The following is a 56133-nucleotide window of genomic DNA, read 5'->3' as shown; positions in this document are numbered from 1 at the left end:
ATAAATTCGGCAGCAATGTGGAGCGTGGACGGCCTCGAAGCTCAGTGCACCGTCAGCACATGTGCCGGCACCGGCTGGTTGATGCCCTTCAGCGACAATTCGCGGATCGCCGCCCCCGCGACAAGCTCAGGCGCTTGAGCGGCGGCTTCGGCCGAGACGAGAATCTCGCCCGCCGCGGCTTGCGATTCCAGCCGGGCGGTGAGGTTGACCGCGCCGCCGATCGCCGTGAAATCGCTGCGGAAGGTCGAGAACTCGCCGATTTCGACCTCTCCCGTATGGACCCCGACGCCGACGCCGAGCGGCATGGCCCTGGTGTCGACGCCGCGCTTCGCCATGCCTTCCAGCGCCGCGCCGCATCGCCGCTGCACCTCGATCGCCGCCCGCACGGCGGCGGCGGCATGGCGCTCGGCCTTGATCGGAAAATTGAAGATCGCCATCAGGCCGTCGCCCATCTGCTTGTTGACGATGCCGTCATGCTCCCAGATCGCCTGCGCGCACTGGTCCTGGAAGGTGCTGACGACGGCGCTGAGGGTGATCGCGTCGAGCTGCTCGGACAGGTAGGTGTAGCCGCGCATGTCGGCGAACAGGATGGAGGCCGTCGCGGACACGTGCCGCTGCTTCTTGACGAAGGTGAAGGCGCGCTCGCAGATGGTGCAGATGTTGGGGTTCATCTTGCTGCGGGTGATGCCGAACGCCTGGAACGGCAGCGCAAGAGGACCCCGGATCGGGATCGGCATATGCATCTGGTCCCAGCAGCCGCGGCAGATGCGGGCCTGGCTGCGCGTGCTCGATTCCATGAGATGCGACTTTCCGACTTGACCGGCTGGAGTATATGCTGGACCAAGCGCCGAAGCGAGAGTGTCGCGTCCTGAGGCGTTTGGCAACTGCCGAGCTTTGCCTTGACGCCCCGGCCAAATGCCACTATGGAACGCCGACTTTTCCAAAAGGCCGCCCGAGAGACCGCGCGCCATAGTCTGGCGAAGCTGATCCGTTGGCCCCGTAGAGAACCGAAGGTAACAAAAATGTCCCGTGCTTGCGAACTGACCGGCAAGGCCGTGCTCACCGGCAACAATGTCAGCCACGCCAACAACAAGACCCGCCGTCGCTTCCTGCCGAACCTCGTCAGCGTCACGCTGATCTCGGAAGCGCTGAACCAGAACGTGCGCCTGCGCATTTCGGCCAACGCGCTCCGTTCGGTCGAGCATCGCGGCGGCCTCGACGCCTTCCTGGCCAAGGCCGACGTGACCGAGCTTTCGCAGCGCGCCCGCCTGCTGAAGAAGCAGATCGCCAAGAAGACCGCCGAGCAGGCCGCCGTCGCCGCCTGAGGCTTTTGACGTTTTCGGGCGGGGGACGACCGCCTTACCGGAGCCCGGCGTCCTGGACGGCGGGCTTCGTTTCATTGGGGCGGCCGCATGGCGCGGTCCCGCCACTGGTTCCATTACCCAGGATAAAAAAATGCACACCAGAAAGACCTACCTGCCCTTCGTGCTGGCCATGGCGCTCGTCGTCGTTGCCTCCAACATCCTCGTGCAGTTCCCGGTGCAAGGCACGCTCGGCGGCCTGTCGCTGGCCGACATCCTGACCTGGGGCGCCTTCACCTATCCGGTCGCCTTCCTCGTCACCGACCTCGCCAACCGCCGATACGGGCCGCTGTTCGCGCGCCGCGTCGTGTTCGTCGGCTTCATGGCGGCGGTGGCCTGCTCGATCATCGCGCCGCCGCTGCTCTATCGCCTGGGCCTGATCGAGTTCGAGACCGCCGCCGGCCGGCTGGTGCGCATCGCCATCGCCTCGGGCGCGGCCTTCCTCACGGCACAGCTACTCGACGTCACCGTGTTCAACTGGCTGCGCCGGCAGAGCTGGTGGCGCGCGCCGATCTTCGGCACGCTGGCCGGCTCGGTCGTCGACACGATGGTCTTCTTCTCCATCGCCTTCGCGGCGGCCTTTGCCTTTGTCGGCCCCAGCGACGAGTTTGCGCTCGAAGCCGCCCCGCTGCTCGGCATGCTGCCGGCGGAAGCGGCGCGCTGGATGTCGTGGGCGCTGGGCGACCTGTCGGTCAAGCTGATCATCGCCGTCTTCGCGCTGATCCCCTACCGGCTAATCGCCGCGCGCTGGAGCCAGCCAGCGGTCGCTGCTTGATCCCCTGGGTCCAGCTCGATAAGGCGCCGGTCCCCGGCGGCGGCGAGTTGCGGCTGAAGCAGCGCGGAAGCGAATTCTCCATCATGCTCGGCACCAACGAGCTGATGAACAGCCGGCTCAGCGGCTCGGAGGAGGCGCTGGCGCGATTGTCTTGCGAACATATTCGCGGCCGGCCGGCGCCCAAAATGCTGATCGGCGGGCTGGGCATGGGGTTTACGCTGCGCACCGCCCTTGCAGAACTCGGCGCTGACGCAAGCGTCACGGTCGCGGAACTGGTGCCGGCGGTCGTCGCCTGGGCTCGCGGCCCGATGGCGCCGGTGTTCGGCGGCTGCCTCGACGATCCGCGCGTCGCCATCCACGAGACCGACGTCGGCGACCTGATCCGCTTCGCACGATCATCTTGGGACGCGATCCTGCTCGACGTCGACAATGGGCCGGAAGGCCTGACCCGGGAGGGCAACGACGCGCTCTACGATTTTTCCGGCCTCGCCGCCGCCCATGCGGCGCTGAAACCGGGCGGCGTGTTTTCCGTCTGGTCGTCGGGACCGGACGACCGCTTCACGCGGCGGCTGCGCCAGGCCGGCTTCTCGGTGGAAGAGGTCGCAACGCGGGCACGCGGCAAGCGCGGCGCGCGCCATGTGATCTGGATCGCTACGCGCAAGTAACGATCAGAACGTTGCGTCAACCTCGCTGCGAATGCAGTCATATACTTTCTGCGCGCCACCAAACTTTTCCAATGCCGCCCCGCCCGCTTCTGAAATGCGGGCACCCGAGATCGGCCGGGCAAGTATCATATCGTTCCCCGGAAACAGCAGGACAGCCGTGCGACCAGCCTGAAACCGGTCTATCGCATCCTGGCGATGTTTGGGCAGGTCGCTTTCAGGCAGACCGTTCAATTGCCTGTTCATGGCAATATTGGCTTCGCCGATTTCATTGGCCGGCCCAAAATCGCCGACAATCCCAGCGACGACCCGATTTGTTGCGCTCCTGGAAAAGGCGACCACCGTGCTGCGCTTCCTGATGCCGTGCGCGTTGAACTGCGATGGCGTGGAAGTGGTGGCCTTAGGCAAGACGACGGCCGGCATCGAAAGCGCATCGATCCATTTCGATTGGTCGCAATCGCCCACTCTCGTGAAGCCGCCCGCAACCGCCACGTCGGCAGTCATCGAGACGAGATAACCGTCGGAGGTTATGCAGGGCTGCTTGGTGACGGCGTTCTTCTCGATAATGTCGGAACTGAGCACTTTCCAGGTTTTGATCTCCGGAAAGCCGGCGTCCCGAACTGCCGTGAAATCGGATGTCGGCCTGGCCGAGTTTCGGTAGGCGTTGCGGATATTGTTGATTCCGCACGGTGTCGCGGAAGGATCTGAAGCACAGCGGCGTCCGGTGACGTCATCCTTGTGATACGAGATCTTCGTTCCGTCAGTATTCACCTTGAGCGACGTAATGAACAGCAACGGTCGGATATTACCTAGAGTTGCGACCAGATCCCCCTCGAATACCTTCACACTGGTGGCGCCCTGTTCATCGGAGCGGGTGAATTTATGTCGAAATCCACACCCCGCCGCAGACGCTTCACTTTCTACCGCCGTCAACGCAACAACAAATGCCATCGCGCTCGCAAGATAAGTTCCAGACATTTTCGAACTCCTGTCCGTATGCCCATAATATAAAGCATCGCACGGAATTTGTGTTCGCGCCATTCATTTATAAACCTGGCTTTTTCATCGACGCGCGTCGTCGCCTTGGACGGTCGATACCCCGAGGCTTGGCGCTATCGTCAAGAGCCGCAAGATGCTGGAAAGCAGCAGAGGCAAACGACCGATTCCGGGCGAGATGCCTCGCCGGAAGCGCAGCGCATGGCCACATCGACCACCGGAACGCACGCCCCGTCGCAGACGACCAAGGGCATCGTGCTGATGATCGTCGGCGTGCTGACCGTGCAGCTGGTCGACGGTCTGGCGAAACACCTCTCCGCCACCTATTCGCCGCTGTTCATCAGCTCGGCCCGCTATGCGATGGCCTCGCTGATCGTCCTGCCCATCGCCCTCGCCATGCATGGGCGAAAGATCTTCCCGACCGAGCAGATCGGCGCCAATGTGCTGCGCACAATCTTCATCATCGGCGCCATGACGTTCTATTTCCTGGCGATCGCCCGCATTCCGCTGGCGACCGCCATCAGCGCCTATTTCGTCGCGCCGATCGTCGCCGTCATCCTGTCGATGCTGATCCTCAAGGAGCGCATGACGGCGCGAAAATTCTTCAGCCTCGTGCTCGGCTTCGCCGGCTCGATGGTCATCCTGCAGCCGGGTGGCGCGATCGAGCCCGGCATCCTGCTGGCGCTGGCCTCCGGCTTCTTTTTCGCCTTCTATATGATCGCCAGCCGCCGCGCCGCGCAGGGCAGCGAGGTGATCAAGATGCTGGCGTTCCAATGCGTGATCGGCACGGCGCTGCTCGTGCCGCAAGGGATCGTCTTCTGGAAGACGCCGGCGCTGGCCGACCTGCCGCTGTTCTTCCTGATCGGCGTCCTGTCGACCGTCAGCCACATGCTGACCATCTACGCCTTCCGGCTGGCCGACGCCTCGACGCTGGCGCCGCTGATCTACGTCGAACTTTTGGGGGCGGCGGCGATCGGCTACCTGTTCTTCGGCGACATTCCCGGCCTGACGACCATTTTTGGCGCGGCGCTGATCGTCATCGGCGGACTGGCGCTGCTGCAGCGCCGCCGCGCACCTCTCCAGCCGGTGGCGTAAGCGCCTGGCAAACGTAGGCCGAGGCCACCGGACATGCAGCCTCAATCCGCGTGCAGCACGAATTCCAGATAGAGATTGCGCTGCAGGATCGAGTGGTTGTCGTCGGAGATGATCGACACCATGGTGGCGCCGTCGGCGCGCTGCCAGACGTCGAGACCTTCCATATTGTCGATCTGGTAGGCCATGTCGGCGGTGAACAGCACCGGCCCATCCGCAACCTGCCCCTTGGCGACGCTCTCGCCATAGATGCGCCTCAGCCGCATCTTGACGCCGTCGGCGAGGCGGTAGCTGCGCTCCAGAAGCAGCAGGTCGCCGTCGGGCAGGAAGGCGCCGTCGGTGATGTCGAAGTCGCCGCTGCGCTTGACGGTGAAGATGCCCTTGTTCGGTCCCTCGATGATCGCGGCAAAGATGTTGCCTTGTTTGTCGAGGCTCTTTTCCGAGACCACCACCAGCCCGCCCTCGTGCTGGCCGAAGGCATGCGCCCGCGTCACCGTCTCGAAGCCGCGGTTCTGGCGCAACTCGTTCTTCGGCACGAGGAAATCCAGCTGCCGGAACGGCGCCTTCATGTCTTCCGGGTCGATACGGAACTGGGAAATGCGGTGGTTGCGCTCGAAGCCGACAGTGGCGACGCCGTCCTTGACGTCCAGCCCCTCGGCGTCGACCAGCCACTTCTTGCCGATCGGCTGGCCGGCCTCGTCGACCATCTGCACCATGCGGAAATTATCGACGCCGGTCGGGCGGCCTTGCGCATCGCGGACAATGGAGCCGAAGAACCAGAAGCCGGTGTCGGCAACGCCGACGAAATCCTTCCCCAGCGAGGTGAAGCGGAAGGCCGACAGCGCGCCGAAATCACTGCCCGACGCCGTCATCTCCAGCCCGCCGACAAATTCCAGCGGCCCGAACATCTTTTCATCGCGGCCGATGTGGAATCTTTCGATCGGCCGCGCAGTGACCTGCATGGTCTCGATGGACGCGGGGTCGGCTTGGGCGGGCGCGAGCGGCAGAAGGTAGAATAGTGCGGCGAAGAAACATACGGTCAGCGCCGCGCTCTGTCGCACCCCCCTCTGTCCTGCCGGACATCTCCCCCTCATGGGGGGAGATTGGCCGTCCGCTTTGGTTTCGCCAATCACCAACGTTGCAGGAGGGGCAGCTTCGCCGAAGCAGCCAATCTCCCCCCTTGAGGGGGAGATGTCCGGCAGGACAGAGGGGGGTGCGAAGGAACGCGGCCTAGTGCGTTCCAAAAGCGCCGCCATCCGCCATGGATGCATCCTCATCCCGCCCGCCGGAAACCGCCGGTGCGGCGCATGTCGCGGGGTGTCTCCTCGCCGAACAGGGAGGCGAGTTGCTCGGTCATGGCGCCGGCCAGTTCCTCGGCGTCGACAATGGTGACGGCGCGGCGGTAATAGCGGGTCACGTCATGGCCGATGCCGATGGCGAGCAGTTCGACCGGCGAACGCGTCTCGATCAACTCGATGATGGCGCGCAGGTGCCGCTCCAGATAGTTGCCCGGGTTGACCGACAGGGTGGAATCATCCACCGGCGCGCCGTCCGAGATCATCATCAAAATCTTGCGCTGCTCCGGCCGGGCGATCAGGCGCTGGTGCGCCCACAGCAGTGCCTCGCCGTCGATGTTTTCCTTGAGCAGACCTTCGCGCATCATCAGGCCGAGATTGCGGCGAGCGCGGCGCCACGGCGTGTCGGCGCTCTTGTAGATGATGTGGCGCAGGTCGTTGAGCCGGCCGGGATTGGCCGGCTTGCCGTCCTTCAGCCACTTTTCACGGGCCTGCCCGCCCTTCCAGGCGCGGGTGGTGAAGCCCAGAATCTCGACAGAGACGCCGCAGCGCTCCAGCGTACGGGCAAGGATGTCGGCGCAGGTGGCAGCGACCGTGATCGGCCGGCCGCGCATCGAGCCGGAATTGTCGAGCACCAGCGTCACCACGGTATCGCGGAATTTTGTGTCGCGCTCCTGCTTGAAGGACAGCGGCTGCATCGGGTCGATGACCACGCGCACCAGCCGTGCCGGATCGAGGTAACCCTCCTCCAGATCGAAATCCCAGGAACGGTTCTGCTGCGCCATCAGCCGCCGCTGCAGCCGGTTGGCGAGCCGCCCGACGACGCCCGAAAGGTTTGCAAGCTGCTTGTCGAGGAAGGCGCGCAGCCGGTCGAGTTCCTCCTCGTCGCAGAGTTCCTCGGCGCCCACCGTCTCGTCGAAGGCGGTGGAAAAAACCTTGTAGTCGATCTCCTTCGGCAGGTTGGTGAAGGGATTGTCCTTGCGCTTGGCCTCGCCCGGCGTCTCGGCATCCGCCTCGTCGTCGTCGGCGACATCGTCGGCGTCCGCGTCGGTCGCCTCCATCTCGCCGGCCTGCTCGTCCTCGGAAGAGGCCTCGGTATCCTCGGGCTGCGCCTGGTCGCCGGCGGAATCGTCCTCGCCACCGTCCTCGCTGTTTTCCTCGCCCTGCGGCTCGTTGTCGTCGCTGTCGGCTTCGTCGCTCTGCTGGTCGTCGCCAAGTTCCTCGGCCATGTTCATCGAGGCCAGCATGTCGCGCACCAGCCGCGCAAAAGCCTGCTGGTCGTCGAGCTTGTTGGCGAGGTCCTCCAGCGCGCCGCCGGATTTTTCCTCGACCCAGTCGCGCCATAGCGAAACGAGCTTCTCGCCGCTCTTCGGCACCGGCCGGCCGGTCAGCTTTTCGCGCACCATCAGGGCGAGCGCTTCTTCCAGCGGCGCTTCAGACTGCTCGCGCACGTCGGCGAGGTTGGCCTTGGTGTATTTGTCCTCAAGCATGAAGCCGATGTTGTCGGCGACGCCCGTCATGCGGCGCGAACCGATCGATTCCACCCGCGCCTGCTCGACGGCGTCGAACACGGCGCGCGCCTGCTTGCCCTCCGGCGCCAGCTTCAGATGCACGCGGCTGTCGTGGCAGGCGCGCTTCAGCGCCATCGAATCGCCCAGCCCGCGGGTGACCGCGATGTCGGTCAGGGTCGGCTTCTTCGGCAATTCGGGCAGCCGGGCGCGGTTTCCCGCCAGCGCCGGCTTGTCCTTGGCGAAGCCGACCTCCAGCTCACGGTCGCCGGAGACCGCGCGCATGCACACCGTCACCGCGCGCTTGAACAGGTCGGTGTCGGCGCCGGTCTTCGGCTTCGAACGTGTGTTGTCTCCGGGTCCGGCCAAGAGAACCTCTTTATCTAATCCAGCGACACGAGGGTCGCGCCGTTACGGGTCGCATAGGCGTTCTGCAGAGCATACAGGTGATACGGCCCGCATACACTCGCGATTTCTTCAAGCTTCGGCGGCCGCACGGTCCTCGTCGCCACCCTGTGTCCGATGGTCCAGGCCAGGATTTTCGGCCGCGCGTCGACGCAATAGGCGTAGGCGCAGCGGGTCACGCCTTCGCCCGGTCGCGTCGAGCAGGACGCCCCGTTGCGGGCCAGCATGTCCACCACCCACCCGCGCTCCTTGATGTCGTAGCCCGCCAGGAAGAAGCCCGGCTGGGTCGTGCTGAGCAGGTAGTCGCCGTTTACCGCAGGGTAATAGGTGGTGCACCCGCAGGCCAACAGACCGATGAGGCTCCACCCGGCCCGGATCACCAAACGCTCCCGCTCGACTCAGCACCGGGTTCGCCCCGCTCGCCGCGTAAATTGTCGCCCGGGCCTGCCATCAGAACTCTTTTCGCTCCCACCGATGCCGTAGAGGCCTATTCCGCGGCCATCGAATTGCGGTACGACGGCACGGGAATGGCATCGCCGTCTTTCACGGCTGCCTCCGCCCATTCCAGTGCGGCCAGCCTGACGTCTTCTATGGCGTCCATCGCCGTCTGACCGTCACCCGTGCAACCCGGCAAGGCAGGGATGGTCGCGAGCCAGCCGCCACCTTCCGCGTCCTTGAGCGGCCGCACGGTGACTTCGTAGGCGGCCGGGTCGAACAAGGCGCCTTCCGCATCGACCAGTCCGCCCGGGGATTGGCGCGCATGCGGTCGACCGTTTTGCCCATCGTTGCGCATCTCGCCCGCCAGGGTCACTCAGCTCAGCACCACGTTCGCCGCGCTCTCCGGCAGTTCCTGGCCAAAACTGCGCTGGTAGAACTCCGCCACGATCGGCCGCTCAAGCTCGTCGCATTTGTTCAGAAAAGTCAGGCGGAACGCCCAGCCGATGTCGGCGAAGATTTCCGCGTTCTCGGCCCAGGTGATCACCGTGCGCGGGCTCATGACGGTCGAGAGATCGCCATTGACGAAGGCCGAGCGCGTCATGTCGGCCACGCGCACCATCTTGTTGACGATGTCCTTGCCCTTGGCGTCGCGGTAGTGCTTTGCCTTGGCCAGCACGATCGCCACCTCGTTGTCGTGCGGCAGGTAATTCAGCGTGGTGACGATCGACCAGCGGTCCATCTGCGCCTGGTTGATCTGCTGGGTGCCGTGATAGAGGCCGGTGGTGTCGCCGAGGCCGACCGTGTTGGCGGTGGCGAACAGGCGGAAGGCGGGATGCGGGCGGATGACGCGGCTCTGGTCGAGCAGCGTCAGGCGGCCGGAGCTTTCCAGCACGCGCTGGATGACGAACATAACGTCGGGACGGCCGGCATCGTATTCGTCGAAGCACAGCGCCACATTGTGCTGGTAGGCCCAGGGCAGTATGCCGTCGCGGAACTCGGTGACCTGCTTGCCTTCCTGCAGCACGATGGCGTCCTTGCCGACGAGATCGATGCGGCTGACATGGCTGTCGAGGTTGACGCGCACGCAGGGCCAGTTGAGGCGCGCCGCCACCTGCTCGATATGGGTCGACTTTCCGGTGCCGTGATAACCCGAGACCATGACGCGGCGGTTGAAGGCGAAGCCCGAGAGAATCGCCAGCGTCGTCTGCTTGTCGAACAGATAGTCCGGATCGAGATCCGGAACATGTTCGCTTGCGGACGAATAGGCCGGCACGACCATCTTGGACTCGAAGCCGAATTTATCCTTCACCGAGACGGTTGTGTCCGGCAGGTTTGCTATGTCGCGGTCGACCTTGTTCATCATTTCTCCACGGGCAAAGCCGCGCTTCGCCGGCATACTATTTATCCGCGCGCGGTCTTAGAGCCTTTTCCAACCGGATGAAAGTTGGAAAAAGGGTCGGCGATCAACCTTGTCGTCTCTGGCCCAAGATGTTTCCCGCCGGCAAAGCCGTAGGGATGGGGAGACGATGGTGCTCCATGAGCACCGCAGCGGAGCACATTCGGCGCATCAGCGCCGAAGACCGGCCATCTGCGGCCCGTCCTCACCGATTCCGTTCAGCAGCGGCCCGCCTGCTTGAGCATGCGGTAGGCCTGTATCACCTCGCGGAACCGGTCCTCGGAGCCACGGTCGCCGCCATTGGCGTCCGGATGATGACGCTTGACCAGTTCCTTGTAGCGGGCCTTGATCGCCTTGCCGGTCGCCTCGGCCTCCAGCCCCAGCGTCTCCAGCGCCTTGGCCTCCAGCGGCCGGGCGCGGCTTTCGGCGCGCGGCGCCTCGGCCCGCTGCTGCGAGAACAGGTTGAACGGATCGCGGACGTTCTTGTGATAGGCCGCGCGCCCCGAGCGCTTCTGCGAAAAATCCGGCGCGAAGCGGGCATTGCCGTTGGACGCGACGGTCCAGGTCGGCCGGTGGCCGGTCAGCGCCTCCTTCTGGAAGCGGGCGACCTCGGCGGCCGGCGCCCCGGCGAAATAGTTGAAGCCCTTGTTGTACTCGCGCACATGGTCGAAGCAGAAGCGGAAATACTCGCCCTCGCGCATACGCCCCACCGGCGCGCGGTGCGTGCCCGGCTCCTTGCAGCCGTCCCACTGGCACAGCGGCGCCTCCGACTTCGCCTCGGCCATCGGGTCGGGGCGCACGCGGATCTTCTCGAAATATTTCGAAAACGTGCTCATTGCCTCAGTTATGGGACGTTCGCAGATGCGAAACAAGAATTGACATTTCGGCGATGATGGCCCTAACCGCTGAATCGCGGATTAAATTTGGCCACAGGCGCCCCTCGGCGCGCGGCCCGAGCCTCTGGCAGGTGATATAATGTCGTTCCAGTCGGATATCGAGACCAAACTGACCCAGGCGTTCGCGCCGGAGCGGCTCTCCGTGGTCAACGAAAGCCACCAGCACGCCGGCCACCACCATGTCGAATCAGGGCATCACGCCACGTTCGACGGCACCGGCGAAACGCATTTTCGCGTCCGCATCGTGTCCGCGGCGTTTGCCGGCATGAGCCGGATCGACCGCCACCGCGCCGTCAACGCGCTTCTCGCGCCCGAACTCAAGGCCGGCGTCCACGCGCTCGCCATCGAACCGGCGGCGCCCGGCGAAAAGACGCGCTGGTGATCTGAGCCCTTCCGGGTTCCGGAGACTCCGCCGACTGTCGCCGTCGGACAGCAGTCACAACCGGCAGCGGCCACAAGAAGCCTGACGGCGAAGGGCCGGCACATTGTCCGATTATTGTCGGCCTAAATTGCCTCACAATACAGCCGAATGCTGTAGTTTGTAGTAACCTGTCTTATTGACGGACCCGAGCCGGCGACATAGAGTTCATCCGGGGCCAAGGCATGCCGTGATCGATGATCGCGTTTCTGCTTATTTGGAATGCACATTTCTTTCAGATCTTACGGGCCGCAACCGGCAAAGAACAAAAATTCCGGCGCCTGCATTCTTGGGGGTAAGGCAAATGCGCAAGGCGCTTGGTCTGCTTGTAACACTCATGGCGGCGTTTCTGTTCGTTGGAGTTGCTTCGGCTTCCGTTCCCGGAAAGAAAGTCGCGCTGATCATCGGCAACGGGGCCTACAAGCACGCGGTCGAACTCCCGAACCCGAAGCGCGATGCGATGCTGATGTCGGCGACGCTGCGCGGCGCGGGCTTCACGGTCATCGAGGGCGTCGATCTCGACAAGGCCGGCATGGCCGCCATCATCGACCAGTTCACCGAGGCTGCCTACGATTCCGAAGTCGCGCTGGTCTATTATTCCGGCCACGGGCTTCAGGTCGACGGGCATAATTATCTCATCCCGGTCGATGCGCAGCTTGAGAAGGCCGCCCAGCTCCAGACCCGCACGATCTCCGTCGACCAGTTGCTGACCACCCTTCCCCCGGATCCGGCGGTCAGCATGATCATCCTTGATGCGTGCCGGGACAATCCCCTGGCGCGCTCGCTGGCCAAGGCGCTGCCGGCCAGCCGCTCCAATTCCATGGGCGCCGGTCTGGCGCCCGTCCAGGCCAGCGGCCAGAGCACCGGCTCCGGCGGCCTGCTGATCGCCTATGCGACCGATCCGGGCGCTGTCGCCTATGACGGCAGCTCGACCAACAGCCCTTACACCTCCGCGCTCGCCCGGCATCTCACCACGCCCGGGCTGGAGATCCAGAGCGCGTTGACGCGCGTGCGCGCCGACGTTTCGGAAGCGACCGGCGGCGCTCAGCGCCCGTGGCACAATTCCTCGCTGGGACGCGAGGTGTTCTTCGGCGGCGAACCGGCGAAGTCCGTGCCGCTGACGCTCGGCGCCGACGCGCCGATCGCGTTGCAGGCTCCCGCCAAGCCCTCCGATGCCGAATGGACCATCGAGCAGAAGCTCTGGGACGAGGCCTCGAAGCGCAACACCATCGCGCATTACGAACTCTATCTGCAGAAGTATCCGAATGGCAGCTACGCGCAGCTCGCCAGCCTGAACATCGACCAGCTGCGCGCCGGCGGCGGCACGCAGGTCGCCTCGCTCGGCGAGCCCGCTCCGTCAGCCTCGCAGGTGCGGACCGCGATGACCGTCCCCGACGACGTCAAGCAGCTTCCGGGCACGCCGGCGACCGAGGCCACGCTCAATCTCGACAAGGCGGCGCGCATCGACCTGCAGCTCAGGCTGAGCGCGCTCGGTCATGAAACCGGCGGCGCCGACGGTTCGCTCGGTCCCCGGTCGCGCGTCGCCATCGGTGCCTGGCAGCGCCAGAGCGGCATCATCGAGACGACCTATCTGACGCCGCAGCAGCACATGTTCCTGGTCGTCCAGACAGATCCGCTGATGGCCCAGGTCCGCGCCCGCTACGACGCGCAGAAGGCCGCTGCCGCGAGCGCCCCGCGCAAGCAGAAGGTGGCCAGCCAGAAGCCTCGCCGCAACCCGGGCAGGGACCAGAAGCTCGGTCGCGTCAAGGAGAGCGGCGGCGGCTTCCTGGATTCGCCGGGAGGCGCCGCATTCGTCGGCGGGCTGGTAGGCGGCACCATTGGCGGCCTGATCGGCCATTAGCGGGGTCACAGGACGGCGCAGGAGCGATACGCGGCACTTTCGATATCTGCATTGCCTTACCAAGGGCCCTAAATATTGACCGTTCGCATCGCCCCTTATCCGACGGCTGAAGTGAACGACCGCTGGTGTTACGGCAACGGATGAAACTTCCGCCCGATCACCAGACGGGTGGTGTCGAAGGCCTGCAACGCGCCGGCCGAAAAACCTTCAATGCCCTCGATCACCCCCAGCATCGACGCCTGCGGCTGGCGAACTCCCTGGCAATGCCCGGCGGCCGGTCGGCATCGAACGACGAGCCGCTCCGGTCGAGTGCCTGGCGGGGCTGCAGCGAGACGCTGTGTTGACCGCCACGTTGGCATCGCCTTCCGCGGCCCGATGCGATAAGCGTGTCGCCGCTGATCGTCGGGGGCCGCGCTTTGACTTCACTTATGCTGGGCGGGATTGTCTTCTGCTGCCTGCTTGTCGCCGCCCTTTTCGGAATCTGGCTCCGCGGGCGGCTTCCGGTGCATCATCTGAGTTCCGATTCGAAGGATGCGATCCGGCTGTCCACCGCCATCATCGGCACGCTGGCTGCGCTGGCGCTCGGCCTACTGATCGCCTCCGCCAAGGGCGCCTATGACGACGCCAGGAGCGAACTCAAGACCTCGGCCGGCCGCATCGTGCTGCTCGACCGGGTAATGGCCCATTACGGCCCCGAGACGACCGCCGCCCGCCAGCAGATGCACGACTTGCTCGAGGCCCGGCTGCGCCAGAGCTGGACGGTCCGCGACGTCAGCAGCGACCCGATCGACATCATCGGCGACGACAGGGGTGTGGAGAGCGTCCAGGACGCGTTGCGCGCTCTGGTTCCGACCAATGACGGACAGCGCTGGCTGCAGAACCGTGCGCTGACCGTCAGTGGCGAGATCGCCGAGGCACACTGGCTGCTGGTGGAATCCGAGACGGAAGGCCTGCCGGGCGCCTTCGTCATCGTGCTGGTCTTCTGGCTGGCCCTGCTGTTCGTGTCCTTCGGCCTGATGGCGCCGGGCAACACGACGGTGATGACGACGCTGTTCCTGTGCGCGCTGTCGGTCGCCGGCGCGGTGTTCGTCATCGTCGACATGGACCAGCCTTATCTCGGCGTGATCTACATTTCCGATGCGCCGCTGCGGGAAGCGCTGAGCCTGCTGGGAAAGAGTTGAAGGCTACCCCGCCAGCGCCGCCTTCACCGCATCCACTGCGCGCAGGCTGAGCGCGGCGATGGTCAGCGTCGGGTTGGCGGTCGCCGAAGTCGGGAATACCGACGAGCCGAGGATGAACAGGTTGGCGTGGTCGTGGCTGCGCAGGTCGCGGTCTACGACGGAGCTTTTCGCATCGTCGCCCATGCGCGCCGTGCCGATGATGTGGCCGGCGCCTTCCGCGCCGTCGCGGTGCTGGATCTGCGTGGCGCCGAGTTTTCCAAAAATCTCGGCATGTGCCTCGCGCGCCGCCGACAGCCCCTCCCTCACGTAGGAATCGAGGCTGTAGTAGAGGCGCGGCAGCGGCACGCCGTAAAAATCCTTCTCGGTGGGGTCGAGCGTCACGCGGTTCTGCTGTTCCGGCAGTTGTTCGATCAGCGAGGCCATCCTGATGTGCCGCGAGGCCTGGTCGCGAAGGGCCGAATCCAAGGCCTTGCCGCGCAGCCCCTGCCCTGCGAGCTCCGCCGCCGTGCTTGTCGGCGCACCGGTCGGCCACGACCAGCCGTCATTGCCGATCTCGATGCGGAAAGCAGGGCGTTCACTGCGGAAATCGCCGTCGCGCAGATTCTCGATGCCGGAGGTCGACAGCGGCCCGCGATACGGCCACAGCGGCTCGGGCGCCAGCGCCCAGCTCAATTGCGTCGGATGGTCCATCAGGTTGCGGCCGACCTGGTCGGAACTGTTGGCCACGCCGCCCGGCCGCGCCTCGTTCGCAGAATTGAGCAGCAGGCGCGGCGTCTCGATCGCATGCGCCGCCAGCACAAACACTTTTCCGACCGCGATTCCTTCGCTGCGGTCGCGCCGTTTGAATCGGATGGCGGCGATCTTCCCGTCCGGGCCGACCTCGATCGAAATCGCCGTCGTTTCGGCATGGATTGCAGCGCCGGCCTTTTCGGCCCGCGCCACATGCACGGTCGCGTCATATTTCGCCTGCACCGGGCAGACGGGGATGCAACTCGAATTACCGCAGCAGGCGGGACGATCTTCGCGCTCCGCCGAGTTGCGCCCCTGCGGCGTCGACCGCACCTCGTATTTCGCGCCGGCCAGCGCCTTGGCGAAAGCCTTGTCAAGAAAAGTCTGCGGAATCGCCGGCATCGGATAGTTCGACGAGCGCGGCGCACCCAGCGGCTCGGCGGAATCGCCGGAGACGCCGATCTCCGTCTCCGCCTCGCCGTAGAATTTTTCGAGTTCGTCATAGGCGATGGGCCAGTCGACGCCACGCCCATAAGCGCTGTTCAGGCGAAAGTCGTTCGGCACGAAACGCAGGCACGTACCGAGCCAGTGCCAGGTGGTGCCGCCCACAACCTTCACATAAGTGCTCTTGAATTTGTCTGGCCCCACCTGCCGGTACCAATGGTCGAGATTGTCGCTGACCGGATGGTCGGCCTCGGGGCTGACGGGATACGGGCACTCCGGCACCTTGATCGTCGCGTCCCAATAGCGCTGCACGGCGTCGTTGCGGTCGACCGGCGAGCCTGCCTCCAGCACGGTCACCTTGACGCCCGCCGCTGCAAGCTTCGCCGCCAGCAGCGCGCCGGAAACGCCCGAACCGACGACGATCACATCCGCTTCGATATCGGCCACAGGAACCTCGTCAGCTTTGCGGCGGTTCGGCCCAGTAGCCCGTCTCGCCGCCGCAATAGGCGAAGGGTTTTGTGAAATCGAGCGCGTTCCACATTAGCGCTTCGGTGAACCCGGCCACCGCCGGGCCGCTCCCGGTATCGACGACGCCCGAATACCAGGCGGCGACCACATCGTTCGCCACCGTGCCGGTATCGACCTGCGTGTCGGTGGCGAGCAGCGTCAGGCCGGGGCCGCGTCCACTCTCGATGAACCCTTCGAGCAGCTTTCCGGCCATGGTCGTATCGAGGCTGGAAGCGGCGGTTTCGGTCAGCCGCGCCGACAGCGCGATGAACTGGTCGGCAGTGACGGCATCCTGCGCGATGGCGCCACGCGGAAAACCGGCGGCGAGCGCCGCGAGGCTGGCGCCACCGAGGAAGACGTCGCGTCGCGTGATTGCTGGCTTCATGCGGTCCTCCCCGCCGTGGCTGTGGAGGATGATGAACCGCCAGGGTTTAGAAAAGGTGAGCGCCCGCCGATCAGGCCGGCGGCGGACTTCGATTTTTGCGCAGCCGGTTTGAGGAGACAGCCGTTGGCAAGAATCAGCCGAAGGCCTGCCTCGGCCGGAACAGTGCCGCCAGCACCAAGACCACCACCGGCACGACCGCCGCGACCAAGGCGACCCGGGTGCCTGCCGCGGCGAAGGCAGCGGTGGCCGCCCAGCCGATCGACGAGAACGCCTCGGCCAGCGTGGCGATGCGCGACGAGATCTGGCGCCGCCGGAAATGGCTGCGCCGTGCCTGGGCGCGGAAGAACAGTTGTATGGTCGTCGACGACGCGGCTGCCGCGAAGACCGCCCCGATGGTGACAAGTGCGACCCAGGGCGACACCGTGGCGATGACCAGCACGATCGGCGCCAGCACCAGGCCGATCGAGCCGATGACCGCCTCGCATTTGGCGCGCAGGATGGCGCTCCAGCGCACCGGCGCGGTCGACACCAGGTCGGGCGCGTCCTCGCCGGAGATGGCGAGCCAGGCGAGGCCGCCTGCAAGCTGGCCGGAGGCCATCACCAGCACCGGCGTCAGGATCACCAGCCCGTCGTGCTGGGTGCCGTAGTTGCGCCACAGCAGCAGCGCCGGCGGAATCAGGTAGAGCACCTGCATCAGCGTCTGCGACGCCAGCCAGGGGTCGCGCAGCAGCAGCGTCCATTCCTTGCGGCGCAGCGCCGAGGCGGCCGACGATTTGCGGAACGCCTTTCGCGCCCGCTGCCTGATGCTGCCCATGCCGATGCTGGCGGCGGCCACGGCAAAGCTGCCGAAATGCTTCGAGGCCACGGACACGGCAAGGCTGAAAAGCGCAAAACTGGCGAAAAGCACCACGGCAAGCGCCGGAAGATCGCCCATCGCGGCGCGCGCCGGCAGCCAGAACAGGCTGTCGGCGGCCGGTGCATACCGTATCGCCCATTCCGAATGGAAAAAATCGATCCGCGACAGGTTTCCATAGGCCATGATCGACGCCGTCTGCACGCCGATGACGAAGGCGGCGCCAACCACCGCCGCCACCACCTGCGCGATGAAGCGTGTGCGGCGCGCGCCGAGCAGCTTGAACAGCAGCACCGTCATTCCCGCCGCGAGCGCGGTCGCCGCCATCGCCATCGCAAGCAGCACGCCATAGGCCGCCAGCCAGCGCAACCCGCCGACATAGGCCAGCACGTTGATGAACGGGCCGAGCAACAGCAGCGCCAGGCCGAACGTCGTGACGCCTACGGCGCCGATGCGCAGCGCGAACACGCTTCTGGTCGGGGCCGGCGACGACAGCAGCAGGTCGAGATCGGCGCGCGAATAGAAGGCGCGCGTCACCGATTCCATCGCTTGCGAGATCGTCACCGTCCAGGCGAGGAAGGCGCTGCCCGTCACCACCAGCAGCGTCTCCAGGGCCGGCGGAAACTCCACGTCGGCATAGGGGCCGACGGCCTTCCAGGCGACATAGTGCAGGAAGGCTGCGAAGGCGCAGACGACGGCCAGAACGATGCGCGCACGGCGCGGCCTGCCGGCGGTCGCCATCGCGACGAGATCGCGCCAGGCCAGCCGCAACTCGTGCCGGGCAAACCAGGCGGCCCTCGTCATGCGGCGATTTCCGGCGTGCCGACCAGGTCGAGAAAGATCTCCTCCAGGCTCGAATGGTCCTTGCCGGCCCGCGCCCGCAGTTCCTCCAGCGTGCCTTCGGCAATCAGCCGGCCGGCGGCGATCACGCCGATCCGTTCCGCCATGCGCTCGGCGACTTCCAAAATATGCGTGGTCATGATGATGGTCGCGCCCTGCCGCACGCGTTCGGTGAGCACCGTCTTAACCTGCCTGGCGGATCCCGCGTCGAGACCCGTCAGCGGCTCGTCGAGGATGATCAGCTTCGGATCGTGCACCAGCGCGCCGGCCAGCGCCACCTTCTGGCGCATGCCTTTCGAAAAGCCCTCGCAACGTGTGTCGGCGTGCGGACCCAGGCCCAGCGAATCTATGAGGTCGCGAGCCCGTTTCTCCGCGACGGCCGCCTTGACGCCCCACAGGCCGGCGACGAATTCCAGATACTCGAACGGCGTCAGCTTGTCGTAGATCATGGGTTCGTCGGAGACCCAGGCCATAACCGATTTCGCCGCGACCGGATCGCGCCGCGCATCGATGCCGAAGATCGAGACCGCGCCGCGGTCGGGCTGCAGCAGACCCGCCACCATGCGCAGCGTCGTCGTCTTGCCGGCGCCGTTGGGGCCGAGCAGCGCATAGAACTCGCCGGCGCGCACTTCGAGGTTCAACCCGTCGACGGCCGGACGGTCGAAACGCTTGTGAAGGTCACGGATCTCAAGTGCCAGCACGCCAGTCTCGCCGGGTTGGAACGCAGAACTGCGGCACCTTAGATCGTTTAAGTTTAGCTGAGGTGAATTCGCGGCTGCGCCCTGCCCCAAAAGAACTCTTATAATATCTGTCCGCACGGATTGATTGTCGGCGAAACTTGGATGAAATCGGCGCGCAACCTTTCGGGCCGATTTCACGACATGTCCCTGCACTCCCATCCTTTTCGCGGCCCGCTCTTCATGGTGCTGGCGACCTGCTCCTATGTCGTCAACGACACGATGATGAAGGTGGCGACAGAAGCGCTGCCGCCCTACCAGGTGCTGATGATGCGTGGCATCGCCGCGTTCCTGTGGGGCATGCCGCTGCTGCTCGTCCTCGGCTATCGCGGCAGCCTGCCGCTGATGTTCGAGCGCCGCGTGCTGGCGCGCAACCTCTGCGAGACCGTCGCCATCCTGTGCTTTGTCGTGGCGCTGGCCAACATGCCGATCGCCGATGCCACCGCGCTCGGCCAGATCACGCCGCTGGTGGTGCTACTCGGCGCCTCACTGGTATTCGGTGAAAAGATCTCGGGGCTGGCCATGGTGCTGATCTGCCTCGGCTTCGCCGGCGCGCTGATGATCGCCCAGCCCTCCGGCCAGGGCATATCGATCTACGCTGTCCTGGCAATCGCCAACGCCATCCTCTGCGCCGTGCGCGATCTCGCCGGCCGCCGCATCGCCGGACACATTCCGGGCATGATCGTTGCCATGTCCGCGGTGGTCGTCGTGCTGATCGCCGCCGTGATCGCGCATGTGGCGCTGGAGGAATGGCGGACGCCGGACCCGCTGCACATCCTGCTGCTCGCCGGCTCCGGCTTCTTCCTGATCTTCGGCCATTTCTTCATCTTCATGGCCTATCGCATCGGACCGACCAGCGCGGTCGCGCCGCTCTATTACTGCTTCACGGTCTGGGCGGTGATCTCCGGCCTCGTCGTGTTCGGCCACCTGCCCAACGCGCTGGCGCTGTGCGGCATCGTGCTGGTCGTCGGCAGCGGCCTCGCCATCGTGCTGCACGACCGGCGCAGGAGGCGGCTCGCGCCGGTGGCGTGAGGCAGCCGCCGTGACTCTTCTGAGCGGTTGCGATCAGGCTGCACGGGTTGCCGTTGGCGCCAAACCCGGCATGCCGGACAGCGTCACACGCCGAAAATCGCCTCGATCCGCCCCCGCATCACGCCGGCGTCCGCGTCCACGCCGGTCCAGTATTTGATGTTGATCACGCCCTGGTTGACCAGCATGCCGAGCCCGTCGAGCACCGTGCAGCCGCGTGCCTCCGCGTCGCGCACCAGCAGCGTGCGCGGTGGGTTGGGGATGATGTCGGCCACCACCATGCCGGGCCGCAGCGTATCGAGATCGATGTCGAGCCGCGCCTCGACATCCGGATAAAGCCCGATCGAGGTGGCGTTGACGATGATGTCGGTGCCGGCGGGGACGGCAAAGTTGCGTTCCCACGGCCGGAATGTCGTCACCGCGCCGGTGCGCTCGCCAACCAGCCGCACGAGTTCTTCGCCGCGCTCCCGCCCGCGGTTGACCACTGTGATCCTGCCGGCCCCGGCCAGCGCCAGTTCCACGCAGATGGCGCGCGCCGCGCCTCCCGCCCCAAACACGACGATCGCCTTGCCGCTCGGATCCACCACTTCCAGCAGCGATTTCAGAAACCCTTTTCCGTCGGTGTTCTCGCCGATCAGCAGTCCGTCGCGCAACACCGCGCAATTGACCGCCTGCATGATTTCGGCCGACTCGCCCAGCCCATCCAGGTGGTCGATGACCGCCACCTTGTGCGGCAGCGAGCAGTTGAACCCCGCCCAGCCCATGGCGCGCGCGCCGCGCACCGCGTCGCCCAGCCTTTCCGGAGGCACCTCGCAATTGATGTAGCGCGCGTCGATACCGTGATGCGCATAGGCCGCATCCATCATCGCCACCGTCGGGTTCTCCGCCGCCGGCATGGCGAACGACCCGGTGATCAGGCTGAGAAAATTCATGAGTCCTCCCCCGCCCGGTTGATGATCGCCGCCGAGCCTGCCGCCATGCTACCGCAGAACCGATCCTGTTCAAGCGCAGGCTTGCAGCGGCCTTCGGGGCCATGCATTAACTCTTCGCACGATCCGGCCGCATCGAGGCATCAAACGGCTGGCGTCGACCGCCGCACGGCGGTTTAGTGTGGCCACGCACCGGGAATATCACGTCATGAACGGGGGTCTGGACAGATGATGAGAAATCTAACCATGGCACTGACGGTGGCAGGCGCCCTGGCGATCGGCGCGATCGCCAACGCACATGCCGAGCCGCTGAAGACGGTGGACGAGGTCGGCGCAGCGCTTCAGGCGTGCTGGACACCGCCCGCCGGCATCGACAACTCCTCCGTCACGCTGAGCTTCAGCTTCAAGCGCGACGGCACGCTGATCGGCCCGCCGGAGCCCTCCGCCATCGCCGTCGAAGGCGACGAGCAGACGCGCAAGCAATTCGTCGACGCGGCGATCGCGGCGGTGGAAGCTTGCGTGCCGATCGAATTCGCCCCGGCGCTGGCAGCCGGCATGGGCGGCACTGTCTTCACGATGCCTTTCGCCTCGGCGCCAAACTGAGGGCGTTCAGCCCTTCAGGATGCGCGCCAGCCGCGGGATTCCTTCGCTCAACGCCCGCTCGTCGGCGAGCGTGAAGCTGAGCCGAAGCGTGTTCCGGCCGGAACCGTCGGCATGGAAGGCGCTGCCCGGCACGAAGGCGACGCGGGCTTCGCGGATCGAGCGTTCCAGCAAAGCGGTCGCGTCAGCGCCTTCCGGCAGCGTCAGCCACACGAACATGCCGCCGTCCGGCCTGCTCCAGGTCACGCCGTCCGGCATATGGGCTTCCAGCGCCTCCAGCAGCCCGTCGCGGCGCTGGCGATAGGCGTCTACCAGTTTCTCCACCTGCGTATCGAAGACTGTCTCCGCCACGCGGTGGATGACCATCTGGTTGATCGAAGGGCTGTGCAGGTCGGCCGCCTGCTTCATCAGCACGAGCTTCTCGACGATCTGGCGTGGCGCGCAGATCCAGCCCATGCGCATGCCGGGCGAGAGAATTTTGGAAAAGCTGCCGCAATAGATCGTCCGCGCCTTGTCGATGCCGCCGGAGCGCGCGCAGTCCAGCGCCTGGATCGGCGGTTCATGCTCGCCGTCATAGCGAAGCGCCCTATAGGCTGCGTCTTCGATGACGGCGATGTCCAGTTCGCCGGCAAGGTCGAGCACCGCCTCGCGCTGCTTGCGGCCGAGCGTCTGGCCCGTCGGATTTGCGAAATCCGGCACGAGATAGGCGAATTTCGGCCGCCCGCCGGTGACTGCCGCCGCCGCGCGATAGGCGGCGGGCGTCATGTTGCCGCCATCCGGCATCAGCCGGTCGTAGCGCGGCTCGTAGGCGTTGAACGCCTGCAAGGCGCCGAGATAGGTCGGCCACATCACCAGCGCCGTGTCGCCGGGCGACAGGAACAGCTTTCCGAGATAGTCCAGCCCCTGCTGTGAACCCGAAGTGATGAAGATGTTGGCCTCGTCGCATGCCACGCCGAGCCCGCCCATCATGCCGGCCAGCCAGCGCCGCAACGGCAGGTATCCCTCGCTCACCTGGTATTGCAACGCCGCCTTCGCCTGGTCGCCGGACAGAACCGCATCGTAGGCTTCCCGTACGGCCTCGTGCGGAAACAGCGCCGGGTCGGGAATGCCGCCCGCGAACGAGATGATGTCAGGCTGGTCCAGCAGCTTGAGCAGTTCGCGGATTTCCGACGCCTTCATGCGCGAGGAGCGGGAAGCGAACAGGTCCATCAACACAGCGAAATCTCCCAGACCGGAATAGGTCAATCTCACTGACCTATATCAGGGTTCTCTGCCTGTTTGAAGGGCATTTGGCATGGATGCGGGCAAATATCAGGACGAATGGCAACTCGCCACCGATTGCGTATACGCAACGAGGTTAAGGGATCGCCACGGCGTTTCGGCCCTACCAGACAGTCTGCAGGTAGCCATAATCCCTGAGCTTCTGGTCGGCGGTCACCAGTGGCGCGCCGAACTTGCGGCTGGTGGTGACAATGATCCTGTCAGCCGGATCCTTGTGAAACTCACCAGGCAGTTGCGTACTGCGGACCGCGATCTCGTTGTCGACCGGAACGAAGGTCAACGCCTCGACCTCGCTGGCGTTCGCCAGCCATTCGGCAACATCCATCGACAGGGCCAGGCGCTTTCTCGCGACCAGCATCGCTATCTCCCAACCGCTGATCGACGACACCAGCATCTCGCCGCCCGACCGCTCTCGCTCGATCGCCTGTCGCGCCGCAGCCGACAGAAAACCATCCTGTCCGGCGAGCCACCAGACAAGCACATGCGTGTCGAGCACGATCAATTCGCGGCGTCCCATTCGTCGTCGGCGACCGGGTCTGTCGGCCGGTCGTAGCGCAGGAGCGTACCGCGCAACGCTTCCAGCGGATCGCGTTTCTTCTCGCTGTAAGGGCGTATTTCGAGCGTAGGCTTACCATTGTCGGTGACGATGATCGGTTCGCCGCTCGTCTCGACCTGCCGGAAGAATTCAAGCGCCTTTGCCTTGAACTTCGACTTCGATACGTGCGCTGTCATTGGTCCCAGCCTCCATTTCGAGGAGGAGCTTAGCACAACGATGACCGGAGGCAATGACTATGGTCTCATGGTCGCTGTCAACTCTGTAGCGCGCATCGCGGACGGGCAGTGGCGGTATGTTCCAAGCCGTCGCTGACAATTCGCGTCAACTCCCTACAAGTCCGCGCCCATTGGCGTGGTCCGCGTCCCCGTCGCTATGCGAAGAGGAAGCCGCATGCCGTGTTCGGCCATACTGGCGCGGCGAACAGCCCATCACCCGCTTGAACGCCGTGCTGAAGGCGGCTTCGGACTCGTATCCGAGCGACGGCGCTATGATCGAGATCGGATCGCCGGAATGTTCCAGCCGGTCGCCGGCCAGCAGCATGCGCCACTGCGCCAGGTAATTCATGGGAGAGGCGCCGACCGTCTGCCTGAATTTCAGCGCGAAGGTCGAGCGCGACATGCCGGCCCGTCCGGCCAGTTCCTGCAAGGTCCAGCGATGCGCCGGCTCGTCATGCATGGCGGTCATCGCCGCGCTCATCTGCCGGTCGGCCAGCGCGAACAGCCAGCCGACGCCCGCCTTCGTCCCTTCCGCCAGATGCAGCCGCAGCGCCTGCACCAGGATCATGTGGGCCAGGTGCTGGACGACGAGGTAGCCGCCCGGCTGCTGCTCGCGCAATTCCTGCATCATCCGCTCCATCGACCAGCGCAGCGTGGCCTGGCCCGGTTCGTCGCGGATATGCAGGACCGGCGGCAGCATGCGCAGCAATAGGCTGGCGTGGTTGCCGTCGAGCGCGAAGCGGGTGCTGACCATGAAGAAATCGCCGCCGCCATTGTACGAGACGATATTGCCCTTGCGCGGCGCCGAAAACACCTTGCCAGCGTCGGCCGGCTCCAGCGCCATGTCGCTGGCCAGCCGGAAGGGCCGGCCGCTCGGCAACAGGAAACAGTCGCCGGTATTCAGGTAGATCGGATCGTCGACGCCCTCCACCGACAGCCAGCACGCACCGGACACGACTGCCCCCGTCTTGATGCATTTCTGCTGGTCGGGAAACTGGATCGACCAGTCGCCGCCCGCCTCGAAGCCGGCCGAGAGATAGTTGCGCGGCTTCAGCAGCGACAGCACGTGTGAAAGGGGATCGATGGCCATTTCGGACGATCCCGAAGAAAGTACGGACTATACCGCATAGATCGTATCCGTGAAAGTCCTATCCTGTGCCGGCACGGTCGCAAGGCGGCCATTGCCGAAAACAGCCAGGGAAAATCGTCATGCGTGTCTTCGTTACAGGTGCCACCGGCTTCGTCGGCTCGGCAGTCGTCCAGGAACTGACGCGCGCCGGGCATTCGGTGCTTGGCCTCGCCCGCTCCGACGCCGCGGCCGCTTCGCTCGCCGCAGCCTGCGCCGAGGTGCATCGGGGCAGTCTCGAGGATCTGGACAGCCTTCGCAGCGGCGCTGCAGCCGCCGAGGGCGTGATCCATACCGGCTTCATCCACGACTTCTCCCGGTTCAGGGAGAACTGCGAGATAGACCGTCGCGCCATCGAGGCTCTCGGCTCGGCCCTCGTCGGCACAGGCCGTCCGCTGATCGTCACGTCCGGCACGGCGCTGATCGCGCCGGGCCGCATCGCGACCGAAGACATGCCGGCGCCCCGTTCCGATACCATTCCGCGCGTCTCCGAACAGGCGGCCGACGCAGTCGCGGCGCAAGGCGTCGACGTTTCGGTGATCCGGCTGCCGCCATCGGTGCATGGAGACGGCGACCATGGCTTCGTGCCGATCCTCATCGGCATGGCGCGTGAAAAGGGCGTCTCGGCCTATGTCGGCGAAGGGCTCAACCGCTGGCCGGCCGTGCACAGGCTCGACGCCGCCTCGCTCTACAGGCTGGCGCTCGAGAAGAGGTCGCCAGGCGCCCGCTATCACGCGGTCGCAGACGAGGATATAGCGTTCCGCGAGATCGCCGGGGTGATCGGCCGCCGCCTGAACTTGCCGGTGGTCGCCAAGTCAGCGGAAGAAGCAGCCGGCCATTTCGGCTGGTTCGCGCATTTCGCGGCGATCGACAGCCCGGCCTCCAGCCGCAAGACCCGCGACGAGCTCGGTTGGCACCCCACGGGACCGTCGCTCATCCCCGATCTCGACCGGCCAAGCTATTTCGAAAGCTGAGGGACCAGGCGTCCGCGACCTCTCGGCCGGCCCTGGGGCCGGAGGAGCGAAAGGGGAAAAATCAAGGTGTGAACGGCCCCGCTGTAAGGAACGCCTGTCACCGTTCCGGCGCGGGCAGGCGAATGCGCCCGGCGAGTAGCCGACGCGGCTGCGAAACGCGGTGCCGAAGAGTCTCCGGCCCGTTATCGGTTTCGAGAACACCGCACTGGGACGAAGCAACGCGACGATATCGCCGCGAGGATTCACAATTGGACGATCCATAATGAAATATGGACGGTCCATTATAGATCGTCCAAATCAGCCGTCTATCATGCGGCAAGAAAAATGGAGACCCCAATGACCAGCACCATCCTCATCACCGGAACGTCGTCGGGCTACGGCAAGGCGACCGTCGAACTCTTCCTCGACCGCGGTTGGAACGTCATCGCCACCATGCGGCGTCCCGATCCATCCGTGTTCGCCACCTCTTCGGATCGGCTGGAGGTGCTGCCGCTCGATGTTACCGATGCCGGCTCGATCCGCAAGGCCATCGCCGACGGCGTCGCCGCCTTCGGCAGGATCGACGTGCTGGTGAACAACGCCGGGATCGGCATGGCGTCGGCCGTCGAAGCCACTCCGGAGGCCACGGTGCGCGAGATATTCGAGACGAACACGTTCGGCGTGTTCAAGGCCTGCCAGGCCATCATCCCGCAGATGCGCAAGCAGGGCCGCGGCGTCATCGTCAATGTGACGTCGAGCGTCACGCTCGGCGTCATGCCCCTGGTGGCATTCTACGCCGCCAGCAAATGCGCCGTCGAAGGATTTACGGAATCGCTCTCCTACGAGCTTGAGGGGTTCAACATCAAGGCGCGGCTGGTGGAGCCCGGCTACGCGCCGACCACCAGCTTCACCGCCAATGGCGGCCTGCGCATGCAGGGCCTGATCCCCGCCGACTATTCGGACTTCGCCCGGTCGTGCTTCACCAGGATGGGCAACTACCCGACCCCCTACTGCACCGAAGCGGAAGTCGCCGAAGCCGTCTTCGCGGCCGCCACCGACGAGGGCGGCACGATCCGCTATCCGGCCGGCGCCGACAGCAAGTTGCTCGCGGACCTGCGCTGGACGACATCGGAAGACCATTATCTGGCAAGGATGCGGGAGATGTTCGGCCCGGAACCGTCACTGCGGGCGGCCTGAAATATACCACCGGCCTGCCCGCGAACGAGATTCATGACCGCCGACAGGCGCATTCGAAAGCTCATCTCATCTCCCAAAATTCCAGCGCCCGCGCACCGATCCATGCCCGGCGCCGTCCATCACCGACGGTCTTGCGTCATGCCGCCGGCAGGTCCATCGTGGCCGCGAGGGAAAATACTTGGTCGCGGAACACAAGAAATCGCAACGGAGATGATCTATGCCTACTATGACGCAGTTCTTGCCGGGCAATCCGGAGACGCTGATTAGCGACGTCACCACACGCTCCAACCAGACTACTTTCAATGGAGATTCGACCTATTTCAGCTATGGCCCCGGCATCTTCTCGGTCTCCGGCGTTCATCTGGAAGTGGTCGGCGTAGGCTTGCAAGGCTACTATGACGACGAGGAGTGGTATCCCTACAATGCCGGCACCGTCACCGGCTATCGGATCGTCAGCGGCGACGGTTATCCGCTTGTCGAGATCAGCGGGCTCAGCCAGTCTGTCAACGACTTCTATGGCCTCTTCGTCTACGGCAACGCCGCGACGCTGCGCACCTTCATCGAGGGCCAGCCCTGGACCTTCAACGGCAGCGCGGCGGTCGACACCATCACCGGCGGGCTCTCCGCCGACACGCTCAATGGCAATTCGGGCAACGACACGCTTTTCGGCCTCGCCGGCGGCGACGCCCTGTTCGGCGATGCCGGCAACGACACGCTGGTCGGCGGCGCCGGGGCGGACTTTCTCGCGGGCGGCACCGGGATCGATACCGCCTCCTATGCCACCGCCACGCAAGGCGTCGTGGCGAGCTTCGGCAATCCGTCGATCAACAAGGGCGACGCGGCCGGCGACACATACGAATCCATCGAGCGGTTGGTCGGCTCGAACTACAATGACGTCCTCAACGGCTCGCATGCGACCAACGACGTCATCTCGGGCGGCGCGGGCGCCGACATCATCAAGGGTTATCGCGGCAACGACACGCTCTACGGCAACAACGGGGCCGACACCTTCGTGTTCAACTCCGAACTGAACGGCTCCACCAACGTCGACACGATCAAGGATTTCGGCGCGCCCGACACGATCCAGCTCGAAAACGCCTATTTCACCGCGCTCACCGCGACGGGCGCATTGGCCGTCGAACTGTTCAAGAACCTGAATGTCGCCGCCGTCGATGCCGACGACCGCATCCTCTACGATCAGGACACCGGAAGGCTCTTTTACGACAGCAACGGTTCGGGCGCAGGCGGGCGCGTGCTGTTCGCCGTCATCGACAACGGTTTTGTTATGACCGCGGCGGATTTCGTGGTGATCTGAGGGCGGTCGGCCGTCAGGCGGCGGTCACGTCGCCTGATTGAGCTGCGAAGCGACGGCCCTGATCCTGATCCGCGTGATCCGGTTCTTCTCGCGCTTCATCACGATAAAGCGCTTGCCGTGGAACGTGAAGGACTGTTTTTCCTCGGGGATCGACTGCGTCTCGTGGATCACCAGCCCGGCGATGGTCACCGCTTCCTCGTCGGGCAATGTCCAGCCGAGCGCGCGGTTCAGCTCGCGGATCGCCACCGATCCGTCGACCACCACCGAGCCGTCCGCCTCCTGCTTGACACCCAGCATGTCGATGTCGTGCTCGTCGGCGATGTCGCCGACGATAACCTCGATGATGTCCTCCAGCGTGATAAGGCCTTCCACCTCGCCATACTCGTCGACCACGATGGCGAAATGCGCCTTGCGCCGCTGGAAGGCGTCGAGCTGGGCCTTCAGCGAAGTGGTGTCCGGCACGAACCAGGGTTTTGCCGCGATCTTCAGGATATCGATCTGCGAAAAATCGTTGCCGGCCTCGCTCAGCGCCCGCGCCAGATCCTTGGCGTGGACCACGCCGACGATGTTGTCGAGCGAACCGCGCCACAGCGGCATGCGGGTGTGCGGGCTCCGGATGATCTCGCGCACGATCGCCTCGGTCGGATTGTCGGCGTTGATCGAGTGCATGTCGGTGCGGTGCACCATCACATCCGACACTTCGAGCTCGTTCAGGTCGCGCAGCGCTTCCATCCGCGCGCGATCCTGCTTGTCCGCCGCCTCCTCGGCGAACGGATCGGCAATCGCCGCCGGCAGCTCCTCTGAAGGTTGCGGCGCCTCGATACGCCGCAACTGGAGGCCGATTGCTGCCAGCAGCGGCCTGCGCAGCAGCAGGGCGAGCAGAACTGCCAGTGCCAGCGCAGCGGCGGCGATCCAGCCGGCGTTCAGCATGGGTGGCTGACCCTATCACCTGCTTGCGGGTAGTTTCTTATCGCCGCACTCCGTCCAACACCCCTCATCCGACCTCGCTTCGCGAGGCCACCTTTTCCCACGGGGGGAGAAGGTGGAGCACTGCATTTGCGCCACTGCCAATCGCCAACGTTGAAGATCAGCCGAGACGTTTGCGCGAAACTCCACCTTCTCCCCTTGTGGGAGAAGGTGGCCTCGCGAAGCGAGGTCGGATGAGGGGTGTTGGACGGAGTGCGGCAAAGGAGACTGCCCCCGCCGGAAAGGGAAAAGGGTAAGGCCGAGGAGGCCATGACGCCGCTCATCCCCCCAGATTCTCCTCGAGGAACGACAGCACCTCGGACGCAGGCACATCCTTGGCAATGAAGGATTTTCCCACCCCATGCGTCAGGATGAAGGTCAGCGCGCCGCGCGACACCTTCTTGTCCTGGGCGATATAGCCGAGCAGGCCCTCGGCGTCCGGCAGGTCGCCCGGAATGTCGGAGATGCGCCACGGCAGCCCGACGGCTTTCAGATGCGCCTCGACGCGGTGCGCATCGTCCGGGCTGGCAAGGTTCATGCGGGCGGAAAACCGGTGCGCCAGCGCCATGCCGATCGCCACGCCCTCGCCATGCACCAGCCGCGCACCGTCATATTTGGTCGCCGCTTCCAGCGCATGGCCAAACGTGTGGCCGAGATTGAGCAGTGCGCGGTCGCCGGTCTCGAACTCGTCGCGCGCCACGACATCGGCCTTGGCACGGCAGGATTCGGCGATCGCGTAAGTGCGCGCCGCCCCGCCGGCAAACACCGCGCGCCAGTTCTTTTCCAAAAAGGCGAAAAAATCCGGACGGTCGATCAGGCCGTATTTGGCGACCTCGGCATATCCGGCGCGGAATTCGCGTTCCGGCAGCGTGTCCAGCACGTCGGTATCGGCCAGAACCAGCCGCGGCTGCTGGAACACGCCGACGAGATTTTTTCCCCGCGCCGTGTTGATGCCGGTCTTGCCACCGACGGAGGAATCCACCTGCGCCAGCAGCGAGGTCGGCACCTGCACGAAATTCATGCCGCGCCTGACGATGCCGGCGGCGAAGCCGGAAAGATCGCCGATCACCCCGCCGCCCAGCGCGACGACCGCGTCGCCGCGCTCCAGCCGGGCCTCCAGCACCTTGTCGACGACCTCCTGCAGGGCAGCGAAACTTTTCGTCTTCTCCCCGGGCGGCAGAATGACCGGCGTCGCCTTGACGCCGGCCGCCTCCAAGCTCGTAGTCAACCGGTCGAGGTGATGCGCGGCAAGGTTCTCGTCGGTCACCACCGCGGCGCGGATGCCCGGCAGGCGCGAGGCGATCGCCGCGCCCGCCTGCCCGATCAGGCCGGAGCCGATCAGGATGTCGTAGCCGCGCTCGCCCAGCGCCACCTTGACCGTTTCGATGCCGTCAGCCGTCATTCCGCTTTTCCTTGCGCCAGATAGGCCGCCAGCATGTCCATCACCTCGCCGACGATCACGTCCTTGCGTTCGTCGCGCGTATGCACGGTCACCTGGGCTTCCGCATAGACCGGATAGCGATCGTCCATCAGCCGGCCGAGCGTAGCGCGTGGATCGGCGGTCTTCAGCAGCGGCCGGTTGTGCTTCTTGGCGACGCGGGCGAACAGCACGTCGAGGTCGGCCTTGAGCCACACCGACACCGCCTGCGCCGCGATCAGCCCGCGCGTCTGCTCATTCATGAACGCCCCGCCGCCCGTCGACAGAACCTGCGGCCCGCTTTCCAGCACGCGCTGGATCACTCTCTGCTCCAGCGCCCGGAACTCCGGCTCGCCATAACGCTCGAACAGTTCGGGGATGGTCATCCGCGACACCTGCTCGATCTCCTGGTCGCTGTCGATGAACGGCAGTTCGAGCAGCGCCGCGACCTTGCGGCCGATCGCCGTCTTGCCGGCGCCCATCAGCCCGACAAAGACGATCGAGCGCCCGGCCAGCCTTTCGAGCATGCCGTGCCTGCGGTCGTCTGCCGAAATCGCTGCTTCCGTCTCCATCCGGTCCCCGGCGTGTTTCGGCGGGTTACGACATGAATGTTTTGTCGCGTCAAGCACGGGCTCTTTCCGGTCATGCGGAGTGAAGCCCGGAACGGCGCGGAACACGCGAAAACAGTGATCGGGACATGGCGTCCCGCCTTTTGGAGGCGTTTTATGAAGCCCAAAACGGGTTTTGGGAATGCGTTTTCCGGTAAACCCTTGATCCAAAGAGATTTTACAAGCTTCACGCGCTGCCAGGATGCGTCGATGTCATGGATCGCAGCGCCCCTATTGCAGCGTCGCCAGCGCCGCGTCGATCTCCGCCACGCGCCCGTCAAGTATCTGATTATACGAAGTATCGAAGGGTTGGATCGCGGCTTTCGCCTCCCCTGTCCGCTGCCGCGCCTCGACCAGCATCGCCTTGTCGCCGCGCGCGATGCCGATGGCGCGCATGGCGTTGCCGATGCCGGCCTGCGAAGCCGCCCAGCGGGCCGTCTCATGGTCCCGCGACAGGAGTTCCTGTTCCTCCCGGAACACGCTTTCCGCCGCCTCGTATCGGCCCGTCCCGGCCTCCAGCGGCCCAAGCTCGATCAGCGTCAGCCCGAGCGAATGCAGCAGCGCCGCCCGCTCGCTCTGCCTCGTTTCCTTGGGGAAAGCCTCCAGCGCGGCGCTCTGGATCGCCTCGGCCCTGACCAGATGGTCGAGCTTCGCCGCCGGGTCGTGTTCCCGCTGGGAGAGCAGTTGCAGAGTGTAAGCCAGAGCAACCTGCGCATTCGCCCAGGTCGACGGAGCGTTGTCTTTCGTAAAGATTTCAAGCGCTTGCGACTGCGCGTCGGCGGCCGCAAGCAGGGCCGAACGCGCTTCCTCCGGCGTCGCCGCCCGGAATGCCATGAGTTGCATGGTCTCGCCGAGCCCGAGCCTGACATTTGCCCACATCGACGGCGCGCGTTCGCGCGTCATCTCCTGCAAGGCCGCGTTCTGCGCCTCCTCCGCCTGCCGCAGGTAAGCTTGCGCCGTCCCGGCGTCACGCTGCAGGCGCGCCAGCGACAGGTAGGCGTTGGCGAGGTTCTGTTGCGCCGACGCCCATTGCAGCGGCACCTTCTCGCGAGTCAGCTCCTGCAATGCGCCGAGATAGGCCGACACCGACTGGACATGCCGGCCGGCCGCGATATTCGGGTCTGTCATCCTCAGCCCGAGCGCCCTGTAGACGTTGCCGATATTGATCTGCGCGCCGCCCCATACCAGCGGCTGCTGGTCGCGCGGCGTGACCGAAAGCGCCGCCTCGAAAGCCTGGCCGGCCATGGTGAGCGTTTCGATCGAATTCCGCAATTCGCCGAGCGCGATCAACGTCTTGCCGAAATTGACGTAGGCCGAGGCCCAGAGAACGGGATCCTGTTCGATCTCGAACTGGTCGATCGCCTTATCATAGAGGCCGACGGCCTCCACAAGCACGGCGTCGTTGCCCTGCCGCGTGCCCAGAACCGTCAGCGTATTGGCGAGGTTGTTGCGGATCTTGCCGGTCAGCGATGCATCGAGGCCGTCCGACCTGGACAGCGCCGCCCGGTAGGCGTCCGCCGCCCGCTTCAGATTGTCCAGACTATTGTCCCTGTCGCCCAGCGTGAACAGCGCGTTGCCGAGAACGTTCTGTGCGGAGATCCAGGATACGGCGTCGTTCGAAGCCTCCGCATCCCGCAATGCCGCGTCGCCCAGCGACACCAAGCTGTTCAGCGCTTCGTTGTCGCCCCGCAGCGTGCCCTGCTGCTCCAACGCCTTCATGCGATTGTAGCGATAGGTCGAGGCTAGTTTTTCGTCCCATCTGGCGATCTGGTCGTAGGCCAGCGCATAGTCGCTCGCCGCCTGCTTGAAATCGAAGCGCAGGAAATTCGCCTCGCCGCTGCGGGCATAGACCGCCGCAAACTCCCGGCGTTTCGCCGCAAGCTGCGCTTCCGCCTGGTCGACCGTGTCGGCAAGGCTGGCGACACGCTGCTTCGCCTCGCCGAGCAGCCGCACCGCCACCTCCAGCGCGCCCTCCCGCAGCGCGCCGTCGGCCTGCGCCGAAAGTTTCGCGATCTCCGGATCGGTGCTTTGCAAGGCGTCGCGCTCGGCCAGCATGGATTTCAGCCGCTCGGTCTGGCTGCGCATCATCCTGTCGAGTTCCGCCGGATCGCTGGGCGCCTCGGCGCCCAGCGCCTTGAGCATGCCGTAGAGTGTGTCCATCGGCACGCCGCCGGACTGCGCCAGCGTCTCGATCTGCTTGCGTCCCGGTTCGGGCAGCGCCGCGATGGTGAGCAGCAACTGCCGCCGCTCCACGAGAATCTCGCCATCGGCGCCGGCCGGCTGCGGCGCGGGCGTGCCGAAATAAAGCAGCCGCCGCAAGCTCTCGTTGACCCAGGGCCGCTGCCTGCCGCCGGTCTTCAGATAGACCTCCTCGGCAACCATGCGCATCACCGTGCCGAATTCCGCGCCCTCCATCGCCGACAGATGGCGCAGGATCGCCGCCGCATAGGGGCTGTTGCCGCCCGGATCGCCGTCCAAGGCCACATGCCCCGGCTCGGCGGCGAAACCGATGACGGTGCCGAAATTCTCGGCGGTGGCGGAAGTCGCCGTCATCGCCACGGCACCGCGCGCCTCGCCCAGCCCGCCGCTGCCCAGCGGCACGCCCGGCGCGTCCGGGCTGGTCTTCACCAAGGCGTCTGGCGGAAACGGATTGGTGCGGCAGGCGTCCAGCATGACGATGGTCACCGGCACCGTCTTCTTCAGCTCGTCGATGAGTTCGGACAGCGGCACCAGCTTTTCGCCGGCATCCTCCAGGGCCGCCGCATCGGCGTCGACAGGCACGAGATAGTTTTCGCCGCCGGCCTCGATGCCATGGCCGGAGTAATAGATCACGGCAACGTCGGCGCCCTCCGCATCCTCGGCGAAACCTTCCAAAGCGCGCCGCAGCCTGCGGGCATCACGGTCGGCAACGATGTCGGTCTCGAAGCCGAGCCCGTCCAGCATCTCCTCGACGGCGCGGGCGTCGTTGGGCGGGTTGGGGAGTTTCGCGAGGTGCTGGTAGTCGCCATTGCCGATGACCAGCGCCACGCCCTTCAACGCCTTGGGCGCGGCGTCCTCCGCCAAGGCCGCATGGCGGAACACAAGCCCGAGAACGACTGCCAGGAGCAGCCGCAGGCCGACTTTCGAAAGGTCGTCAAACCGAAATCGCAACATCAGCCCACCCGCTGCCGTTGTTGCCCCGTCGCATGGCAACACGATGGCAAGGCCGGATCAAGGGCGAAGTGGATCGGCGGCGATGTTGGCGTGCGCTCTGGCTTCGCGGCTTGCCCGTAGCGGACTTCAAACGCGGAGCGCGCTACCGACACGATTATAGCCATGCCTCGATGGAGGCACGGAAGTCCACCAGGCAGACTGAAAATCTGGCGCGTCGGCCTCAGTCCGGATAGCAGGCGGCGGGCACTTTGGGCCAGACGGCGGTGTCACAGCCGGCGGCCTGGCGCTGCTGCTTGAAGGCCGTGCTCACCGGCCCGGTAACCACCGGGTCGACACCGTAGGGCGCGTCTTCGAAGCGTTGCGCCACATCGGCTGCGGTCGCGTCGGGCGTGGATCTGAAGTCCTCATGCAGCGACGCCGAGACCACCGGAAAATCGCTGTCCCCGGGAGAGGCGCTCCCGGACGAGATGGCCGCAGCCGACAGGCATAGAGCCACCGCGCCGGCGGCCCAGCCATATTTCCCGTGGAATTTCATCGAGATCGCCATGCGAAAAAACCGTTCCGGCGGGAAATGGTTCCATGCCGCCGAATTCCGGCATTAGAACGATCTATCGTTAAAAATCTCTTTCCAATTGGCCTCACAGCAATGGCGGTGCGGCTCACAGGTCGCGCAAAAAATAGCGGACCGTCTTCCTGCCGTCGTGGATCGCGGCGCTGCCCACCACCAGAAAGCCGAGCGCGGCGTGGAATGCATCCGACGCCGGGTTGGGCGGCTCGGAATTGACCTCGCAGGTGACGATCGTGTGGCCCGCCGCGGCGGCCCGCTCGAACAGGTCGTGGTAGAGCGTGCGCGCCAGGCCGCGGCCACGGGCGGCAGGCGAGACGACGACGCGGTCGACATAGACGAAGCGCGCATAGCGGGCACGGAACCACTGGAAATTGGGGCTCGCATAATCGGCGTCCTGGTCGAACGCGATCAGGAAAGCGTCACAGCCGCCGACCGCTTGCGCATAAAAAGCCTCGGCGATCAGATGGCGGAGATCGCTGGGCTCCAGCCACGACAGTTCCGCCGCATGCGCGTTGTTCAGCGCCAGAACGTCCTGCTCGGGGACGTCGGAGAGAGCCGATATCGCCGTATTTTCCACCATGCCGTCCCTTTTCCACGTTTCCGCGGGTGTCATATTTCAATCGGCGCGACGTGGCATTTTAAGGGAACCGCCGCAAGCGCCAAGCGTTGTGGGCGGTCCGGCCACGCGCCGCTCGCTTTCACATACAGGAATTTCCCGATGGATCATCGCGACCGTCTCATCCTCGCGCTCTCGGCCCTGGTGAATGCGGAACGGGAGGCGCGCGAGGCGCTTCAGGACGCGGTTGCCGCGAGCGCATTGCCGGCCGAGACATGCGCCGCCCTTGCCGACCGCAACTTTCGCGCCGTGAGTGACGACGATCTGGATGAGGCGCGCGCGTTCATCCTGCCCGTCCGCTCCACCATACGCCTGGACACATGACATGGCGCCACGGCCGGCCTGGAGGGGATACCTCAAACTGTCGTTGGTGACCTGCGCGGTCGAACTGTCGAACGCGACGACGCAGAGCGACAAGGTGTCCTTCCGGATCATCAACCGCAAGACCGGCAACATGGTGAAGCGGCAGTATGTCGACGCCGAGAGTGGCAAGGCGCTGTCCGACAAGGACGAAGTCAAGGGCTACGAGACCGGCAAGGACGAATATTTGCTGATCGAGGAAGAGGACATCGAGGCGGTGCAGATCGAGGCCTCGCACACGCTCAACCTCGAAGGCTTCGTTTCCAAGAGCGACATCGAGCAGATCTATCTCGATACGCCCTATTACCTGGCGCCCGCCGACAAGGTTTCGGAAGAAGCCTTCGCGGTGATCCGCGACGCACTGGCGAGGAAGAAGATGGCCGGGCTGGCGCGCATCGTGCTCTACCGGCGCGAAAGGCCGGTGGTGATCGAGCCGTTCGAAAACGGCATGCTGCTGACGACGCTGCGCTACGACAGCACGGTGCGGCGGGTCGAGGATGTGGTCGAAGCCGTCAAGACGGTCGAGCTGGACGACGAGATGGTGGCTCTTGCCGCAAAAATCATCGACCGCCGGAAGGGCAAGTTCGACCCCGACAAATTCGAGGACCGCTACGAGAATGCACTGCTCGACCTGATCAAGTCGAAGAAGGCCGGGCGCAAGGCCCCGAAGGCAAAGCCACAGCCGAAACCGTCGAATGTCGTCAACCTGTTCGATGCGCTGAAGAAGAGCCTTGCGGGCGACGGTGGCGGCGACGAGAAAAGCGACGATGAGGCTCCGGCCAAACGCGGCGCAGCAGTGAAGGGCAAGGCCAAATCCTCCGCGTCGAGCCGCAAGAAGGCTTGAGCGATGACTGCTTCCGCCGATCCGCTGACGATCTATCGCGCCAAGCGCGACTTTACCGTTACCAGCGAGCCGGCGGGCGGTGGACGCACGGCTGGCGCGGCCCATGCGGGGGGGAAATTCGTCATCCACAAGCATGATGCCACCCGGCTGCACTACGATCTCAGGCTGGAGCATGACGGCGTGCTGTGGAGCTGGGCGGTGACTCGCGGCCCGAGCCTCGACCCGCATGAGAAGCGGCTGGCCGTGCATGTCGAGGACCATCCCCTCGACTATGGCAGCTTCGAGGGCGTGATCCCGGAGGGGCAGTATGGCGCCGGCGCGGTGATCGTCTGGGACGAGGGCGAGTGGACGCCGGCCCACGATCCGGCGAAAGCCATGAAGAAGGGCCATATCGATTTCACGCTGAAGGGTAATAAGCTCAACGGCGCCTGGCATCTGGTGCGGCTGCGGCCACGGCCCGGCGAGAAACGCGACAACTGGCTGCTGATCAAGTCCGACGATGCTTTCGCGCGGCCGGGCGAGGATATCTTGAAGGACGCGCCGCAGTCGGTGACGACCGGGAGGACCATCGAGGATGTCGCCGAGGGCAAACCGGCGCGGGCGGACCGCAAGCCGGCCAAGGCCGGGACGAACGTGTCTGCGAAGGGCGCTTCCGAAGGCCTGGCGAAGAAGGCGGCTGGAAAAATACCGGACTTCATCGAGCCGATGCTGGCGACGCTGCGCACGCAGCCGCCGGCGGGCGGCGAGTGGCTGCACGAGGTGAAGTTCGACGGCTATCGCATCCAGGCGCATGTCGACGGCGACAAGCTGAAACTGCTGACGCGCAAAGGGCTCGACTGGACCCCAAAATTCGGCAAGGCGATCGGCGAAGCGCTGACCGGCCTCGATTGCGAAGATGCCATCATCGATGGTGAGGTCGTCGTGCTTGCCGACAATGGCGTGGCATCCTTCTCGGCGCTGCAGGCGGCGCTGTCGGAGAGCCGTCCGGACAGGATGATTTATTACGTCTTCGACCTGCTCCATCTCGACGGCCAGGATCTTCGCGATGAGACGCTTATAGAACGCAAGGAGCGGCTCGGCACGCTTGTCGGCGAGGGCGACGGGCCGCTGCGCTACAGCGAGCATTTCGTCGAGCCGGGCAAGACCATGCTGCGCCATGCCTGCCGCATGGGGCTGGAAGGCATTATCTCCAAACGCGCCGACGCACCTTATGAGAGCGGCCGCAGCGTCGACTGGATCAAGTCGAAATGCACCAACCGCCAGGAATTCGTCATCGTCGGCTATCTGCCGTCCAACGCCGCCGGCCGTGGCGTGCGCTCGCTGCTGGTTGGCTACAACGACAAGGGCAAATTGCGCTACGCGGGACGTGTCGGCACCGGCTTTTCCAACCGCATGGGCGACGAGCTGAAGCAAAGGATGGACGCGCTGAAGGCGAAATCCCCGCCCTTCGACAAGATGCCCGCCGGCCAGAAGGGCGCGATCTGGCTGAAGCCGCAACTGGTCGCCGAGATCGAATTCCGAAGCTGGACGGCGGACGGCATCATACGGCATTCTTCCTTTCAGGGGTTTCGCGACGACAAGCCCGCCAAGGAAGTCGTCGCCGAGGTTCCCGCGACCGACGAGCCGGAGAAGAAATCCACCGGCGCGCCAGAAAGCCGGTCGCGAAGCCGGGCCGGACAGGGGAGGCAGACCGCCGTGACGCTGACGCATCCCGAAAAGCTGCTGTGGCCGAAGGCCGGCGTGACCAAGCAGGGCCTGCTCGAGCACTATGAGGCGGTCTGGCCGCGCATGCAGCGTTTCGTCGTCGAACGGCCGCTGAGCCTGGTGCGCGCGCCGGACGGTGTGGACGGGCCGCGCTTCTTCCAGAAGCATGCGTCAAAGGGCATGCACGAATCGATCCGCACCATGAAGGACCCGGAGGACGGCGAGGAACTGCTGTTCATCAGCGACTTCGACGGACTGGCGGCCCTGGTTCAGTTCAGCGTGGTCGAGGTGCATATCTGGGGCGTGACGATCGACAGGATCGAGACTCCCGACCAGATCGTCTTCGATCTCGATCCGGATGAAGGACTGGGCGTCGAAGACGTCCGCAAGGCCACCTGGGCGGTGAAGGCCCGGCTCGACGAGCTTGAGTTGCCTTCGTTCCTGAAGACTTCAGGCGGCAAGGGTTTTCACGTCGTCGTGCCGCTGAAGCCAAAGGCTGACTGGGCTGCCGTGAAGGGTTTTGCCCACGACTTCGCACACGCCATGGCCGAAACGGAACCGGACAAATACACCGCGACCTTATCGAAGAAGGCGCGCACCGGCCGCATCTTCATCGACTACCTGCGCAATGGACGCGGCTCGACGACGGTCGCCCCTTTCTCGGCGCGCGGCAAGCCCGGGGCAACCGTCTCCGTACCGGTGCCGTGGGACATGCTCGACGGCCTGACGCCGGATTACTTCGCCATCGGCAACAAACCGATGGCGAAAGCGCTGACGGATGAGGATCCTTGGGTGGGATTTTTCGAGGCGGGGAAGGCGTTGAACAGGAGGGAGTAGAGGAGAGTCTAGAGGTCGACGCTAGGCGGAAACCTTATCCAAACATCCCCTTCGACTTGTTCGCTTCGCTCGATGCCAAGGGTCATCGCCAAGCTGGAACACCCCTCATCCGACCTCGCTTCGCTCGGCCACCTTCTCCCACAAGGGGAGAAGGTCGGAGCCTCGCAGCAGTCTCAATGCCAATCGTCAGCGGTGGAGATTTGCCGGGCCGGGAATGCAATGCTCCACCTTCTCCCCCTGTGGGAGAAGGTGGCTCGGCCGAAGGCCGAGACGGATGAGGGGTGTTCCAGCTTGTCGATAACGTAAGCCATGGAATTGGAGAATTCGGAATCGATTCAGGCTGATAACAAAATTGCTATCCCTGCCTCGTCTCCCCTCACGCCGCCAGCGACGTCTCCGCCAGCCTCACCCAATAGCTCACGCCATGCGGGATGACCTCGTCGTTGAAATCGTAGGCGGGGTGGTGGAGGTTGGCGCTGGCGCCGTTGCCGATGAAGATGAAGGCGCCGGGGCGGGCTTCCAGCATGTAGGAAAAATCCTCGCCGCCCATCAGCGGCGGTATGCCGCGATGCACCTGCGTCTCGCCGGCGATCGCCATCGCCACGTCGCCCGCGAACACCGCCTGCTCGGCGTCGTTGACCGTCACCGGATAGTTGGCGTGGAAGTCGAAATGGATTGACGCGCCGAAGGTGGCGGCCACGCCGTCGCAGATCGCCTTCATACGGTCATGCGCGAGGGCTGCGACTTCCTTGCGCAAGGTGCGCAGCGTGCCGGCGATCTCCGCATGCTCGGGAATGACATTGTAGGCTTCGCCGCCGTGGAACTTCGTCACCGTCACCACAACCGAATCGACCGGGTCGACGGTGCGCGAGGCGATGGTCTGCAGCGCCACGACCAGATGGCTCGCCGCAACGATCGGGTCGATGGTGCTGTGCGGCTGCGCGGCATGGCCGCCACGGCCCTTGATGGTGATGGTGAACTCGGCGGTCGCCGCCATGATCGGGCCGGGCCGGATGGCGAAATGGCCAAGCGGCAGGCCGGGCATGTTGTGCATGCCATAAACCTTCTGGATGCCGAAGCGGTCCATCATGCCGTCCTTGACCATCGCCAGGCCACCGGCGCCCCCCTCCTCCGCCGGCTGGAAGATCACGGCGACGGAACCTGCGAAATTGCGCGTTTCGGAAAGGTATTTCGCCGCCCCCAGCAGCATCGCGGTGTGGCCGTCATGGCCGCAGGCGTGCATCTTGCCGGGGTTCTGCGAGGCGTAGGGCTTTCCGGTGATCTCGCGGATCGGCAGGGCGTCCATGTCCGCGCGCAGGCCGACCGTGCCGCCGTCGCCCAGCCGGCCCCTGATGATGCCGACCACGCCTGTGCGGCCTATGCCCGGCACGACCTCATCGCAGCCGAACTCCTTCAGCTTCTGGGCAACGAATGCTGCGGTCTCGAACACATCGTACTGCAGCTCAGGGTTCTGGTGGATATGTCGTCGCCAGCCGGCGACTTCGTCCTGCATTTCGGCGACGCGGTTCAGTATCGGCATTGTGTGGATTCCATTCGCTCGTTCCCCCTCGTGGCCCCGACCAGGCGTCACCACGCGGGCTTTGCCATTTTGGCGTCACATAGGCTAAATAGCACCTTCCGGTGGCGTTTGCTTCGCCCTTGCCGACATATGACGCGACGGCGCGAGCTTATTGACCTACGATCGTTCACGGCAAGAGGCTATTTCCGAAACGATGATGCGAAAAAACCTTCTTTCGGTCCTGCTGCTCGGCGCAGCCGTGACGACCGCCCTGCAAGCCGGCCCGGCTGCCGCCAACCCGTCAATCCTGTTCGACGTGGCGACCGGTCGCGTCATCGAGAGCGACGACCCGTTCCAGCGCTGGTATCCGGCCTCGCTCAGCAAGCTGATGACCACCTACGTGGTGTTTCGCGCGATCCAGGCCGGAGACGTGACGTTCTCCTCGCCGGTGCGCATCTCCAAGGCCGCGGCAAAGCTGCCGCCGAGCAAGATGGGCTACGAGCCCGGTTCGGAACTGACGATCGACAACGCGCTGAAGATCATCATGGTGAAGTCGGCCAACGATGTCGCCAGATCGATCGGCGAAAGCGTGGCCGGCTCGCAGGAGGCTTTCGCGGCGCGCATGAACGCCGAATCGCAGCGGCTGGGCATGACCGATTCGCACTGGGTCAACCAGCACGGGCTGCATGACGAGGGGCAGTACACGTCGGTGCGCGACCTCGCGATCCTGTCGGAGGCGCTGCGCCACGATTTCCCGCAATATTCGGATTATTTCTCGATCGAAGGGCTGCTGGCCGGGGGCAAGGAAATGCCCAGCCACAACAACCTGCTGGCGCGCTATGACGGCGCCGACGGCATGAAGACCGGATACACCTGCCCGGCAGGGTTCAACCTGGTGGCGTCGGCGACGCGCAACGGGCGCACGCTGATGGCGATCGTGGTCGGCGGCGAGACCATCGAGGCGCGCGACGAGAAGGCCGCGTACCTGTTGTCGCGCGGCTTTGCGTCGGCGCCCGGCACCGGGCCGACCATCGGCGAATTGAAGCGGACGGCGACCGGAGCCAACGTGCCCGTCAACATGACCCAGCAACTGTGCTCGAAGGAAGCGCGCGCGGCGCGCGCCAAGAAGTACAAGGAGCTGGTGGCGGCGGTGAAGGCCGGCAAGGCGGTGATGCCCGCGCCGATCTATTCGGCCGACCTGCCGCGGCCGCGCCGGCTGGTGCCGGTGCAGCTCGGCGGCGCCGAGGGGCCGAAATCCAGGGCGATGGCGGCCGCCGAAATCTATGCCGACGTGCCCATCCCCGTATGGCGGCCGGACCTGCCGGTGCCTGGGCTGCGGACGGCCGAGCAAGGCGACGCGGCCGCGGTCGTGCAATAGTCCAGCCGGCGCATCGCGCCCTCAACCCGAAACGCCGAAGGCTTCCGTGACCGATTTCCCAATTCCCGTTTCGGTGCTGACCGGCTTCCTCGGCGCCGGAAAGACGACGCTGCTCAACCGGCTGCTGAAGAACCCGGCGCTGAAGGACACCGCCGTCATCGTCAACGAGTTCGGCGACGTGGCGATCGACCACCTGCTGGTCGACCAGGCTTCGGACGGGGTGATCGAGCTTTCCGACGGTTGCCTGTGCTGCACGGTGCGCGGCGAACTGGTCGACACGCTGGCCGACCTGATCGACCGGGTACAGACCGGCCGCATCGACAATCTGGCGCGCGTCGTCATCGAGACCACCGGGCTCGCCGACCCCGCGCCGGTGCTGCAGTCGATCATGGCGCACCCGGCGCTGGTGCAGGCATTCCGGCTGGATGGCGTCATCACCCTGGTGGACGCGGTCAATGGCGCCGCGACGCTGGACAATCACGTCGAGGCCGTGAAGCAGGCTGCGGTGGCCGACAGGCTGGTTATCACCAAGGCCGATCTGGTCACTGAGCCGGCCGATCTGGAAGCGCTGAAACGGCGCCTGCGGGCGCTCAACCCCAACGCCGCGATCCTCGACGTGGGCGACGCCGGCGCGGCGAGCCTTCTCGCCTGCGGCCTCTACGATCCGGCGACCAAGACGGCGGACGTGCGCCGCTGGCTGGGCGAGGCGGCCGACGACCATGGCCACGATCACGGCCATCATGGGCACGACCACCATGGGCATCACCATGATCATCACGATCACAAGCACCACGACCATCATCATCACGCTCACGACCAGCGCATAAGATCCTTCTCCTTGGTCCACGACGGGCCGGCGCCCTATTCGGCGGTGGAGATGTTCCTCGACCTGCTGCTCTCGGTGCATGGCGACAAGCTGCTGCGCATGAAGGGTATCATCGAGCTGCGCGAGGATCCGAAGCGGCCTCTGGTGATCCACGGCGTTCAAAGGACACTGCACCCGCCGGCGCGGCTGCCGGCCTGGCCGGACGAGACGCGGGGCGTCCGGCTGGTGCTGATCACGCTCGACATGCCGGAGGACTATGTGCGCCGGCTGTTTGCGATCATCACCGCAAAACCGGCGATCGACACGCCGGATCGCGCGGCAATGCAGGACAATCCGCTGGGCATACCGGGTTTCATGCGCTGAGGTGATGTGTCGGCCGCCTCGCCCGGGCCGCTGGAGAATACAGCCGGGTCGTCCGGGGTGCCGAGCGGGAGGACAAAATGATCTCCGGAGGATGCCTGTATGGCGCCGTCCGCTACTCGACGGATGCGGAACCGATCATCACGCGGCTCTGCTGGTGCCGGTGTGCCAGTATCTTGCGACGGGAAACGCGGCCGTCAGCACCTGTTTTCCGTCGGAAGGATTGGCGGTCACCGGCGAACTGTGCGATTTCGTCAGCATCGCCGACAGCGGCAACAGGATGCACCGGCGCTTCTGCCCGGTCTGCGGTACGCATGTGTTCAGTGAGGCAGAATCCCGCCCGCATCTGGTGTTCGTCCGGGTCGGCACCTTTGACGACCCCGATCTCGCACAACCGGTGGCGACGATCTGGACCGCCAAGGCGCCGCGATGGGCCTGCATCGACGAAAATCTTCCGAAATGGGAAGGACAAGCTCCCGCGCCCAGGTAATCGAGTTCGGCCGTCCACGGATTCGGCCAAGCGTCCGAACAACCGCTTGAACCCCTGGGCTTGAACAGCCGTGAGGTGCGGGCGATAACCGGCAGGGTCAACGGGACTGAGTCGACCATGCCGACCCTCGTCCGCTTCCTTGTGACCATTGGCATCCTGGCCGCATTGATTTTTGCGGCAATGTTCGCGCTCGCCACTTTCGTCACACCGCGCCAGACCGAGATGACCATCGACATTCCCCTGGACAAACTGACCGCAAAGCCTTCGCCATGAGAGATTCCGTCCGCATCGAGGCCTTTCTCGAAATGATGAGCGCCGAGCGCGGGGCGGCCGCCAACACGCTCGCCAGTTACCGCCGCGACCTCGACGATGCGGCGGAGACGATCGGCGGTCTCGGCAATGCCGGCACGGCCGAGCTGCGCGCCTATCTCGGTGACATCGCCGGACGCGGCTTCGCGGCGACCTCGCAGGCGCGAAAACTTTCGGTGCTGCGGCAGTTCTTCAAATTCCTCTACAGCGAGGGCCTTCGCCCCGACGACCCGACAGGCACCCTCGACGCGCCGCGAAAAGACCGGCCGCTGCCGAAGACGCTGGGCGAGGCCGAGACCTCGCGCCTGCTCGACCGGGCCGCTGCCGAGGCCGCCGAAAAGCCGCACGACCTCGCCGCCACCCGCATGCATGCGCTGGTCGAGGTGCTTTACGCCACCGGCCTGCGGGTTTCCGAACTGGTCGGCCTGCCGCTGTCCGTCGCCTTGCGCGACGACCGGTTTTTCGTCGTCACCGGCAAGGGCAACAAGGAACGCATGGTGCCGCTGTCGCCGAAGGCGCGCGCCGCCATGCGCGCCTGGCATGCGATCCGCGCCAAGGCGCCGGCCTTCGCCGAAAGCCCGTTCCTGTTCCCGGCTTCCTCCGATACCGGCTTCCTGCCCCGCCAGGTTTTCGCCCGAGACCTCAAGGCGCTGGCGGCGCGCGCCGGCATATCGGCGGCGAAGATTTCGCCTCATGTCATCCGCCACGCTTTCGCCAGTCACTTGCTGCAGAACGGCGCCGATCTCAGAGCCGTGCAGCAATTGCTCGGCCATGCCGACATCTCGACGACACAAATCTACACCCATGTGCTGGAGGAGAGGCTGGTGCGGCTGGTCAACGACCATCATCCGCTTGCCGACACGCCGCGCTGACGGTATGTGGAGGCGGATTTCAGCGGCGTTCCGGCCGCCAGCCCCGTTCAACGGCCCAACTCGACGGGCTCGCACGTCCGAGAGCGCATGTACAATTATCTCGATTTCGAAAAACCGGTCGCCGATCTCGAAGGCAAGATCATCGAACTGAAGAAGCTCGCCGAGAATGGCGAGGCAGTCGATGTCGCCGAGGAGATCGGTCGGCTGGAGAAGCGCTCCAGGGAGGCGCTGCGCGAGGTCTACAAGGCGCTGACGCCCTGGCAGAAGGTCCAGGTGGCGCGCCACCCGGACAGGCCGCATTGCCTGAACTATGTCGAGAAACTGATCACGGATTTCACGCCGCTGGCCGGCGACCGCGCCTTCGGCGAGGACAATGCGATCATCGCCGGCTTCGGCCGCTTCAAGGGCGAACCGATAGCGCTACTCGGCCAGGAGAAGGGCTCCGACACCAAGAGCCGGCTGAAGCACAATTTCGGCTCGCCGCGCCCGGAAGGCTACCGCAAGGCGGTGCGCGTCATGGAGCTTGCCGATCGCTTCGGCATCCCTGTGCTGACGCTGGTCGACACCGCCGGCGCCTATCCCGGCGTCGATGCCGAGGAGCGCGGCCAGGCGGAAGCCATCGCGCGATCGACCTCGGCCTGTCTTGGGCTGAAGGTGCCGTCGGTCTCCGTGGTGATCGGCGAGGGCGGCTCGGGCGGGGCCATCGCGATCGCCACGGCCAACCGCGTCTACATGCTGGAGCACGCGATCTATTCGGTGATCTCGCCGGAGGGCGCGGCCTCGATCCTGTGGCGCGACACGACGCGCTCCCGCGACGCCGCGACATCGATGAAGATCACGGCGCAGGACCTGCTCGACATGAAGATCATCGACGGCATCGTGGCGGAGCCGACCGGCGGCGCGCACCGCTCGCCGGACGCGGTCATCGAAGCCACCGGCGAAGTGATCGCCAAAGCGTTTTCGGATTTCGCCGGTTCCAACAGCGATTTCCGCGAGCAGCGGCGGGAAAAATATCTGGCGATCGGCCGCAACCTGTAGGAGTTGCCGCCCGCATTTCGCCACAAATTCGCCGCCTCGTTCGCTTCAATGACCAGTCGAGAGACTGCGACCAGGGGGACTGCCGGTTAAGACTTGTGGTAATCAAATCTCAAGGTTAACCAATCTATGGTCAAGCCGATGGCCGGCGCGCAAAATGCCTGGCCGAGACACACGGAACAGACACCGACACGCATGCCGATGATCGCCAGATTGACGACCACCAGACTGATACGCGCCGGCTTGCTGGTTCTGGCGCTGGGCGTGGCCGGTTGCACCGAATCGACGCTGGAAGTGAGCGGCGGCAGCAGCGGCAACGCCAATGCGCCGCTGTCGCAAAGAGTCGTGCAGACCATGATCACCAAGAGCATGGCGCGTGGCGCGCCGATCATCGCGCGCGTCTTCAAGGAAGAGAACAAGGTTGAGATCTGGAAGCAGAAGACCAACGGCCGCTACGACCTGCTGGCGTCCTATGAGATCTGCAAGATGTCGGGCAAACTCGGGCCGAAATACATCGAGGGCGACCGCCAGTCGCCGGAAGGGTTCTACACCGTCCGTCCGGGACAGATGAACCCGAACTCCAAATATCATCTGGCCTTCAACATCGGCTATCCCAACGCCTACGACCGGGCGCACGGCCGCACAGGGTCGAACCTGATGGTGCATGGCGCCTGCTCGTCGTCGGGCTGCTTCTCGATGAACAATTCGCAGATGACGGAAATCTACGCCATCGCGCGGGAATCCTTCAAAGGCGGCCAGACCGAGTTCCAGATCCAGTCCTTCCCGTTCCGCATGACCGCCGCCAACATGGCGCGCTATCGCGACGATCCCAATTACGCCTTCTGGAAGAATTTGAAGGAAGGCTACGACTACTTCGAGATCACCAAGACGCCGCCGAAGGTCGACGTCTGCGAGAAGCGCTACGTGTTCAACGCGGCAGCTCCCGGCGCCTCGCTCTCGCCGTCCGGTGCGTGCCCCGCCGTCACGCAGCCCGATTCGCTGAAGATGGCCTACCAGTCCTACCAGTCGGGCTACGAGGCGGCTTTCGCCAGCGCCGTCGGATCGCGTGACGCGCTGGCGCCGAAGCCGACCATCCTGGGAATCCAGGAGGCCAAGGTGGTCTCCGAATGGACCAAGAAGCGGGCGCGCGGCGAACGCGTGCCGATCGAGCCGCCGGCGATGACGGCGACCGGCAGCGTCGTCCAGACGACAAGCCGCATGGGCCGCATCGATTCGCCCGCCGGGCGCAAGATGGCGGCGCTTGAGGCCGCCCAAGCCGAGAAGAAGCGCCTCGCCGAGGAGAAGGCCGAAGCCAAGCGGCTGGCGGAAGAGCAGAAGGCCGCCGCCAAGGCAGCCCAGATCGCCGCCGCCGAAGCCGCGAAGAACCCGCCGCCGCCCGAGCCCGTCGTCGAGGCGACGGTGCCAGTCGAGAAGCCTGGCTTCCTCGGCCGCGTCGGCAAGCGCATCACCAACATATTCGGCAGCTGACCCCAGCAGCCGGCGATTCCGATCGCCGGCGGCCGTGCCCCAATCGTGACCCAACCTTCACCACCCACCGGCGAGCCGGAGGTCTACGACCTCAAGGGGCTCAACTGTCCGCTTCCGGTGCTGAAGACCCGCAAGCGGCTGGCGAGCATGCCGGCCGCGAGCCTGCTCTGGGTCGAGACCACGGACCCGCTGGCGGTCATCGACATCCCCGCCTTCTGCAACGAGGACGGGCACAGGCTGTTGGAGAGCCGGCCGAACAGCGGCGGACATCGGTTCCTGATCGAGCGGGGCGGCTAGGACAGGCTTTTGGGAGCGCCCTTCGAGGCGCGCCCGATCGATCGCTACCCCAGGGATTTGAGTGCTCCGAAGGACGCACCTCGAATCGCCCGGCCGGCCCTCAAGCCAGCCCGCGCTTGACCATCATCGCTTCCGCCGTCGGCATCTTGCCGCGGAATGCCTTGTACAGATCCTCCGGATCCTGCGACCCGCCCGCTGCATAAATGTGCTTGCGCAGCTTTTCCGCCAGCGCCGGATTGAACGGATCGCCGGTCTCCTCGAAGGCCGAGAAGGCGTCGGCATCCAGCACTTCCGACCACATGTAGGAATAGTACCCCGCCGAATATCCTTCGCCGGCGAACACATGCTGGAAGTGCGGCGTGCGGTGGCGCATGGCGATGGCGTCCGGCATCTCCAGTTGCCTCAGCGTCTCGGCCTCGAAGGCCAGCGGATCGGCCGGCGCATCGGGCCGCGCGTGATAGGCCATGTCGACCAGCGCCGACGACGTGAACTCCACCGTCGCGAACCCCGCGCCGAAAGTCTTCGCCGCCAGCATCTTGTCGAGCAGCGCCTTGGGCATCGGCTCGCCGGTGGCGTAGTGCAGCGCGTGCTTCTCCAGCACCGCCGGCACGGTCAGCCAGTGCTCGTAGAGCTGCGACGGCAGTTCGACGAAGTCGCGGCTGACCGAGGTGCCTGCCACCGACGGCCATGTGACATCGGTCAGCATGCCGTGCAGCGCATGGCCGAATTCGTGGAACAGCGTGCGCGCCTCGTCCAGCGACAGCAGCGCCGGCTCGCCCGCCGGAGCCTTGGCGAAATTCATGATGTTGTAGATGATCGGCGTCGAACCCTTGCCGAGCTTGTAGCCCGACTGCAGCGCGCTCATCCAGGCGCCGGAGCGTTTTGACGGCCGGGCGAAATAATCCGCCAGGAACAGTCCAAGTTCGCTGCCGTCCTTGCGCTTGACGGTAAAGGCGCGCACGTCGTCGTGCCACGCCTTGATGCCCTCGCGCTCGACGAAGGAGAGACCGAACAGTCTTCCCGCGACATCGAAGCAGGCGTCGATGATACGCTCGAGTTGCAGATACGGCTTTAGCTCCGCCCCGTCGAAGGCGAATTTTTCGGCGCGCAGCTTTTCCTGGTAGTAGCGCCAGTCCCAGCCGGCGATGATCTCGTTGCTGCCGCCGGCGGCCGCGATGCGCTGCAATTCGGCCTGGTCGCCGGCCGCCTTCTCCCGCGCCTTGGTCCACACCGGATCGAGCAGGCCGTAGACGTTCTTCGCCGTCTTGGCCATAGTGTCGTCGAGCTTCAATGCCGCATAGCTGTCATAGCCGAGCAGTTTTGCCTTCTCGGCGCGAAGTGCCAAGGTCTTCGCCACCACCGCGCCATTGTCGGTGCCGCCGCCATTCTCGCCGCGACGGGTGAAGGCCTTCCACGCCTGCTCGCGCAGGTCGCGGCGAGCGGAATAGCTGGTGAAGGGCTCGTAGATCGACCGCGACAGCGTCACGGCGTACTGGCCCTTGCGGCCGCGGGCCTCGGCCGCCTGCGCCATTGCGTCGCGCAGGAAGGCCGGCAGCCCGTCGAGGTCGCCTTCATCGAGGAACAGCACCCACTCCTTTTCGTCATGAAGCACGTTCTGACCGAACTGGGCGCCGAGCGAGGCCAGTTCCTCGTTGATCGCCCCCAGCCGCTTCTTGCCTTCGGGGTCGAGCTTTGCGCCGGCGCGCACAAAACCCTTCCAGCTTTTTTCCAAGACACGCAGCGTCTCGGCATCGAGCCCGAGCTTGTCGCGCTGCGCATAAAGCGCGTCGATGCGGCCGAACAATTTCGGGTTCATCGAGATCGCCGAATAGTGCCGCGCCATCTTCGGCGCGATGTCGCGCTCCAGCACCTGGATCGCGTCGTTGGTGTGGGCGCCGGCCCGGCACCAGAAGATCGACGAGACGCGGTCCAGCGCGTCGCCGCAAAGCTCCAGCGCTGCAAGCGTGTTCTCCACCGTCGCCGGCTGGGCATTGCCGGCAATCGCCTCGATCTCGGCGTCATGCGCCTTCAGCGCGGCCTCGAACACTTCGGCGAAATCCCCGTCAGCGATCCGCGAAAAATCCGGCATTCCGTGCGGACCGCTCCACTTTGTCAGCGGATGGTCGTCGAGCGTCACGGCGGTCTCGGAAGTCATGCGCGAAAAATCTCCTCGGGTCGAAGCGCCTCCGATGTAGGACCGCCCCGACGCCCGCGCAACCATATTGACGCCGCATCCTTCAATCTCTAAGCAAGCCTGATAATAAGAGGGACTTAGTATTTATGCCGATTCGTTCGGATCCCGACAATGTCGGCTTCCTCATCGCCGACGTGACGCGGCTGCTGCGCGCCGAGATGGACCGGCGCATCACCGCCGAGGGGCTCGCGCTCAATCCCGGCGATGTCCGCACGTTGAGCCATGCGGCGCGCTGCGGCGCCACGCGGCAGAATCTGCTCGCCGAACGCATCGGCGTCGAGGCCATGACGGTCAGCGCCTCGCTCGACCGGCTGGAAGCGCTCGGCCTCATCGAGCGGCAAGCCGACAGCGCCGACCGCCGTGCAAAACTGGTGCATGTCACGGCAGCGGGAGAAGCCATGCTGGAAAGCATCCAGCCGATCGCCGCCGGACTGCGCACCGAAGCCGCGAAGGGCGTCTCGCCCGCCGACTGGCAGCGTTTCCTCGATACGCTGAAGCAAGTGCGCGCCAACCTCAGTGCGGCGCGCGACCAATCCCGCAAGGAGAGCGCAGCAGCATGAACATGCAGACCAGCGTGCGTCCCGCTCCCGTCATGAGCGAACGCCGCGTCAGCCTGGTCGGTGCGGTCCTGGTGGCGATCGGGCCGATGTCGATGGCGCTCTATACGCCCGCCATGCCCGAAATCGTCCACGCCTTCGGCACAACCGAAGCCGCCGTGAAGCTGACGCTTTCGCTGTATTTTGCCGGCTTCGCCGTGGCCCAGCTGATCTGCGGGCCGCTCTCCGACGGTTTTGGGCGCAAGCCCGTCACCTATGTCTTCATGGGCATCTTCCTCGTTGCCTCGCTGATGGCGCTGCTGGCGCCCACGGTCGAACTGCTGATCGCCGCGCGTTTCCTCCAGGGTATCGGGGCTGCTGTCGGCTGGGCGATCGCGCGCGCCATCGTGCGCGACCTGTTCACCAACGAACGCTCCGCCCGCATCATGAACCTGATGGGCCTGATCCTCGCCGCCGGCCCGGCCTTCTCGCCGACACTCGGCGGCATCACCATGGAACTCGCCGGCTGGCACGCCATCTTCTGGCTGATGTTCGGCGCCGGGGTGATCATCATGCTCATCGTCCGCTTCGCCATGGTGGAGACGGTCCAGCGCGACCTGTCGCGCATCCGTCCGACAGCGCTGCTCGGTTCGTATCGCAGCGTGCTGTCCAGCCCGTATTTCGTGCTGTCCAGCATCGTTCTAGCCGGCAGCGTCGGCACCATCTACACGCAGGCGACCATCCTGCCCTTCATCCTGATGGACCGGGTCGGGTTGACGCCGAGCCAGTTCGGCATCGGCATGCTGATGCAGTCCGGGCTGTATTTCACCGGCTCGCTGGTGGTGCGCCAGCTTCTAGGGCGCTTCGGCGCGTTCCGGATCGTGCCGGTGGGCCTTGTGTTCATCGCGGCCGGCAGCCTGTCCACGGCGATCGGCCTGCATCTCTTCGAGCCGACCTTCCTGCTGGTCATGGGGCCGGTGGCGTTCTTCTCCTTCGGCCTCGCCTTCGTGCTGCCGGCGATGTCAACGGCCACGCTAGCGCCATTCCCGCACATCGCCGGTGCGGCGTCCTCGATGAGCGGCTTCTTCCAGATGGGTGGCGGCCTCATCGGCGGGCTGGTCTGCGCTTCCATCGGCGAGCCGGTGGTGGCGATGGCCACCGTCATCCCTGCCATGGGCCTGATCGGCATCCTGGCCTGGATGGCCTGGCATAGGCTTCCGAAGCCGGCCGCGGCCAACATCGTCCATCCCGCCCCGGACCAGACGCCGCTTCAGTAGGCGTCGCAGTTGTCGGATACGAAAGCCTGGCTGCTTTCGCGGATCAGCCCACCCTCGATACGGAACGTCTCGCGTAGCAGCACGTCGTTTTCCGGAAAATCGTAGCAGGCGAGCACGGTCGCCTGCTGCCCGCTATCGCTCTCGATCCGATGCCGGATCGTCGTGCCCTCCGCCGCCTGCTCCCAGTTTTCCAGCGAGGCGACGAACTCGGCCTTCGTCTGCTCGACGCCGAGATCGGTCAGCCTGATCCTGGCGTCTTCGGAAAGCAGTCGCTCCAGCCCGGCGCGATCGGCAGCGGCAAGCGCCACGTACCAGTCGTCGACGACTTTCGGCTCCGCAGGTGCGGCTACCGAAAAGCCGGTGAGCAGCGCGGCGGCGGCAATCGCGACAGGCGCCCGGCGCAACCAGCCATGACCGCCGCGTGCATCCATCAATCGATGTCCGGGCGCTCGAAATCGCCGGTGGCGCGGTTCATCACCCAAAGTTCGCCGGTCGAGATATCGAACCAGGCGCCGGACAGCGCGATCCGCCCCTTGCCCTCGAGGATGCTGATGCAGGGAAAGGTCCGCAGGTTTGCGATCGAATAGCGGATCGAGATGCGCTCCAGCGAGGTCTGCCGCTCGCTGGCTGTCGAAAGCGCATTGCTGCTGACGGATTCGGCCGCGGGCCCGAGCAGGCTCATCCATTTGCCGATGAAATCGCCGGGCGACAGCGGCTCGCTCGCCGGCGACAGCGCGGCGCGGATGCCGCCGCAGCGGCCGTGGCCGATCACCACGATGTTCTTCACCTTGAGGACCTGCACGGCGAATTCGAGCGCCGCCGAGGTCGAGTGGAACTCGCCGTCCGGCGCATAGGGCGGCACCAGGTTTGCGACGTTGCGCACCACGAACAACTCGCCCGGCCCGGAATCGAAGATGACCTCGGGTGCGGCGCGTGAATCGCAGCAGGCGATGACCATCGTCTCCGGCGTCTGCCCCTCGCGCGCCAGCGTTCGCCACTTTCCTGTCTCCGAGGCATAGCGTCCCTTGATGAAGCTGCGGTAGCCGGCAACGAGGTGGTCTGGAAGATCGGTCATGGATTTTACCTAACGCCGATCCCATCCGCTGATCAATGCGCAATTCGCTGCACCGCAGCAAATCGGTTCCATCAAGCCCATATCCCTATCGGAAGCCCGAACTCGTCGCGGTCCGGCGGGCCGGGGAACGACCGCGCCTCGCCCCGCGCGCGCCTGGCCGCAATCAACAACATCGCCGCGGCATCGAGGAAATCATCCTCCCCGGCCCCGCGCGGCGGCGGCGCGTCGAGGAATACGCTGTCGATGCCATGCGTCGCGAGCAGCGCCCTGCGCTCCGCCATGCCCGCGGGATTGACACTGCCCTTCACCTTCTTCGGCAGCGTCATGGCCCGCTCGCTGTTCAGCCGCCAGAATGCCACCTCCGGATGCGACTCCACCACGAGTTCCCGCAGTTCCGGCCGCTCCCGCAACAGCCGGTCCAACTCCCGTATCTTCGAAAAAATGCCGAAAGCCTGGATCGACACGCCGCGCGGCGGATCGGACGTTTGGCGCGCCACAGCGCTGGCGATCCTATGCGCCTCGTACCACCGCTCGACTGTCGAAAATTCCTCGTCGGCTGCGTAGACCGCCTGGCGCGACGGGATGGAGAAGACGCTGGACTGCCGCGCCCCAAGCAGGCGGCGCACCAGAACCTCCGGCCCGCGCCCGCCATGCCCCGTAAAGGCCGGCAGGCCGATCGGCATGTCGACCGCGACAACCGCATCCTCGGCCAACCCCGCGAGGATTTCGCCGAACGTGGCGCAGACTCGTACCGCCGGTGGCGCAGCGCGGCGCTTCACCACGGCGATCCAACCTGCCTTGCACCCATCGACGCCGGCTATGTCGACAGATGCGGTGAGCGCGAGATGCATCGGTTTATACCTGTCGGAGCCAGAACGCGCTATGATCGTTGGCCTTCATCAAGCACCCCCTACTCCGGCCCTTCGGGCCACCTCTGCCTCTGGGTAGAGGAAGGAAGCCAGGCTGGAGAAGTCCCGGCACTGCGGCAGCGCATTTCCTCTACCCCTGTAAGGGGGAGAGGTGGCCCGAAGGGCCGGAGTGGGGGTGCTTCACCGGTCGAGGTTCTTGACCCCGATGCTCAAGCCCGCCGATCTCGCCCGGGATGCGTCAGGTGCCGCAGATGCACCATAGCCATGGGGTGCGACAGGCTCTGCGCGTCGGTCTCGATCTGCAATTCGTCCGCCCCGCGCTTGGTGGTGCGGGCGAGAATCTCGAACACCGACGCCGTGGTCGACTGCAGCGCCTTGCCCGCCGGCTGGCCGTCGAGCAGCCGCGCCAGCAGCACGGCGGCCGTCAGGTCGCCGAGCCCGTTGGGGGGCTTGTCGATCGCCCGGTGCTCGGCCAGCAGCGCCTCGGAGCGCGTCAGCATCAGATTGCCGATGCCGCCCGCCATCAGCGCCGGCGCCGAGGTCACCAGCATGGTCGGCGGCCCCGCCTCCATCGCGGCCGCCATCACCGAGCGCAGGTCGTCCAGCTTCACGCCCGACATCCATTCCAGCTCGAAACGGTTCGGCGTGGCGATGTCGGCCATCGGCACCAGCAGGTCGCGCAGCGCCTCGGCCAGCGCCTGCGGCACGTAGAGCCCGCCGCTGTCGCCCATCACCGGGTCGCAGACATAGAGCGCGCGCGGGTTCCTGGCCCGCACCGCCTTGACCAGCGAGGCCACCGCCTCGGCCTGCGCGGCATCGCCGAGATAACCGGACAGCACTCCCGCCACCTCGCCGAGCCATGGCGAGCCTTCCAGGTCTTTCATCAGCGCCGCGAATTTCTCCGGTTCCGGCACGATGCGCGTCGCCCGCCCGTGTCCCGGATGCCACGGCAGGATGACGGTCGGCACCGCCCAGACCGGGAAACCCAAGGTCTCCAGCGCGAACACGGCGGCGCGGTTGCCGACCGACCCCCGCGCCACGTGGCTGGATATGACGATGACGGCGCGCGGCGTCTCCGGCTGTTCGGTGTTCATGATGCCTCAGGCAATCCGCAGGAAATAGATGACGACCCAGGCGATCACCGCGATGGTGATCGCAATGCTGAGAGTGCGGGCGATGCGCGTCCCCAGCTTCTCGATCGGGTCGGCCGTTTCGCCGGCTACGCGATGCGACGCGCCGCCCGGCTCGGCCTCGCCGGAGACGCGGGCCAGAATCCGCCTGGATTCGTCCGTCCGCTGGCTGTCTCCGTCGCTGGGCACGCAATCCCCTCGGGCATGGCTGTCGTGCAGTTCGCCTATCACAGGCGGGCCGGCGCGTCCAAGAGTCTCCCGTGCGGAGACCATTCCTTTGCACTGCGAATATGCTAAGCCTGCGCTTCACAGGAACCGCTGTCGAGGACCTACCATGTCTTTCGCCGCCGCGCCGTCCGTCCGCCGGACTTTCGCCTTCGCCGTCCTTGCTTTGCTGCTGCCACTGCTGTCGGCCTGCGGCTACAACACCATCCCGACCGCCGAGGAGAAGGCGAAGGCGGCCTGGAGCGAGGTGCTGAACCAGTACCAGCGCCGCGCCGACCTCATCCCCAACCTCGTCGAGACGGTGAAGGGCTATGCCGCGCACGAGAAGGACACGCTGGAGGCGGTTGTCGAGGCCCGAGCAAAGGCCACCCAGGTCACGGTGACGCCGGAAACCCTGACCGACCCCAACGCCTTCAAGGCCTTCCAGGACAACCAGGCCGGTCTCACCAGCGCCCTGTCCCGCCTGCTGGCCGTGGTCGAGAACTATCCCGACCTGAAGGCCAACCAGAACTTCCTCGGCCTGCAGGCGCAGCTCGAAGGCACCGAAAACCGCATCGCCGTGGCGCGGCGCGACTACATCGAGACCGTCCGCGAGTACAACACCACGCTGCGCACCTTCCCCTCGGTGATCTGGGCGACACTCTGGTTCACCGACAGCAAACCGTTCCAGAATTTCACCGTCAGCGAAGACAAGATGGAGCCGCCGAAGGTGGATTTCGGCACGAAGCAGGGCGGGTAATCCGGATCGTGGCGAAGGGCGCGATGCTCACCCTCCCCCTTGAGGGGAGGGTGCCGAGCAAAGCGAGGCGGGAGGGGTCGTTGCGGCAGTGCTCGACCTCATCTTCCTCACGCCAGGGAAAGCTCCTCGCACTTCCGCAACGACCCCTCCCGGCCGCTTCGCGGCCACCCTCCCCTCAAGGGGGAGGGATAGCGGTGCTTGTCATTGCCCTGTTCATCCTCTTCCTCCTTCCCCTCAGCGCCCTCGCCGCCGACCTCCCCAAACTCACCGGCCGTGTCGTCGACGACGCCGGCATGATCGACCACGCGACGGAAACCGCGCTCGTCCAGAAACTCGAAGCCTTCGAGAAAAAATCCTCCGACCAGATCGTCGTCGCCACCGTCGACAGCCTCGACGGCGAGGCGATCGAGCCTTACGCCAATCGCCTGTTCCGCGCCTGGAACCTCGGCCAGGCCGGCGAG

The 56133-nt window shown here is 65.3% G+C and carries 57 protein-coding genes (1 of these 57 cut by a window edge); 27 read left to right on the top strand and 30 right to left on the bottom strand.

Translation table 11 applies throughout. The features are described 5' to 3' along the window. Positions 1–41 precede the first annotated feature (41 nt). A complete protein-coding gene (locus ACSBOB_RS07570; RefSeq protein WP_442581827.1) occupies positions 42–797 on the bottom strand; it encodes an adenylate/guanylate cyclase domain-containing protein in 756 nt (251 codons plus the stop codon). 225 nt (positions 798–1022) lie between these two features. Here ACSBOB_RS07570 and rpmB point away from each other — a divergent pair, with 225 nt between their 5' ends. The 3 genes from rpmB to ACSBOB_RS07555 all read left to right on the top strand — a co-directional run bounded on the left by rpmB (position 1023) and on the right by ACSBOB_RS07555 (position 2801). Then, the gene (gene rpmB, locus ACSBOB_RS07565) at positions 1023–1325 is read left to right on the top strand and encodes a 50S ribosomal protein L28 (protein ID WP_442581826.1); all 303 of its coding nucleotides are present in this window, start codon (positions 1023–1025) and stop codon (positions 1323–1325) included. Between the two features lie 130 nt (positions 1326–1455). After that, complete coding sequence (locus tag ACSBOB_RS07560) at positions 1456–2136, top strand: queuosine precursor transporter (protein ID WP_442581825.1); 681 nt, start codon at positions 1456–1458, stop codon at positions 2134–2136. Beyond that, positions 2133–2801, top strand: coding sequence for a spermidine synthase (locus ACSBOB_RS07555; protein ID WP_442581824.1), 669 nt, complete (start codon positions 2133–2135; stop codon positions 2799–2801). The genes ACSBOB_RS07560 and ACSBOB_RS07555 overlap by 4 nt, the downstream gene beginning before the upstream one ends. Positions 2802–2804: 3 nt before the next feature. Here the strand turns inward: ACSBOB_RS07555 and ACSBOB_RS07550 are convergent, their stop codons facing one another. Next, complete coding sequence (locus tag ACSBOB_RS07550) at positions 2805–3776, bottom strand: hypothetical protein (RefSeq protein WP_442581823.1); 972 nt, start codon at positions 3774–3776, stop codon at positions 2805–2807. A 219-nt stretch (positions 3777–3995) separates the two neighbouring features. Here ACSBOB_RS07550 and ACSBOB_RS07545 point away from each other — a divergent pair, with 219 nt between their 5' ends. Beyond that, positions 3996–4889 (top strand): DMT family transporter, encoded by an 894-nt coding sequence (locus ACSBOB_RS07545; RefSeq protein WP_442581822.1) that lies wholly within the window; start codon positions 3996–3998, stop codon positions 4887–4889. A gap of 41 nt (positions 4890–4930) precedes the next feature. On the opposite strand, the gene ACSBOB_RS07540 is transcribed toward ACSBOB_RS07545, so the two are convergent. From ACSBOB_RS07540 to ACSBOB_RS07515, 6 genes are all read right to left on the bottom strand, one after another. Continuing rightward, positions 4931–5947, bottom strand: coding sequence for an esterase-like activity of phytase family protein (locus tag ACSBOB_RS07540; protein WP_442581821.1), 1017 nt, complete (start codon positions 5945–5947; stop codon positions 4931–4933). Positions 5948–6159: 212 nt separating this feature from the next. Further along, positions 6160–8058 (bottom strand): cobaltochelatase subunit CobT, encoded by a 1899-nt coding sequence (cobT, locus tag ACSBOB_RS07535; protein WP_442581820.1) that lies wholly within the window; start codon positions 8056–8058, stop codon positions 6160–6162. Between the two features lie 14 nt (positions 8059–8072). Continuing rightward, a complete protein-coding gene (locus tag ACSBOB_RS07530; protein ID WP_442581819.1) occupies positions 8073–8441 on the bottom strand; it encodes a hypothetical protein in 369 nt (122 codons plus the stop codon). A 140-nt stretch (positions 8442–8581) separates the two neighbouring features. Beyond that, positions 8582–8905, bottom strand: a complete 324-nt coding sequence (locus tag ACSBOB_RS07525) for a type II toxin-antitoxin system HicB family antitoxin (RefSeq protein WP_442581818.1) — start codon at positions 8903–8905, stop codon at positions 8582–8584. Continuing rightward, the gene (gene cobS, locus ACSBOB_RS07520; protein ID WP_442583672.1) at positions 8906–9892 is read right to left on the bottom strand and encodes a cobaltochelatase subunit CobS; all 987 of its coding nucleotides are present in this window, start codon (positions 9890–9892) and stop codon (positions 8906–8908) included. It abuts the gene before it with no gap. A 254-nt stretch (positions 9893–10146) separates the two neighbouring features. Next, the gene (locus tag ACSBOB_RS07515; RefSeq protein ID WP_442581817.1) at positions 10147–10764 is read right to left on the bottom strand and encodes a J domain-containing protein; all 618 of its coding nucleotides are present in this window, start codon (positions 10762–10764) and stop codon (positions 10147–10149) included. Positions 10765–10903: 139 nt separating this feature from the next. On the opposite strand from ACSBOB_RS07515, the gene ACSBOB_RS07510 reads away from it, so the two are divergent. The 3 genes from ACSBOB_RS07510 (at position 10904) to ACSBOB_RS07500 (ending at position 14284) form a co-directional block, all read left to right on the top strand. Then, a complete protein-coding gene (locus tag ACSBOB_RS07510) occupies positions 10904–11206 on the top strand; it encodes a BolA family protein (RefSeq protein WP_442581816.1) in 303 nt (100 codons plus the stop codon). Positions 11207–11546: 340 nt separating this feature from the next. Continuing rightward, on the top strand, positions 11547–13103 hold the full coding sequence (locus ACSBOB_RS07505; protein WP_442581815.1) for a caspase family protein: 1557 nt from the start codon (positions 11547–11549) through the stop codon (positions 13101–13103). Positions 13104–13519: 416 nt separating this feature from the next. Further along, positions 13520–14284 carry a bestrophin-like domain gene (locus ACSBOB_RS07500; RefSeq protein WP_442581814.1) on the top strand — a complete coding sequence of 255 codons (765 nt, stop codon included), beginning with the start codon at positions 13520–13522 and terminating at the stop codon, positions 14282–14284. A gap of 3 nt (positions 14285–14287) precedes the next feature. Here the strand turns inward: ACSBOB_RS07500 and ACSBOB_RS07495 are convergent, their stop codons facing one another. The 4 genes from ACSBOB_RS07495 to ACSBOB_RS07480 form a co-directional block, all read right to left on the bottom strand. Then, positions 14288–15904, bottom strand: coding sequence for a GMC family oxidoreductase (locus ACSBOB_RS07495; RefSeq protein ID WP_442581813.1), 1617 nt, complete (start codon positions 15902–15904; stop codon positions 14288–14290). A 10-nt stretch (positions 15905–15914) separates the two neighbouring features. Beyond that, positions 15915–16349, bottom strand: coding sequence for a sugar dehydrogenase complex small subunit (locus ACSBOB_RS07490; protein ID WP_442581812.1), 435 nt, complete (start codon positions 16347–16349; stop codon positions 15915–15917). A gap of 133 nt (positions 16350–16482) precedes the next feature. Beyond that, a complete protein-coding gene (locus ACSBOB_RS07485; RefSeq protein ID WP_442581811.1) occupies positions 16483–18006 on the bottom strand; it encodes a permease in 1524 nt (507 codons plus the stop codon). Beyond that, positions 18003–18743 carry an ABC transporter ATP-binding protein gene (locus ACSBOB_RS07480; protein ID WP_442581810.1) on the bottom strand — a complete coding sequence of 247 codons (741 nt, stop codon included), beginning with the start codon at positions 18741–18743 and terminating at the stop codon, positions 18003–18005. Before ACSBOB_RS07480 ends, ACSBOB_RS07485 begins: the two co-directional genes overlap by 4 nt. A gap of 180 nt (positions 18744–18923) precedes the next feature. Between ACSBOB_RS07480 and ACSBOB_RS07475 the strand changes: the two genes are divergently transcribed. Continuing rightward, a complete protein-coding gene (locus ACSBOB_RS07475; protein WP_442581809.1) occupies positions 18924–19811 on the top strand; it encodes a DMT family transporter in 888 nt (295 codons plus the stop codon). Positions 19812–19894: 83 nt separating this feature from the next. Here ACSBOB_RS07475 and aroE read toward each other — a convergent pair whose 3' ends face one another. Continuing rightward, entirely contained in the window at positions 19895–20740 is an 846-nt protein-coding gene (gene aroE, locus ACSBOB_RS07470; RefSeq protein WP_442581808.1) for a shikimate dehydrogenase, read from the bottom strand. Between the two features lie 225 nt (positions 20741–20965). Between aroE and ACSBOB_RS07465 the strand changes: the two genes are divergently transcribed. Next, positions 20966–21340, top strand: coding sequence for a hypothetical protein (locus ACSBOB_RS07465; RefSeq protein ID WP_442581807.1), 375 nt, complete (start codon positions 20966–20968; stop codon positions 21338–21340). Between the two features lie 6 nt (positions 21341–21346). On the opposite strand, the gene ACSBOB_RS07460 is transcribed toward ACSBOB_RS07465, so the two are convergent. The 4 genes from ACSBOB_RS07460 to ACSBOB_RS07445 all read right to left on the bottom strand — a co-directional run bounded on the left by ACSBOB_RS07460 (position 21347) and on the right by ACSBOB_RS07445 (position 24473). Then, entirely contained in the window at positions 21347–22546 is a 1200-nt protein-coding gene (locus tag ACSBOB_RS07460) for an aminotransferase-like domain-containing protein (protein WP_442583671.1), read from the bottom strand. A gap of 175 nt (positions 22547–22721) precedes the next feature. Then, positions 22722–23135, bottom strand: coding sequence for a type II toxin-antitoxin system VapC family toxin (locus ACSBOB_RS07455; RefSeq protein WP_442581806.1), 414 nt, complete (start codon positions 23133–23135; stop codon positions 22722–22724). Then, a complete protein-coding gene (locus ACSBOB_RS07450; protein WP_442581805.1) occupies positions 23117–23350 on the bottom strand; it encodes a type II toxin-antitoxin system Phd/YefM family antitoxin in 234 nt (77 codons plus the stop codon). Before ACSBOB_RS07450 ends, ACSBOB_RS07455 begins: the two co-directional genes overlap by 19 nt. A gap of 145 nt (positions 23351–23495) precedes the next feature. After that, the gene (locus ACSBOB_RS07445; RefSeq protein WP_442583670.1) at positions 23496–24473 is read right to left on the bottom strand and encodes an AraC family transcriptional regulator; all 978 of its coding nucleotides are present in this window, start codon (positions 24471–24473) and stop codon (positions 23496–23498) included. Between the two features lie 125 nt (positions 24474–24598). On the opposite strand from ACSBOB_RS07445, the gene ACSBOB_RS07440 reads away from it, so the two are divergent. From ACSBOB_RS07440 to ACSBOB_RS07430, 3 genes are all read left to right on the top strand, one after another. After that, positions 24599–25489 (top strand): SDR family oxidoreductase, encoded by an 891-nt coding sequence (locus tag ACSBOB_RS07440; protein WP_442581804.1) that lies wholly within the window; start codon positions 24599–24601, stop codon positions 25487–25489. A gap of 336 nt (positions 25490–25825) precedes the next feature. Next, the gene (locus ACSBOB_RS07435; RefSeq protein ID WP_442581803.1) at positions 25826–26665 is read left to right on the top strand and encodes an SDR family oxidoreductase; all 840 of its coding nucleotides are present in this window, start codon (positions 25826–25828) and stop codon (positions 26663–26665) included. Between the two features lie 217 nt (positions 26666–26882). Then, complete coding sequence (locus ACSBOB_RS07430) at positions 26883–27980, top strand: calcium-binding protein (protein WP_442581802.1); 1098 nt, start codon at positions 26883–26885, stop codon at positions 27978–27980. A gap of 24 nt (positions 27981–28004) precedes the next feature. Here ACSBOB_RS07430 and ACSBOB_RS07425 read toward each other — a convergent pair whose 3' ends face one another. From ACSBOB_RS07425 to ACSBOB_RS07400, 6 genes are all read right to left on the bottom strand, one after another. After that, positions 28005–28910: a transporter associated domain-containing protein gene (locus ACSBOB_RS07425; protein WP_442581801.1), complete on the bottom strand. Its 906-nt coding sequence runs from the start codon at positions 28908–28910 to the stop codon at positions 28005–28007. 316 nt (positions 28911–29226) lie between these two features. Then, positions 29227–30348, bottom strand: coding sequence for a 3-dehydroquinate synthase (aroB, locus tag ACSBOB_RS07420; protein WP_442581800.1), 1122 nt, complete (start codon positions 30346–30348; stop codon positions 29227–29229). Next, positions 30345–30935: a shikimate kinase gene (locus ACSBOB_RS07415; RefSeq protein ID WP_442581799.1), complete on the bottom strand. Its 591-nt coding sequence runs from the start codon at positions 30933–30935 to the stop codon at positions 30345–30347. The genes aroB and ACSBOB_RS07415 overlap by 4 nt, the downstream gene beginning before the upstream one ends. 267 nt (positions 30936–31202) lie before the next feature. Further along, positions 31203–34124, bottom strand: a complete 2922-nt coding sequence (locus ACSBOB_RS07410; protein WP_442581798.1) for a caspase family protein — start codon at positions 34122–34124, stop codon at positions 31203–31205. Between the two features lie 220 nt (positions 34125–34344). After that, positions 34345–34671 (bottom strand): hypothetical protein, encoded by a 327-nt coding sequence (locus ACSBOB_RS07405; RefSeq protein WP_442581797.1) that lies wholly within the window; start codon positions 34669–34671, stop codon positions 34345–34347. A 112-nt stretch (positions 34672–34783) separates the two neighbouring features. Continuing rightward, positions 34784–35272, bottom strand: coding sequence for a GNAT family N-acetyltransferase (locus ACSBOB_RS07400; protein ID WP_442581796.1), 489 nt, complete (start codon positions 35270–35272; stop codon positions 34784–34786). A 138-nt stretch (positions 35273–35410) separates the two neighbouring features. Here ACSBOB_RS07400 and ACSBOB_RS07395 point away from each other — a divergent pair, with 138 nt between their 5' ends. Genes ACSBOB_RS07395 through ligD form a run of 3 tightly spaced genes read left to right on the top strand, consistent with a single transcriptional unit; the run spans position 35411 to position 39053 of the window. Continuing rightward, positions 35411–35632, top strand: a complete 222-nt coding sequence (locus tag ACSBOB_RS07395) for a hypothetical protein (RefSeq protein ID WP_442581795.1) — start codon at positions 35411–35413, stop codon at positions 35630–35632. Between the two features lies 1 nt (position 35633). Then, entirely contained in the window at positions 35634–36512 is an 879-nt protein-coding gene (ku, locus tag ACSBOB_RS07390; RefSeq protein WP_442581794.1) for a non-homologous end joining protein Ku, read from the top strand. Between the two features lie 3 nt (positions 36513–36515). Next, positions 36516–39053 carry a DNA ligase D gene (gene ligD / locus ACSBOB_RS07385; protein ID WP_442581793.1) on the top strand — a complete coding sequence of 846 codons (2538 nt, stop codon included), beginning with the start codon at positions 36516–36518 and terminating at the stop codon, positions 39051–39053. Between the two features lie 376 nt (positions 39054–39429). On the opposite strand, the gene ACSBOB_RS07380 is transcribed toward ligD, so the two are convergent. Further along, positions 39430–40593: a M20 aminoacylase family protein gene (locus tag ACSBOB_RS07380; RefSeq protein WP_442581792.1), complete on the bottom strand. Its 1164-nt coding sequence runs from the start codon at positions 40591–40593 to the stop codon at positions 39430–39432. 196 nt (positions 40594–40789) lie between these two features. Between ACSBOB_RS07380 and ACSBOB_RS07375 the strand changes: the two genes are divergently transcribed. From ACSBOB_RS07375 to ACSBOB_RS07340, 8 genes are all read left to right on the top strand, one after another. Beyond that, complete coding sequence (locus tag ACSBOB_RS07375; protein WP_442581791.1) at positions 40790–41950, top strand: D-alanyl-D-alanine carboxypeptidase family protein; 1161 nt, start codon at positions 40790–40792, stop codon at positions 41948–41950. 46 nt (positions 41951–41996) lie between these two features. After that, the gene (locus ACSBOB_RS07370) at positions 41997–43139 is read left to right on the top strand and encodes a CobW family GTP-binding protein (RefSeq protein WP_442581790.1); all 1143 of its coding nucleotides are present in this window, start codon (positions 41997–41999) and stop codon (positions 43137–43139) included. A 220-nt stretch (positions 43140–43359) separates the two neighbouring features. Further along, on the top strand, positions 43360–43626 hold the full coding sequence (locus ACSBOB_RS07365) for a GFA family protein (protein ID WP_442581789.1): 267 nt from the start codon (positions 43360–43362) through the stop codon (positions 43624–43626). Positions 43627–43743: 117 nt separating this feature from the next. After that, positions 43744–43899: a histidine kinase gene (locus ACSBOB_RS07360; protein ID WP_442581788.1), complete on the top strand. Its 156-nt coding sequence runs from the start codon at positions 43744–43746 to the stop codon at positions 43897–43899. Next, on the top strand, positions 43896–44807 hold the full coding sequence (locus ACSBOB_RS07355) for a site-specific tyrosine recombinase XerD (protein ID WP_442581787.1): 912 nt from the start codon (positions 43896–43898) through the stop codon (positions 44805–44807). Before ACSBOB_RS07360 ends, ACSBOB_RS07355 begins: the two co-directional genes overlap by 4 nt. An 87-nt stretch (positions 44808–44894) precedes the next feature. Then, positions 44895–45845, top strand: a complete 951-nt coding sequence (locus ACSBOB_RS07350; RefSeq protein ID WP_442581786.1) for an acetyl-CoA carboxylase carboxyltransferase subunit alpha — start codon at positions 44895–44897, stop codon at positions 45843–45845. A gap of 192 nt (positions 45846–46037) precedes the next feature. Then, positions 46038–47330, top strand: a complete 1293-nt coding sequence (locus ACSBOB_RS07345) for a L,D-transpeptidase family protein (RefSeq protein ID WP_442581785.1) — start codon at positions 46038–46040, stop codon at positions 47328–47330. A gap of 45 nt (positions 47331–47375) precedes the next feature. Continuing rightward, on the top strand, positions 47376–47627 hold the full coding sequence (locus ACSBOB_RS07340) for a sulfurtransferase TusA family protein (RefSeq protein ID WP_442581784.1): 252 nt from the start codon (positions 47376–47378) through the stop codon (positions 47625–47627). A 100-nt stretch (positions 47628–47727) separates the two neighbouring features. On the opposite strand, the gene ACSBOB_RS07335 is transcribed toward ACSBOB_RS07340, so the two are convergent. Continuing rightward, positions 47728–49782, bottom strand: a complete 2055-nt coding sequence (locus tag ACSBOB_RS07335) for a M3 family metallopeptidase (protein ID WP_442581783.1) — start codon at positions 49780–49782, stop codon at positions 47728–47730. 125 nt (positions 49783–49907) lie between these two features. Between ACSBOB_RS07335 and ACSBOB_RS07330 the strand changes: the two genes are divergently transcribed. Both ACSBOB_RS07330 and ACSBOB_RS07325 read left to right on the top strand, forming a co-directional pair. After that, positions 49908–50381, top strand: a complete 474-nt coding sequence (locus ACSBOB_RS07330) for a MarR family winged helix-turn-helix transcriptional regulator (protein ID WP_442581782.1) — start codon at positions 49908–49910, stop codon at positions 50379–50381. Beyond that, positions 50378–51634, top strand: coding sequence for a multidrug effflux MFS transporter (locus tag ACSBOB_RS07325; RefSeq protein ID WP_442581781.1), 1257 nt, complete (start codon positions 50378–50380; stop codon positions 51632–51634). The genes ACSBOB_RS07330 and ACSBOB_RS07325 overlap by 4 nt, the downstream gene beginning before the upstream one ends. Here ACSBOB_RS07325 and ACSBOB_RS07320 read toward each other — a convergent pair. The 5 genes from ACSBOB_RS07320 to ACSBOB_RS07300 all read right to left on the bottom strand — a co-directional run bounded on the left by ACSBOB_RS07320 (position 51628) and on the right by ACSBOB_RS07300 (position 54897). After that, complete coding sequence (locus ACSBOB_RS07320; RefSeq protein ID WP_442581780.1) at positions 51628–52065, bottom strand: nuclear transport factor 2 family protein; 438 nt, start codon at positions 52063–52065, stop codon at positions 51628–51630. The genes ACSBOB_RS07325 and ACSBOB_RS07320 overlap by 7 nt on opposite strands. After that, positions 52065–52709, bottom strand: a complete 645-nt coding sequence (locus ACSBOB_RS07315; protein ID WP_442581779.1) for a carbonic anhydrase — start codon at positions 52707–52709, stop codon at positions 52065–52067. The genes ACSBOB_RS07320 and ACSBOB_RS07315 overlap by 1 nt, the downstream gene beginning before the upstream one ends. A gap of 71 nt (positions 52710–52780) precedes the next feature. Then, a complete protein-coding gene (locus tag ACSBOB_RS07310) occupies positions 52781–53560 on the bottom strand; it encodes a DUF429 domain-containing protein (protein ID WP_442581778.1) in 780 nt (259 codons plus the stop codon). 227 nt (positions 53561–53787) lie between these two features. Further along, entirely contained in the window at positions 53788–54672 is an 885-nt protein-coding gene (gene pdxY, locus ACSBOB_RS07305) for a pyridoxal kinase PdxY (RefSeq protein ID WP_442581777.1), read from the bottom strand. A 6-nt stretch (positions 54673–54678) separates the two neighbouring features. Continuing rightward, positions 54679–54897: a hypothetical protein gene (locus tag ACSBOB_RS07300; protein WP_442581776.1), complete on the bottom strand. Its 219-nt coding sequence runs from the start codon at positions 54895–54897 to the stop codon at positions 54679–54681. A gap of 145 nt (positions 54898–55042) precedes the next feature. Here ACSBOB_RS07300 and ACSBOB_RS07295 point away from each other — a divergent pair, with 145 nt between their 5' ends. Together ACSBOB_RS07295 and ACSBOB_RS07290 are read left to right on the top strand one after the other, a co-directional pair. Continuing rightward, a complete protein-coding gene (locus ACSBOB_RS07295) occupies positions 55043–55672 on the top strand; it encodes a LemA family protein (protein ID WP_442581775.1) in 630 nt (209 codons plus the stop codon). A 188-nt stretch (positions 55673–55860) separates the two neighbouring features. After that, positions 55861–56133: the start of a TPM domain-containing protein gene (locus ACSBOB_RS07290; protein ID WP_442583669.1), read on the top strand. It continues 543 nt past the right edge of the window; the window shows 273 of its 816 coding nt (coding positions 1–273); its start codon is at positions 55861–55863; its stop codon lies off the right edge, out of view.

The organism is Mesorhizobium sp. KACC 23794 (assembly GCF_052180275.1).
GTDB lineage: Bacteria > Pseudomonadota > Alphaproteobacteria > Rhizobiales > Rhizobiaceae > Kumtagia.
The sequence above is the reverse complement of the archived record's forward strand: the minus strand, read 5'-3'. Positions and strand labels throughout refer to the sequence as shown.

Coding starts and splice junctions, on each gene's coding strand:
- ACSBOB_RS07570 (WP_442581827.1), bottom strand. CDS start 797: ATGGAATCGAGCACGCGCAGCCAGGCCCGCATCTGCCGCGGCTGCTGG.
- rpmB (WP_442581826.1), top strand. CDS start 1,023: ATGTCCCGTGCTTGCGAACTGACCGGCAAGGCCGTGCTCACCGGCAAC.
- ACSBOB_RS07560 (WP_442581825.1), top strand. CDS start 1,456: ATGCACACCAGAAAGACCTACCTGCCCTTCGTGCTGGCCATGGCGCTC.
- ACSBOB_RS07550 (WP_442581823.1), bottom strand. CDS start 3,776: ATGTCTGGAACTTATCTTGCGAGCGCGATGGCATTTGTTGTTGCGTTG.
- ACSBOB_RS07545 (WP_442581822.1), top strand. CDS start 3,996: ATGGCCACATCGACCACCGGAACGCACGCCCCGTCGCAGACGACCAAG.
- cobS (WP_442583672.1), bottom strand. CDS start 9,892: ATGAACAAGGTCGACCGCGACATAGCAAACCTGCCGGACACAACCGTC.
- ACSBOB_RS07515 (WP_442581817.1), bottom strand. CDS start 10,764: ATGAGCACGTTTTCGAAATATTTCGAGAAGATCCGCGTGCGCCCCGAC.
- ACSBOB_RS07510 (WP_442581816.1), top strand. CDS start 10,904: ATGTCGTTCCAGTCGGATATCGAGACCAAACTGACCCAGGCGTTCGCG.
- ACSBOB_RS07505 (WP_442581815.1), top strand. CDS start 11,547: ATGCGCAAGGCGCTTGGTCTGCTTGTAACACTCATGGCGGCGTTTCTG.
- ACSBOB_RS07490 (WP_442581812.1), bottom strand. CDS start 16,349: ATGAAGCCAGCAATCACGCGACGCGACGTCTTCCTCGGTGGCGCCAGC.
- ACSBOB_RS07485 (WP_442581811.1), bottom strand. CDS start 18,006: ATGACGAGGGCCGCCTGGTTTGCCCGGCACGAGTTGCGGCTGGCCTGG.
- ACSBOB_RS07475 (WP_442581809.1), top strand. CDS start 18,924: ATGTCCCTGCACTCCCATCCTTTTCGCGGCCCGCTCTTCATGGTGCTG.
- aroE (WP_442581808.1), bottom strand. CDS start 20,740: ATGAATTTTCTCAGCCTGATCACCGGGTCGTTCGCCATGCCGGCGGCG.
- ACSBOB_RS07465 (WP_442581807.1), top strand. CDS start 20,966: ATGATGAGAAATCTAACCATGGCACTGACGGTGGCAGGCGCCCTGGCG.
- ACSBOB_RS07460 (WP_442583671.1), bottom strand. CDS start 22,546: ATGGACCTGTTCGCTTCCCGCTCCTCGCGCATGAAGGCGTCGGAAATC.
- ACSBOB_RS07455 (WP_442581806.1), bottom strand. CDS start 23,135: ATGGGACGCCGCGAATTGATCGTGCTCGACACGCATGTGCTTGTCTGG.
- ACSBOB_RS07450 (WP_442581805.1), bottom strand. CDS start 23,350: ATGACAGCGCACGTATCGAAGTCGAAGTTCAAGGCAAAGGCGCTTGAA.
- ACSBOB_RS07440 (WP_442581804.1), top strand. CDS start 24,599: ATGCGTGTCTTCGTTACAGGTGCCACCGGCTTCGTCGGCTCGGCAGTC.
- ACSBOB_RS07435 (WP_442581803.1), top strand. CDS start 25,826: ATGACCAGCACCATCCTCATCACCGGAACGTCGTCGGGCTACGGCAAG.
- ACSBOB_RS07430 (WP_442581802.1), top strand. CDS start 26,883: ATGCCTACTATGACGCAGTTCTTGCCGGGCAATCCGGAGACGCTGATT.
- ACSBOB_RS07425 (WP_442581801.1), bottom strand. CDS start 28,910: ATGCTGAACGCCGGCTGGATCGCCGCCGCTGCGCTGGCACTGGCAGTT.
- aroB (WP_442581800.1), bottom strand. CDS start 30,348: ATGACGGCTGACGGCATCGAAACGGTCAAGGTGGCGCTGGGCGAGCGC.
- ACSBOB_RS07415 (WP_442581799.1), bottom strand. CDS start 30,935: ATGGAGACGGAAGCAGCGATTTCGGCAGACGACCGCAGGCACGGCATG.
- ACSBOB_RS07410 (WP_442581798.1), bottom strand. CDS start 34,124: ATGTTGCGATTTCGGTTTGACGACCTTTCGAAAGTCGGCCTGCGGCTG.
- ACSBOB_RS07405 (WP_442581797.1), bottom strand. CDS start 34,671: ATGGCGATCTCGATGAAATTCCACGGGAAATATGGCTGGGCCGCCGGC.
- ACSBOB_RS07400 (WP_442581796.1), bottom strand. CDS start 35,272: ATGGTGGAAAATACGGCGATATCGGCTCTCTCCGACGTCCCCGAGCAG.
- ACSBOB_RS07395 (WP_442581795.1), top strand. CDS start 35,411: ATGGATCATCGCGACCGTCTCATCCTCGCGCTCTCGGCCCTGGTGAAT.
- ku (WP_442581794.1), top strand. CDS start 35,634: ATGGCGCCACGGCCGGCCTGGAGGGGATACCTCAAACTGTCGTTGGTG.
- ligD (WP_442581793.1), top strand. CDS start 36,516: ATGACTGCTTCCGCCGATCCGCTGACGATCTATCGCGCCAAGCGCGAC.
- ACSBOB_RS07380 (WP_442581792.1), bottom strand. CDS start 40,593: ATGCCGATACTGAACCGCGTCGCCGAAATGCAGGACGAAGTCGCCGGC.
- ACSBOB_RS07375 (WP_442581791.1), top strand. CDS start 40,790: ATGCGAAAAAACCTTCTTTCGGTCCTGCTGCTCGGCGCAGCCGTGACG.
- ACSBOB_RS07360 (WP_442581788.1), top strand. CDS start 43,744: ATGCCGACCCTCGTCCGCTTCCTTGTGACCATTGGCATCCTGGCCGCA.
- ACSBOB_RS07355 (WP_442581787.1), top strand. CDS start 43,896: ATGAGAGATTCCGTCCGCATCGAGGCCTTTCTCGAAATGATGAGCGCC.
- ACSBOB_RS07350 (WP_442581786.1), top strand. CDS start 44,895: ATGTACAATTATCTCGATTTCGAAAAACCGGTCGCCGATCTCGAAGGC.
- ACSBOB_RS07345 (WP_442581785.1), top strand. CDS start 46,038: ATGCCGATGATCGCCAGATTGACGACCACCAGACTGATACGCGCCGGC.
- ACSBOB_RS07335 (WP_442581783.1), bottom strand. CDS start 49,782: ATGACTTCCGAGACCGCCGTGACGCTCGACGACCATCCGCTGACAAAG.
- ACSBOB_RS07330 (WP_442581782.1), top strand. CDS start 49,908: ATGCCGATTCGTTCGGATCCCGACAATGTCGGCTTCCTCATCGCCGAC.
- ACSBOB_RS07325 (WP_442581781.1), top strand. CDS start 50,378: ATGAACATGCAGACCAGCGTGCGTCCCGCTCCCGTCATGAGCGAACGC.
- ACSBOB_RS07320 (WP_442581780.1), bottom strand. CDS start 52,065: ATGGATGCACGCGGCGGTCATGGCTGGTTGCGCCGGGCGCCTGTCGCG.
- ACSBOB_RS07315 (WP_442581779.1), bottom strand. CDS start 52,709: ATGACCGATCTTCCAGACCACCTCGTTGCCGGCTACCGCAGCTTCATC.
- ACSBOB_RS07310 (WP_442581778.1), bottom strand. CDS start 53,560: ATGCATCTCGCGCTCACCGCATCTGTCGACATAGCCGGCGTCGATGGG.
- pdxY (WP_442581777.1), bottom strand. CDS start 54,672: ATGAACACCGAACAGCCGGAGACGCCGCGCGCCGTCATCGTCATATCC.
- ACSBOB_RS07295 (WP_442581775.1), top strand. CDS start 55,043: ATGTCTTTCGCCGCCGCGCCGTCCGTCCGCCGGACTTTCGCCTTCGCC.